50 protein-coding genes, 7 tRNA genes, 2 rRNA genes and 1 riboswitch (1 of these 60 running past the window's edge) are annotated in these 57671 nt (G+C 49.9%); of the genes, 45 read left to right on the top strand and 14 right to left on the bottom strand.

Annotated elements, in window-relative coordinates:
- The 12 genes from AC6R10_RS03345 to thiH form a co-directional block, all read left to right on the top strand.
- Window positions 1-1215 (top strand): 23S ribosomal RNA (locus tag AC6R10_RS03345); the annotation flags it as partial.
- A gap of 159 nt (window positions 1216-1374) precedes the next feature.
- A 5S ribosomal RNA gene (rrf, locus tag AC6R10_RS03350) occupies window positions 1375-1490 on the top strand.
- Between the two features lie 56 nt (window positions 1491-1546).
- Window positions 1547-1623 (top strand) — tRNA-Asp (locus AC6R10_RS03355).
- A gap of 149 nt (window positions 1624-1772) precedes the next feature.
- Window positions 1773-1849, top strand: a tRNA-Trp gene (locus AC6R10_RS03360).
- Between the two features lie 225 nt (window positions 1850-2074).
- On the top strand, window positions 2075-3457 hold the full coding sequence (locus tag AC6R10_RS03365) for a multicopper oxidase domain-containing protein (protein ID WP_500671450.1): 1383 nt from the start codon (window positions 2075-2077) through the stop codon (window positions 3455-3457).
- A 109-nt stretch (window positions 3458-3566) separates the two neighbouring features.
- Window positions 3567-3950, top strand: coding sequence for a fluoride efflux transporter CrcB (gene crcB, locus AC6R10_RS03370; RefSeq protein ID WP_334555415.1), 384 nt, complete (start codon window positions 3567-3569; stop codon window positions 3948-3950).
- Window positions 3951-4032: 82 nt separating this feature from the next.
- Window positions 4033-4131: riboswitch (TPP riboswitch) on the top strand.
- Between the two features lie 161 nt (window positions 4132-4292).
- On the top strand, window positions 4293-6236 hold the full coding sequence (gene thiC / locus AC6R10_RS03375; RefSeq protein ID WP_500671451.1) for a phosphomethylpyrimidine synthase ThiC: 1944 nt from the start codon (window positions 4293-4295) through the stop codon (window positions 6234-6236).
- Between the two features lie 10 nt (window positions 6237-6246).
- Window positions 6247-7509, top strand: coding sequence for a thiamine phosphate synthase (locus AC6R10_RS03380; RefSeq protein WP_500671452.1), 1263 nt, complete (start codon window positions 6247-6249; stop codon window positions 7507-7509).
- A 2-nt stretch (window positions 7510-7511) separates the two neighbouring features.
- Window positions 7512-8276 carry a HesA/MoeB/ThiF family protein gene (locus AC6R10_RS03385; protein ID WP_500671488.1) on the top strand — a complete coding sequence of 255 codons (765 nt, stop codon included), beginning with the start codon at window positions 7512-7514 and terminating at the stop codon, window positions 8274-8276.
- 2 nt (window positions 8277-8278) lie between these two features.
- Complete coding sequence (thiS, locus tag AC6R10_RS03390) at window positions 8279-8488, top strand: sulfur carrier protein ThiS (RefSeq protein ID WP_500671453.1); 210 nt, start codon at window positions 8279-8281, stop codon at window positions 8486-8488.
- Window positions 8489-8490: 2 nt separating this feature from the next.
- Entirely contained in the window at window positions 8491-9267 is a 777-nt protein-coding gene (locus AC6R10_RS03395) for a thiazole synthase (RefSeq protein ID WP_500671454.1), read from the top strand.
- A gap of 10 nt (window positions 9268-9277) precedes the next feature.
- Entirely contained in the window at window positions 9278-10405 is a 1128-nt protein-coding gene (gene thiH / locus AC6R10_RS03400) for a 2-iminoacetate synthase ThiH (RefSeq protein ID WP_500671455.1), read from the top strand.
- 106 nt (window positions 10406-10511) lie between these two features.
- On the opposite strand, the gene AC6R10_RS03405 is transcribed toward thiH, so the two are convergent.
- Both AC6R10_RS03405 and AC6R10_RS03410 read right to left on the bottom strand, forming a co-directional pair.
- Window positions 10512-12305 carry an aminopeptidase P family protein gene (locus tag AC6R10_RS03405; RefSeq protein WP_500671456.1) on the bottom strand — a complete coding sequence of 598 codons (1794 nt, stop codon included), beginning with the start codon at window positions 12303-12305 and terminating at the stop codon, window positions 10512-10514.
- Between the two features lie 239 nt (window positions 12306-12544).
- Window positions 12545-13486, bottom strand: a complete 942-nt coding sequence (locus tag AC6R10_RS03410; RefSeq protein WP_334555422.1) for a LysR family transcriptional regulator — start codon at window positions 13484-13486, stop codon at window positions 12545-12547.
- A 119-nt stretch (window positions 13487-13605) separates the two neighbouring features.
- Between AC6R10_RS03410 and AC6R10_RS03415 the strand changes: the two genes are divergently transcribed.
- Window positions 13606-14799 carry a multidrug effflux MFS transporter gene (locus tag AC6R10_RS03415; protein ID WP_500671457.1) on the top strand — a complete coding sequence of 398 codons (1194 nt, stop codon included), beginning with the start codon at window positions 13606-13608 and terminating at the stop codon, window positions 14797-14799.
- A gap of 169 nt (window positions 14800-14968) precedes the next feature.
- Window positions 14969-15259 (top strand): H-NS-like global regulator TsrA, encoded by a 291-nt coding sequence (gene tsrA, locus AC6R10_RS03420; RefSeq protein WP_334555424.1) that lies wholly within the window; start codon window positions 14969-14971, stop codon window positions 15257-15259.
- 75 nt (window positions 15260-15334) lie between these two features.
- On the opposite strand, the gene asnC is transcribed toward tsrA, so the two are convergent.
- On the bottom strand, window positions 15335-15799 hold the full coding sequence (asnC, locus tag AC6R10_RS03425; RefSeq protein ID WP_334555425.1) for a transcriptional regulator AsnC: 465 nt from the start codon (window positions 15797-15799) through the stop codon (window positions 15335-15337).
- A 166-nt stretch (window positions 15800-15965) separates the two neighbouring features.
- Between asnC and AC6R10_RS03430 the strand changes: the two genes are divergently transcribed.
- Window positions 15966-16745 carry a class I SAM-dependent methyltransferase gene (locus AC6R10_RS03430; protein WP_500671458.1) on the top strand — a complete coding sequence of 260 codons (780 nt, stop codon included), beginning with the start codon at window positions 15966-15968 and terminating at the stop codon, window positions 16743-16745.
- A gap of 144 nt (window positions 16746-16889) precedes the next feature.
- The gene (locus tag AC6R10_RS03435; protein WP_500671459.1) at window positions 16890-17540 is read left to right on the top strand and encodes a hypothetical protein; all 651 of its coding nucleotides are present in this window, start codon (window positions 16890-16892) and stop codon (window positions 17538-17540) included.
- A gap of 27 nt (window positions 17541-17567) precedes the next feature.
- On the opposite strand, the gene AC6R10_RS03440 is transcribed toward AC6R10_RS03435, so the two are convergent.
- Window positions 17568-18437: a carboxylate/amino acid/amine transporter gene (locus AC6R10_RS03440; RefSeq protein ID WP_500671460.1), complete on the bottom strand. Its 870-nt coding sequence runs from the start codon at window positions 18435-18437 to the stop codon at window positions 17568-17570.
- A 57-nt stretch (window positions 18438-18494) separates the two neighbouring features.
- On the bottom strand, window positions 18495-18920 hold the full coding sequence (gene uspA, locus AC6R10_RS03445) for a universal stress protein UspA (protein ID WP_500671461.1): 426 nt from the start codon (window positions 18918-18920) through the stop codon (window positions 18495-18497).
- Window positions 18921-19077: 157 nt separating this feature from the next.
- Here uspA and ftnA point away from each other — a divergent pair, with 157 nt between their 5' ends.
- From ftnA to AC6R10_RS03465, 4 genes are all read left to right on the top strand, one after another.
- A complete protein-coding gene (ftnA, locus tag AC6R10_RS03450) occupies window positions 19078-19605 on the top strand; it encodes a non-heme ferritin (protein ID WP_334555430.1) in 528 nt (175 codons plus the stop codon).
- 70 nt (window positions 19606-19675) lie between these two features.
- Entirely contained in the window at window positions 19676-19999 is a 324-nt protein-coding gene (gene uspB, locus AC6R10_RS03455) for a universal stress protein UspB (RefSeq protein ID WP_334555431.1), read from the top strand.
- Window positions 20000-20117: 118 nt separating this feature from the next.
- Window positions 20118-21311: a BaiN/RdsA family NAD(P)/FAD-dependent oxidoreductase gene (locus AC6R10_RS03460; RefSeq protein WP_500671489.1), complete on the top strand. Its 1194-nt coding sequence runs from the start codon at window positions 20118-20120 to the stop codon at window positions 21309-21311.
- A gap of 201 nt (window positions 21312-21512) precedes the next feature.
- The gene (locus AC6R10_RS03465) at window positions 21513-23384 is read left to right on the top strand and encodes a reprolysin-like metallopeptidase (protein WP_500671462.1); all 1872 of its coding nucleotides are present in this window, start codon (window positions 21513-21515) and stop codon (window positions 23382-23384) included.
- An 85-nt stretch (window positions 23385-23469) separates the two neighbouring features.
- On the opposite strand, the gene AC6R10_RS03470 is transcribed toward AC6R10_RS03465, so the two are convergent.
- The gene (locus AC6R10_RS03470; RefSeq protein WP_500671463.1) at window positions 23470-24387 is read right to left on the bottom strand and encodes a DMT family transporter; all 918 of its coding nucleotides are present in this window, start codon (window positions 24385-24387) and stop codon (window positions 23470-23472) included.
- A 126-nt stretch (window positions 24388-24513) separates the two neighbouring features.
- Between AC6R10_RS03470 and rmuC the strand changes: the two genes are divergently transcribed.
- The 7 genes from rmuC (at window position 24514) to tatC (ending at window position 30671) form a co-directional block, all read left to right on the top strand.
- Window positions 24514-26064 carry a DNA recombination protein RmuC gene (rmuC, locus tag AC6R10_RS03475; protein WP_500671464.1) on the top strand — a complete coding sequence of 517 codons (1551 nt, stop codon included), beginning with the start codon at window positions 24514-24516 and terminating at the stop codon, window positions 26062-26064.
- Window positions 26065-26121: 57 nt separating this feature from the next.
- Window positions 26122-26913, top strand: coding sequence for a bifunctional demethylmenaquinone methyltransferase/2-methoxy-6-polyprenyl-1,4-benzoquinol methylase UbiE (gene ubiE, locus AC6R10_RS03480; protein WP_334555434.1), 792 nt, complete (start codon window positions 26122-26124; stop codon window positions 26911-26913).
- A gap of 11 nt (window positions 26914-26924) precedes the next feature.
- Window positions 26925-27530: a ubiquinone biosynthesis accessory factor UbiJ gene (locus AC6R10_RS03485; protein ID WP_500671465.1), complete on the top strand. Its 606-nt coding sequence runs from the start codon at window positions 26925-26927 to the stop codon at window positions 27528-27530.
- Complete coding sequence (gene ubiB / locus AC6R10_RS03490; protein WP_334555436.1) at window positions 27527-29161, top strand: ubiquinone biosynthesis regulatory protein kinase UbiB; 1635 nt, start codon at window positions 27527-27529, stop codon at window positions 29159-29161. The genes AC6R10_RS03485 and ubiB overlap by 4 nt, the downstream gene beginning before the upstream one ends.
- 44 nt (window positions 29162-29205) lie before the next feature.
- A complete protein-coding gene (gene tatA / locus AC6R10_RS03495; protein WP_334555437.1) occupies window positions 29206-29445 on the top strand; it encodes a Sec-independent protein translocase subunit TatA in 240 nt (79 codons plus the stop codon).
- 3 nt (window positions 29446-29448) lie between these two features.
- A complete protein-coding gene (gene tatB / locus AC6R10_RS03500) occupies window positions 29449-29862 on the top strand; it encodes a Sec-independent protein translocase protein TatB (RefSeq protein ID WP_500671466.1) in 414 nt (137 codons plus the stop codon).
- Between the two features lie 68 nt (window positions 29863-29930).
- Window positions 29931-30671 carry a twin-arginine translocase subunit TatC gene (gene tatC, locus AC6R10_RS03505; protein ID WP_487902706.1) on the top strand — a complete coding sequence of 247 codons (741 nt, stop codon included), beginning with the start codon at window positions 29931-29933 and terminating at the stop codon, window positions 30669-30671.
- A 94-nt stretch (window positions 30672-30765) separates the two neighbouring features.
- Here tatC and AC6R10_RS03510 read toward each other — a convergent pair whose 3' ends face one another.
- Window positions 30766-31527 carry a TatD family hydrolase gene (locus AC6R10_RS03510; RefSeq protein ID WP_500671467.1) on the bottom strand — a complete coding sequence of 254 codons (762 nt, stop codon included), beginning with the start codon at window positions 31525-31527 and terminating at the stop codon, window positions 30766-30768.
- A 182-nt stretch (window positions 31528-31709) separates the two neighbouring features.
- Here AC6R10_RS03510 and hemB point away from each other — a divergent pair, with 182 nt between their 5' ends.
- The 4 genes from hemB to spfP all read left to right on the top strand — a co-directional run bounded on the left by hemB (window position 31710) and on the right by spfP (window position 36903).
- Window positions 31710-32753 carry a porphobilinogen synthase gene (hemB, locus tag AC6R10_RS03515; protein WP_500671468.1) on the top strand — a complete coding sequence of 348 codons (1044 nt, stop codon included), beginning with the start codon at window positions 31710-31712 and terminating at the stop codon, window positions 32751-32753.
- A gap of 72 nt (window positions 32754-32825) precedes the next feature.
- Complete coding sequence (locus tag AC6R10_RS03520; RefSeq protein WP_500671469.1) at window positions 32826-33260, top strand: GNAT family N-acetyltransferase; 435 nt, start codon at window positions 32826-32828, stop codon at window positions 33258-33260.
- Window positions 33261-33869: 609 nt separating this feature from the next.
- Entirely contained in the window at window positions 33870-36662 is a 2793-nt protein-coding gene (gene polA, locus AC6R10_RS03525) for a DNA polymerase I (protein WP_500671470.1), read from the top strand.
- A 193-nt stretch (window positions 36663-36855) separates the two neighbouring features.
- A complete protein-coding gene (gene spfP, locus AC6R10_RS03530) occupies window positions 36856-36903 on the top strand; it encodes a small protein SpfP (protein WP_438356636.1) in 48 nt (15 codons plus the stop codon).
- Window positions 36904-37457: 554 nt separating this feature from the next.
- On the opposite strand, the gene yihA is transcribed toward spfP, so the two are convergent.
- On the bottom strand, window positions 37458-38153 hold the full coding sequence (gene yihA / locus AC6R10_RS03535; RefSeq protein WP_500632508.1) for a ribosome biogenesis GTP-binding protein YihA/YsxC: 696 nt from the start codon (window positions 38151-38153) through the stop codon (window positions 37458-37460).
- 148 nt (window positions 38154-38301) lie between these two features.
- Here yihA and AC6R10_RS03540 point away from each other — a divergent pair, with 148 nt between their 5' ends.
- From AC6R10_RS03540 to hemN, 5 genes are all read left to right on the top strand, one after another.
- Window positions 38302-38919 carry a c-type cytochrome gene (locus tag AC6R10_RS03540; RefSeq protein ID WP_334555445.1) on the top strand — a complete coding sequence of 206 codons (618 nt, stop codon included), beginning with the start codon at window positions 38302-38304 and terminating at the stop codon, window positions 38917-38919.
- Window positions 38920-39677: 758 nt separating this feature from the next.
- Window positions 39678-40316 (top strand): class I SAM-dependent methyltransferase, encoded by a 639-nt coding sequence (locus AC6R10_RS03545; RefSeq protein WP_487902702.1) that lies wholly within the window; start codon window positions 39678-39680, stop codon window positions 40314-40316.
- Complete coding sequence (gene yihI, locus AC6R10_RS03550; protein WP_487902701.1) at window positions 40316-40885, top strand: Der GTPase-activating protein YihI; 570 nt, start codon at window positions 40316-40318, stop codon at window positions 40883-40885. Before AC6R10_RS03545 ends, yihI begins: the two co-directional genes overlap by 1 nt.
- Before the next feature lie 8 nt (window positions 40886-40893).
- Window positions 40894-41385 (top strand): DUF2489 domain-containing protein, encoded by a 492-nt coding sequence (locus AC6R10_RS03555; RefSeq protein WP_487902700.1) that lies wholly within the window; start codon window positions 40894-40896, stop codon window positions 41383-41385.
- Between the two features lie 186 nt (window positions 41386-41571).
- Window positions 41572-42960 carry an oxygen-independent coproporphyrinogen III oxidase gene (gene hemN / locus AC6R10_RS03560; protein ID WP_500671471.1) on the top strand — a complete coding sequence of 463 codons (1389 nt, stop codon included), beginning with the start codon at window positions 41572-41574 and terminating at the stop codon, window positions 42958-42960.
- A 131-nt stretch (window positions 42961-43091) separates the two neighbouring features.
- On the opposite strand, the gene ilvY is transcribed toward hemN, so the two are convergent.
- Window positions 43092-43982 carry an HTH-type transcriptional activator IlvY gene (gene ilvY / locus AC6R10_RS03565; protein ID WP_334555450.1) on the bottom strand — a complete coding sequence of 297 codons (891 nt, stop codon included), beginning with the start codon at window positions 43980-43982 and terminating at the stop codon, window positions 43092-43094.
- A 143-nt stretch (window positions 43983-44125) separates the two neighbouring features.
- Between ilvY and ilvC the strand changes: the two genes are divergently transcribed.
- Window positions 44126-45610: a ketol-acid reductoisomerase gene (gene ilvC / locus AC6R10_RS03570; RefSeq protein ID WP_500671472.1), complete on the top strand. Its 1485-nt coding sequence runs from the start codon at window positions 44126-44128 to the stop codon at window positions 45608-45610.
- A gap of 182 nt (window positions 45611-45792) precedes the next feature.
- Here ilvC and ubiK read toward each other — a convergent pair whose 3' ends face one another.
- The 4 genes from ubiK to AC6R10_RS03590 all read right to left on the bottom strand — a co-directional run bounded on the left by ubiK (window position 45793) and on the right by AC6R10_RS03590 (window position 51080).
- Window positions 45793-46044: a ubiquinone biosynthesis accessory factor UbiK gene (gene ubiK, locus AC6R10_RS03575; protein ID WP_334555452.1), complete on the bottom strand. Its 252-nt coding sequence runs from the start codon at window positions 46042-46044 to the stop codon at window positions 45793-45795.
- 206 nt (window positions 46045-46250) lie between these two features.
- Window positions 46251-49361, bottom strand: coding sequence for a multidrug efflux RND transporter permease subunit (locus AC6R10_RS03580; protein WP_334555453.1), 3111 nt, complete (start codon window positions 49359-49361; stop codon window positions 46251-46253).
- Window positions 49362-49373: 12 nt separating this feature from the next.
- Window positions 49374-50480, bottom strand: a complete 1107-nt coding sequence (locus tag AC6R10_RS03585) for an efflux RND transporter periplasmic adaptor subunit (protein WP_500625331.1) — start codon at window positions 50478-50480, stop codon at window positions 49374-49376.
- Window positions 50481-50498: 18 nt separating this feature from the next.
- A complete protein-coding gene (locus AC6R10_RS03590) occupies window positions 50499-51080 on the bottom strand; it encodes a TetR/AcrR family transcriptional regulator (protein ID WP_334555480.1) in 582 nt (193 codons plus the stop codon).
- A gap of 219 nt (window positions 51081-51299) precedes the next feature.
- On the opposite strand from AC6R10_RS03590, the gene rep reads away from it, so the two are divergent.
- Window positions 51300-53315 (top strand): DNA helicase Rep, encoded by a 2016-nt coding sequence (rep, locus tag AC6R10_RS03595; protein ID WP_500671473.1) that lies wholly within the window; start codon window positions 51300-51302, stop codon window positions 53313-53315.
- 113 nt (window positions 53316-53428) lie between these two features.
- Here the strand turns inward: rep and AC6R10_RS03600 are convergent, their stop codons facing one another.
- On the bottom strand, window positions 53429-53842 hold the full coding sequence (locus AC6R10_RS03600; protein ID WP_500671474.1) for a c-type cytochrome: 414 nt from the start codon (window positions 53840-53842) through the stop codon (window positions 53429-53431).
- 313 nt (window positions 53843-54155) lie between these two features.
- Between AC6R10_RS03600 and AC6R10_RS03605 the strand changes: the two genes are divergently transcribed.
- From AC6R10_RS03605 to AC6R10_RS03635, 7 genes are all read left to right on the top strand, one after another.
- Window positions 54156-54232, top strand: a tRNA-Arg gene (locus AC6R10_RS03605).
- Between the two features lie 36 nt (window positions 54233-54268).
- Window positions 54269-54344: transfer RNA gene (locus AC6R10_RS03610), tRNA-His, on the top strand.
- Between the two features lie 4 nt (window positions 54345-54348).
- Window positions 54349-54425: transfer RNA gene (locus tag AC6R10_RS03615), tRNA-Pro, on the top strand.
- A gap of 94 nt (window positions 54426-54519) precedes the next feature.
- Window positions 54520-54595, top strand: a tRNA-His gene (locus AC6R10_RS03620).
- 3 nt (window positions 54596-54598) lie between these two features.
- A tRNA-Pro gene (locus tag AC6R10_RS03625) sits at window positions 54599-54675 on the top strand.
- Window positions 54676-55547: 872 nt separating this feature from the next.
- Entirely contained in the window at window positions 55548-57263 is a 1716-nt protein-coding gene (locus AC6R10_RS03630) for a dipeptide ABC transporter ATP-binding protein (RefSeq protein WP_500671475.1), read from the top strand.
- A gap of 91 nt (window positions 57264-57354) precedes the next feature.
- Window positions 57355-57671, top strand: partial view of an ABC transporter substrate-binding protein gene (locus tag AC6R10_RS03635; RefSeq protein WP_334555459.1) — the 5' portion only. 1234 nt of this gene lie beyond the right edge of the window; the window shows 317 of its 1551 coding nt (coding positions 1-317); the start codon lies at window positions 57355-57357; its stop codon lies beyond the right edge, outside the window.

The raw sequence follows: 57671 nt of genomic DNA on the forward strand, positions 1-57671 counted from the left end.
ACTTCGGGAGAAGGTACGCTCTTGACGGTGAAGTCCCTCGCGGATGGAGCTATTGAGAGTCGCAGATACCAGGTGGCTGCAACTGTTTATTAAAAACACAGCACTGTGCAAAATCGTAAGATGACGTATACGGTGTGACGCCTGCCCGGTGCCGGAAGGTTAATTGATGGGGTTAGACTTCGGTCGAAGCTCTTGATCGAAGCCCCGGTAAACGGCGGCCGTAACTATAACGGTCCTAAGGTAGCGAAATTCCTTGTCGGGTAAGTTCCGACCTGCACGAATGGCGTAATGATGGCCACGCTGTCTCCACCCGAGACTCAGTGAAATTGAAATCGCTGTGAAGATGCAGTGTACCCGCGGCTAGACGGAAAGACCCCGTGAACCTTTACTACAGCTTGGCACTGAACATTGAGCCTACATGTGTAGGATAGGTGGGAGGCTTTGAAGCAGGTACGCCAGTATCTGTGGAGCCGACCTTGAAATACCACCCTTGTATGTTTGATGTTCTAACTTAGCCCCGTTATCCGGGGTGAGGACAGTGCCTGGTGGGTAGTTTGACTGGGGCGGTCTCCTCCCAAAGAGTAACGGAGGAGCACGAAGGTGGGCTAATCACGGTTGGACATCGTGAGGTTAGTGCAATGGCATAAGCCCGCTTGACTGCGAGAATGACAATTCGAGCAGGTGCGAAAGCAGGTCATAGTGATCCGGTGGTTCTGAATGGAAGGGCCATCGCTCAACGGATAAAAGGTACTCCGGGGATAACAGGCTGATACCGCCCAAGAGTTCATATCGACGGCGGTGTTTGGCACCTCGATGTCGGCTCATCACATCCTGGGGCTGAAGTCGGTCCCAAGGGTATGGCTGTTCGCCATTTAAAGTGGTACGCGAGCTGGGTTTAGAACGTCGTGAGACAGTTCGGTCCCTATCTGCCGTGGGCGTTGGAAGATTGAAGGGGGCTGCTCCTAGTACGAGAGGACCGGAGTGGACGAACCTCTGGTGTTCGGGTTGTGATGCCAATCGCATTGCCCGGTAGCTAAGTTCGGAATCGATAACCGCTGAAAGCATCTAAGCGGGAAGCGAGCCCTGAGATGAGTCTTCCCTGATACTTTAAGTATCCTTAAGGGTTGTTCGAGACTAGAACGTTGATAGGCAGGGTGTGTAAGCGCTGTGAGGCGTTGAGCTAACCTGTACTAATTGCCCGTGAGGCTTAACCATACAACACCCAAAGGGTTTTGATGGACTCAATGAAGAACATTGAATGTGTAAAAGAGACGAGTGACTAGTTCCTAGTAGCTAGAAACGATAACGACAGCTTTCCGAATTATTAAGTTCTAGGAACTAGGCACTAGCTTCTAGGAACTTAAACAAAATTTGCTTGGCGACCATAGCGATTTGGACCCACCTGATTCCATGCCGAACTCAGAAGTGAAACGAATTAGCGCCGATGGTAGTGTGGGGCTTCCCCATGTGAGAGTAGGACATCGCCAGGCTTTGAACATTATCTATTTGAAGCACGATTGAGATAAGACTTTAAATAGACCACTGCGGAGTGGTAGTTCAGTTGGTTAGAATACCGGCCTGTCACGCCGGGGGTCGCGGGTTCGAGTCCCGTCCACTCCGCCACTTATAAACCTCGTTTATCGAGGTTTTTTTGAATCTAATTTTTAGGGGTGTAGCTCTCATTAATAGAGCAGCGGATTCCCCCAAAGTCTTCGAGAAGGCGCGTGTTGGGAGTTCGAATCTCTCTTCCACGAACAATTTGAACCTATTTTAGGGGTGTAGCTCCAATTGGCAGAGCAGCGGATTCCAAATCCGCGTGTTGGGAGTTCGAATCTCTCCACCCCTGCCATATTTTAAGGCTCTAGTCGAAAGACTAGAGCCTTTTTGTATATATAAATACCACATTTGAGATTTGAGGCTCTAGACTAGGCGTCCCCGACGTAAGGCTAGAGCCTTTTTTGTCTCCGTTTTTTAATCTTGCACGCGACAAAACCACAAATCGCTCATTGCACTGAGAATCATTCGCAGTATTTTGCTACATTATACGTCTTGTCTGTTTTAGGTGTTTACCGTTATGGCTTTGAGTCGTCGCCAATTTCTTCAATCTTCACTTGCTTTGTCTGCTCTCTCAATGATTCCTGCTTGTTCAGTGACTCGGCAAACTCGGACTCGAGAAGGCTATGTTTACGAGCTCACTGCTGAGCCTAGCCGGGCTGAACTCGTCCCTGGGTATCAAACAGACGTACTGGGGTTTAATGGTGCGATCCCTGCGCAGACACTCTATTGTCGTCAGGGGGAAGAGGTCGTGATTCGTTTCACTAACAAACTGTCAGAGCCTACAACCATACATTGGCACGGCTTGCGAATTCCTATCGAGATGGACGGCGTTCCTTTTCTCAGTCAAGCGCCTATCATGCCGGGAGAGACGTTTGAGTATCGATTCACTCCGCCTGACGCAGGCACGTTTTGGTATCACCCACACATGAACAGCGTTGAACAGTTAGGGCGAGGACTCGTTGGACTGATTATTGTTGAAGAGCGCGACCCCGTGGTTTTTGATGAAGAGCATGCGTTGATGCTCAAGCATTGGCACATTGACAGCCAGGGGCAGTGGAAGGAGAGAATGATTCCACGTTTAAGTGCTCGGATGGGCACTCCAGGGGAGTGGAGCAGTGTGAATGGCGTTCATGAGCCTGTATATACGCTTAAAGCACACGCGACCACTCGCTTACGCATTGCAAATGTCGACAATACCATTACCTATCCAATAGCGATTGAAGGGGCAGAGGCTTGGATATTGGCGATTGATGGTAACCCGGTCAGCACGCCAATTGAGCTCTCTCAGCATAAAATGGGACCGGGCATGAGGGTGGATCTTGGTCTGATTGCACCATCTGCTGGCAACAAAGTGTTTGTTCGTCAAATGAAGGGGCGTTTCCCTTTTCCTCTGTGTGAATTTGATGTCGTCGCGTCTGATTTGCCACAGGATCAAGCGCTGCCAAACTTGCCTCTTAACCCTGTGCCCGCGCTCGATCTTGCCAACGCTGAAGAGATTGACTTTGTGTTTGAGTGGCAAGGTGCGGTGACGCCCGTAGGCAAAGATGGCAAGGCGAGTCCAACCTTTTGGTTGACCAACAAGGTGGCGTGGCAGGGGATGAGTCGTCATTCGATTCCTGCGCCGCTGGCACAGTTGGAGCTAGGCAAAACCTACATCTTCGATCTTAAAAATGTCACTCAGTACCATCATCCTATTCATCTTCATGGCCACACCTTTACCGTGCTCGAAATGGACGGTAAGCCGCTCCCAGAGCCGTTCCATACGGATACGGTACTACTGGGCAAGAATGGTCGTGCCAAAGCGGCTTTCGTCGCGGACAACCCCGGTCGGTGGATGTATCACTGTCATGTCATAGAGCACATGAAAACCGGTTTGATGGGCTACATCGAAGTAAAGTGACTCCTGTAACTTTTTAAATCTAGCAGGATGTTTAGCGTCATTACATTGATCTGAAGTCTGTTTTTTTGTCTGTTTGGCGCTACACTAACGCCATAAATTTGGAGGGGTTATGGGTCAGTTTGCAATTTTAGGGTTTATTGCCATGGGTGGCGCCGTTGGTGCGTGCTCTCGTTATTTAGTGTCTGAGCTGTGTGCGACATTACTGGGGCGAGGTTTTCCATACGGTACGCTAACTGTTAACGTAGTCGGCTCACTGGCGATGGGCTTACTGATTGCCGCGTTTGAAAATGGCAACCTTGCGACTGAACCATGGAGACAGATCATCGGGCTCGGTTTTCTTGGTGCTTTGACGACGTTCTCTACGTTTTCGATGGACAACGTTTTACTCATGCAGCAGGGCGCCTTTTTCAAGATGGGACTCAATGTCTTACTCAATGTGGTATTAAGCATCTCTGCCGCTTGGGTGGGCTTTCAACTGCTGATCAAAAGCTAGCTTGCTTAGAGGTGCTTTGAGCCTCACTAGACAAAATTTACACAGGTCGGCTTGGTTTATCCAAGCCGTTTTTATATACTCGGTTCACTTGTCGGAGTGCCATAAGGCTGAGACCGTTTATTCGGGATCCGTTGAACCTGATCAGGTTAATACCTGCGAAGGGAACAAGAGAAGATATCGACCCTCCTAATCTAGGATTCGTTCTCTCTGATCTGAGCGTCATGCGATCTATCTACAGATAGATACCCGCGTCAGATCGCCCTCTTGTCGCATCTTTCCGCCAAGCATTTTTATCTCTAACACTCATGCTCCTACGAGCAATAAAGAGCAAGGAAAAATGCTATGTCGAATCGCAAACAAGCGAGACTGGAAGCCAAACAGTTTATTGATACCCTCTCGGTACAGGCGTACCCCAATTCACGCAAGGTTTATGTAGAAGGTTCACGACCTGATATTCGTGTTCCTATGCGAGAAATCTCCCTTGCTGACAGCTTGATTGGCGGTACTAAAGACGCGCCGATCTTTGAGCCCAATGAGCCGATTCGCGTTTACGACACTTCTGGTCCTTATACCGATCCTGACCATACGATTGACCTCTACCATGGATTACCTAAGTTACGTGAACAGTGGATTGAAGAGCGCGGTGATACGGAGCTGCTCGATGAGGTCAGTTCGGTATACACCAAACAGCGCTTGGAAGACGATACGCTAGACGAGCTGCGTTATGGTAACTTACCTCGCATTCGCCGTGCGAAAAGCGGTCAGTGTGTTACTCAGCTCCACTACGCGCGTCAAGGTGTGATTACACCGGAAATGGAATACATCGCTCTGCGTGAAAACATGGGGCGTGCTCGTTATCGCGATGAGGTGTTGAACCAACAGCATCCAGGTCAAAGCTTTGGGGCCCACTTGCCAAAGGACATCAGTGCTGAGTTTGTCCGCCAAGAAGTGGCCGCGGGCCGTGCCATCATTCCATCCAACATCAACCACCCGGAAGCGGAGCCAATGATCATTGGTCGCAACTTCTTGGTCAAGGTGAACGCCAATATTGGCAACTCCTCCGTGACCTCTTCCATTGAGGAAGAAGTTGAGAAATTGGTTTGGGCAACACGTTGGGGTGGCGATACAGTGATGGATTTGTCGACCGGACGCAATATTCACGAGACTCGAGAGTGGATTCTACGTAACAGCCCAGTTCCGATCGGTACCGTGCCTATGTACCAAGCGCTTGAAAAAGTGAATGGCATTGCAGAAAACCTCAATTGGGAAGTGATGCGAGACACCTTGATTGAGCAAGCTGAGCAGGGCGTCGATTACTTCACGATTCATGCCGGTTTGCTGTTGCGTTATGTGCCGATGACGGCCAAACGTGTCACGGGTATTGTCTCTCGCGGCGGCTCGATCATCGCTAAGTGGTGTCTCGCTCACCATCAAGAAAGCTTCCTTTACACCCACTTCCGCGAAATTTGTGAAATTTGTGCCAAGTACGATGTCGCGCTTTCGCTCGGTGATGGCTTGCGTCCAGGTTCGGTGGCCGATGCCAATGATGAAGCGCAGTTTGCTGAGCTACGCACGTTGGGTGAACTGACTAAGATCGCGTGGGAGTATGACGTACAGGTGATCATTGAAGGCCCTGGGCATGTACCTATGCACATGATCAAAGCCAATATGGATGAGCAGCTAGAGCACTGCCACGAAGCGCCATTCTACACTTTGGGTCCTCTGACGACCGATATTGCCCCAGGGTACGATCATATTACCTCTGGCATTGGCGCCGCGATGATTGGCTGGTACGGCTGTGCGATGCTCTGCTATGTGACGCCGAAAGAGCACTTGGGTCTACCCAATAAAGAAGACGTTAAGACGGGCTTGATTACTTATAAACTCGCGGCGCATGCGGCGGATTTGGCTAAAGGCCACCCTGGTGCTCAGGTTCGTGACAATGCACTCTCAAAAGCTCGCTTTGAGTTCCGCTGGGAGGATCAGTTCAACTTGTCGCTTGACCCTGATACAGCGCGAGCTTTCCACGATGAAACTTTGCCGCAAGAGTCGGGCAAAGTGGCTCACTTTTGTTCAATGTGTGGACCAAAATTCTGTTCGATGAAAATTTCTCAGGAAGTGCGCGAGTACGCTAAAGACACGCAACAAGTCGAAGCCGACCAAGCCATCTCCGTTAAAATGCTCGACGATCCACTCGAAGGGATGCGCCAAAAGTCAGAGGAGTTCCGTCAATCGGGTTCTGAGCTGTATCATCCTGCCGCGCAGCCTGAAAGTGCAGAGTCGTAGGAACGCGGCGATGAACATTGTGATTCCTCACTCACAACCCACATTGCGCGATGATATCGCGCAATGCTTGGCATTGGCCGGCGAGCAAGGGTTCGCCATACAAGAGATTCAGTTGATTGACGGGGCTGAGTCGACGGTTGAACTGCGCGGTGCGTCTTCTTCTGTTTGGATTGCTCGGGATACGCAAGTCTCCGAGTCTTCCTCTCTCACTGACGATAGCGAACAAAACGTCCATCAACTGGTTTACTCAGTTGCAGAGGGTGATGTCTCGCTGGCGGACTATGCCCCGCATGCGATCGTTATTGGCGCGAGGTGCGAAGGACGCATGCTTGATATTTGGCAGCACAGCACGCCGCCTCATGCTGAAGTGCGTGCGCTTAATGTCCACCAAATGGCGCTTGATCCTACACAGCACTTCGCATGGTTTATCACCTTGCGGGCGCTCGATTTTCCCGTTGAAGATGCACTGACGCTCGCACGTGCGATGGGGCATGTTTCACGTGAAACATCTCAATGGCCTTGTTGTTTTGAGCAGTTTCCTACGCCTGTGCTGGAAGACGAAACTCTCGGCATTCGTGTCGGTTGGAAAACCGAAGGCCAACCGATCTCTTTTCCCTCTATGGTGAAAGAGGTGTTGGGTCTCTATCCGGTGGTCGACGATGTCCGTTGGATTGAACGATTGCTGCCTCTAGGCATTAAAACCATACAGCTGCGCATCAAAGATCCACAGCAAGCCGATTTGGAAGCGCAGGTGATTCGTGCAATTGCATTGGGTCAGCAATATCAAGCACACGTGTTTATCAATGATCATTGGCAGTTGGCGATAAAGCACGGTGCATTCGGTGTTCACCTTGGCCAAGAAGATATTGAAGCGTCGAACTTGCAGGCATTGTCACAGGCAGATATCGCTTTAGGGCTCTCGACACATGGCTATTACGAACTGTTGCGTATTGTGCAGATTGCGCCAAGCTACATCGCACTGGGGCATATCTTCCCAACCACGACCAAAGTTATGCCTTCAAAGCCGCAAGGTTTAGTGCGCTTGAAGCTTTATCAACAGTTGATTGATTCGATTCCTCGCTCGCAAGGTATGGGCTTTCCTACGGTTGCGATTGGCGGTATCGACCAAGGTAACGCTGCGATGGTGTGGCAGTGCGGCGTCTCAAGCTTGGCTGTCGTACGTGCGATTACGCTCTCCGATGATCCAAAACCGGTCATTGCGGCTTTTACTGAGTTGATGAAGGCAAACAAGCAAGTAGGAGATCACGGATGACCATCCTGTCTGACGAGGCGTTCTTACGTTACCAAAGACAAGTGTCGCTGCCGCAATGGGGTGAACAAGGGCAAGCAAAGTTGGCGAATGCTCATGTGTTGCTGATTGGTTGTGGTGGCCTCGGGTCAGCGGCAAGCCTTTATTTAGCTACCGCTGGTGTGGGTAAATTGGTGTTGGTGGATGATGACCGTGTCGAGCTAAGCAATCTTCAGCGCCAAGTCATCTATCGAAACGATGACCAAGGGCAGAGCAAAGCGTTGGCGGCTAAGAGTCAATTAGAGCACCTCAACCCTTTGATTCGCATTCGCGCGATGGACCAACGGCTCGATGATACCCAGCTTGCGCTTGAGATCATGCTTGCCGACATCGTGCTTGATTGCACAGACAACCTTGAAACGCGCCAGCAAATCAATCGGCTCTGCTTCAAAAACCGGACACCTTTGAACTCGGCTTCGGCCATTGGATGGCAAGGGCAGTTCGCGTTGTTTGACTATCAGCAAGATAGTCCATGCTACCACTGCCTATACCCGTTCGATTCACTTCCTTCTGGCCAAAAATGCAGTGAACTTGGCGTGGTAGGTCCGGTAGTAGGGACGTTAGGTAATTACCAAGCGCTGGCGGCGATTCAATGGTTAGCCCTTGATGAGCCACAGCTTAGCCCATCAACATTACACCTGTTTGATGGACTTACGATGCGCTGGCAGACGTTAGCTATCTCAGTGGATGCCACTTGTCACGTGTGTCAGTCGAACACCGTTAAGGAATGAACATGGAACCCATCACTATCACCGTCAATGGTGAAACTCATACGACTCACGCAGGGACAACATTGACGGCGCTCATTGCTGAGTTATCGCTCGCCGAGGTGGGCTGTGTGTTTGCCATCAATAACTGTGTCGTTCCGCGCAGCGAGTGGGACAGACATATCGTCATTCAAGGCGATGCCATCGCACTATTTCAAGCCATTGCAGGAGGCTGATCATGGCGCCAATAACACCGCTTACTATCGCGGGCAAAGTGTTTGACTCGCGTCTGTTTACCGGCACGGGTAAGTTTTCGAACAGTACTACCATGGCGCGCGCTATTGAGGCGTCGGGATCGCAACTGGCGACTATGGCGCTCAAGCGCGTCGATATCCATGATAAGCAAGATGATATCTTAGCGCCGTTGATCGCCGCTGGCGTGAATCTATTACCGAATACCTCCGGGGCAAAAACTGCACAAGACGCCATTTTCGCTGCGCACTTAGCACGTGAAGCCTTGGGCACACAGTGGCTTAAACTGGAGATTCATCCCGATCCTAAATACCTCATGCCTGACCCAATTGAAACCCTCAAAGCGGCAGAACAGTTGGTCAAAGATGGCTTTATTGTTTTGCCGTATTGCCACGCAGACCCGGTGTTGTGTAAGCGTTTAGAAGAGGTGGGCTGCGCAGCAGTGATGCCTCTTGGCGCGCCTATTGGTTCGAACAAAGGGCTGGCGTCGCAAGACTTTTTGGAGATCATCATCGACCAAGCCGGTGTCCCCGTCATTGTTGATGCCGGGATTGGTGCTCCGTCTCATGCGGCAAAAGCGATGGAGATGGGCGCAGATGCGGTTTTGGTGAATACCGCGATCGCGGCGGCGAGCAATCCAGTTGCTATGGCGCAAGCGTTTAAGATGGCGGTGGAAAGCGGGCGGATAGCGTTTGAATCCGGCTTGGCTGGTCAGGTTACCCATGCTGTTGCCTCTAGCCCATTAACCGCCTTCCTAGAGTGAGGGACGCAGAATGAGTTTTGTATCGATTCATCAACGCATGGACTGGGATGACATAAGGCTGTCGATTTACGCGAAAACTCATCAGGATGTGGAACGCGCATTGGCGAAATCTAAGCGTGATCTCGAAGATTTTAAAGCCTTGATTTCACCTGCGGCAGAGCCTTACCTTGAGCAAATGGCGCAGCAATCCTATGCGCTCACGCGTAAACGGTTTGGCAACACGATTGGATTGTATATCCCGCTTTATCTCTCCAACTTGTGCGCCAATGCATGTACCTACTGCGGTTTTTCGATGGAGAACCGAATTAAACGCCGTACGCTGACAGAGCAAGAAATCGCGGCAGAGATAGACGCGATTAAGTCGATGAAATTCGACAGTGTCCTTTTGGTCACAGGTGAGCACCAAACCAAAGTAGGGATGGACTACTTTCGCCGCGCAGTGCCACTTGTTAAAGCGCACTTTAACTACTTGGCAATGGAAGTGCAGCCGCTTGATGAAGGGCAGTACCGTGAACTGAAATCCTTGGGCCTCGATGCAGTAATGGTCTATCAGGAAACCTACCATCGTCGCACTTACGCGCAGCACCATTTGCGTGGCAACAAAACAGATTTTGACTACCGCTTGGAAACGCCGGATCGCTTGGCTCGGGCTGGGATCGATAAGATCGGTATAGGCGCGCTCATCGGGTTGGACGATTGGCGCACGGATTGCTTTTATGTCGCCGCACACCTTGACTACTTAGAGCGTACTTACTGGCAAACTCGTTACTCGATTTCCTTCCCACGGCTTCGCCCTTGTGAGGGCAATGCATCGGAAGGTGTGATTCAACCCAAATCCGTGATGAGTGATAAGCAGTTAGTTCAGTTGATCTGTGCCTATCGTTTGTTGAATCCGACGGTTGAGCTCTCGTTATCGACACGAGAGTCACCGAAGTTTAGGGACAATGTGTTGCCACTGGGTGTGACATCCATGTCCGCTGCATCAAAAACACAACCCGGCGGATACGCGATGCAAGACGTCGAGTTGGAGCAGTTTGAGATCAGCGATGAGCGAAGTGCTGAATCGGTCGAGCAGGCGTTACGCTCGAAAGGGTATGACCCCGTTTGGCGAAACTGGAACGCAATCTATTCTGGATAATGTTTCACGTGAAACAACCACGCCACAATTAAAAAGGCTCTCATGTTGAGAGCCTTTTCATTCAACTTCACGCGATATGCAGATCTACCAAGTGTTCAAAGCACGATTAGTCGCGGTGAGCGATGGGCGATGTTGCGCGCTCTAACCACGTTCTTACCTCACCATCGACCAATGGGCTGAGGTCATTCCACACTTTTTGGTGGTAATCATTAAGCCAGGCGAGCTCTGGTTTGGTCAACATATCAATGTTGATGTTGCGCTTATCAATCGGGCAACGTGTGAGTGACTCGAAGCTCAATACAGGGAAATCACCTTGTGTTGGGGTTTCCACTACCAGTTCTAAGTTCTCAATACGAATGCCAAACGCATCGGCGCGGTAATAACCCGGCTCATTGGAGAGCACCATACCTTCCATCAAAGCCACATCAATTTGTCGTTTGGAAATGCTTGCTGGTCCCTCATGGACACTGAGGAAGTGGCCGACACCGTGGCCCGTACCGTGGTCATAGTCAAAGCCTTCTGCCCATAAGTGTTGACGGGCAAGGGTATCAATTTGATAGCCGCGTGTTCCTTTTGGAAAACGGGCGCGTGCGACACCAATATGACCTTTGAGCGCTAAAGTAAACTGCTTGATCATCTCATCGCTAGGTTGACCGATGGCCACAGTACGTGTGATGTCCGTTGTTCCGTTGAGGTATTGGCCGCCAGAGTCGACCAAGTAGAGAGAGTTCAGGCTCAACTGACCCGGGGTCGGTTGGTTTTCGTGGTTGTAGTGACACATTGCCGCGTTGCTGCCTGCTGCGGAGATGGTATCAAAACTTAGGTCTACTAACGTTTCATCCTCACGACGGTACGCTTCTAAACGGTCGGCTAGGTAGGCTTCATTGTGAAGTTGGCCGTTGGCGACTTCGTTATCAAGCCAAGAGAGGAACTTGACCATGGCGACGCCATCGCGCACATGACACGCTTTCATGCCCTCAATTTCGACCGCATTTTTTTGCGCTTTCGGTAGTAAGCAAGGATCGGCTGCACTTACGACAAGCGCGCCACTGTTTTGCAGTGTCAATTTAAACCACGCATTGCTCGTCGCTGGGTCAAGTAATACTCGGCGTCCATTAAGCGAGTTAAGAATAGACTCCAGGGACTCGGGAGCATGAACTCTGACACCGGTGCCAACATGCTCAGCAAAGCCTTGCGGCAGACGTTCTTGTCGAATAAAGAAATCGACACTGGCGTCGCGGTGAATAATCGCGTGAGACAATAATACGGGCAGGCGAGAGACATCGAGGCCACGCACATTAAGCAGCCAGCAGATAGAGTCGAGCGCGGTCACGACTGCAGCATCAAGGTTCTGCTTTGTCAGTTGCTTGGCAATCTCTTCACGTTTGGATGATGAGGTTTGACCGACAGATTCAATCGGCATTAAGCGCACAGGTGATTCGAGGGCGGCTGGGCGATCATGCCACAGTGCGTCGATGGGGTGACTGGTTAACAGCTTGAGTTCAAGTTTGTCCGCCAGTTTGGTTTGCGCAGACTCCAGCCAACCTGCATTGTGCATGCGTGGGTCAATGGCGACGACGCTGCCCGGTTGTAGCTCACTGAGCAGCCAGTCTAATGCCGGCTCTTCAATTAAATGGCGGTATTCGAACAGCTCGCTAGGGACTTGCTTGGTGACTTGCACCGTGTATCGACCATCGACAAATACCGCTGCTTTTGTTTGTGTGACCACCGCGGCCCCGGCTGAACCAGTGAAGCCGGTTAGCCAATGTAGGCGCTCGTTGTGCGCCGGAATGTATTCGCCCAAGTATTCATCTTCATGGGGCACAAAAAAGGCATCGATATTGTTCTGAACCAGCCACTCTTTGATGGCTGTCAATCGTTGTTCAGTGGTGTTTAGCATCTGTGAATCCTTCATTTATTTGAGGTGTCCATCCGAGTTCTTAGATTCGCTATGACCGCTCACCTTGTTGAGCGGGCGAATCACTTTTTTGGGCTGGACGATGGCCATTAAGCTACTCCTTTTACCAGAGCGCTGCAAATGGTCTGCATCGATAGCCGGGTAAGGATCGCGGGGTAAGGTTAACTGACTACGTGACGTAAAAGCAGTGCGTTTATCGTCACGTAGTTAGCGTAGCGCGGCTAACGTAGCGCGGTCGTCTTTTCGCGGATAATTTGTCTGAGCCAGGCAAGAGCCGGGTCGTTCTCTCGGTCGCGATGCCAAAACAGGGTATAGGCCATGGGCGGAAATTCTAACGGCAGTGGCAGAACCGCGAGGTTAAGCTGTTTCGAGGCAAGCTTGACGAAATGGCTTGGCGCGGTAAAGACAAAGTCCGTGTAGGAACACAGACTGGCGGCACTGTTGAAGTCCGGCACAGTGATGGCGATATCGCGCTCTTTGCCGATGTCGGCAAGGCGATAATCAAGCAGCCAGCGATCGTTGCCATCGCAGCGTACTTGAACATGACGTTGGCTAAGAAACTGTTCTAACGTCCAAGGACGGCTCAAGGCAGGGTGATCCGCGCGCAATAAACACATCTGGTTATCACGGTAGATCTCTTGTTCACTAATATCACTCGGCGGCAGCATGGTCAGTTTGGCATCATTGATGTCGATGTCCTTACCAGTAATACCAAGATCAATTTCGCCTTTTTGCAGTAGCTTGAAGGTTTGATCGGACCAAGAGTGGGTGCTGATGGTGACCCCTGGGGCGCGTTTAAAAATCTCAGGTAGAAAATGGGGCAGAATCAGCGGGTAGACACTCTCTACCGCGGCGATTTGAAACTTGTAATCACTGCTGTCAGGCTGAAACTGCTCGGGTTGCGTCAGCAGCTCTAACTGATGGATCAGCGCATCCAATTTAGGCTTAAGAAAAAGGGCTTTGGGCGTTGGCTTTAACCCGTGTGCTTGGCGCACGAACAGAGGGTCATCAAATTGGTCACGCAACTTGGCGAGGTTCTTACTGACCGCAGATTGGCTGAGGCACAATCGGTGAGCGGCGCGTGTTACATTCAGCTCTTCAGTAAGAATCTTGAGGCACACCAGTAAATTCAAATCTAAGCGAGCGAGCTTCTCTATATTCATACATTCCCCTAAGGAATAACTTAAATGATGATTTGTCATTGGATGTCATATCTAGACTAACTTAGACTTTGCCGAGTTTCATCCATTCTTGTGCATATTCATTTTAAAAGAGGCGAGCAGTGAACGCTGATAATCCAATCATCTACGGCAAACTTCAATTCATTCTTTTGACCCTGTTGGTGCTGTTTAGCCCGCTCGCGATTGATATTTATCTGCCTGCGTTGCCACAAATATCTCAAGCGTTTCACGTGGAACACGCCTTAGCACAAGACACCATCACATGGTTTTTGTTCGCGATGGGGGTCGGCCAACTGTTTGCTGGCCCGCTGGCGGATAAACTAGGACGTCGAACTGTTGCATTAGGTGGGATCAGCATCTACGCCGCGAGCGCTTTATTGGCGTGGAGTGCTCAAAACATCGAGTGGATGCTGGTTTCGCGCTTGCTGCAAGGCTTAGGAGCGTGCGCGACATCGGTGGCCGCCTTTGCAACAGTTCGCGATATGTTCGGTCCACAGAAAAGTGGCAAGATGATCAGCTACCTGAACGGGGCTATCTGTTTTATCCCAGCATTAGCGCCGATTCTTGGTGCATGGCTGACTCAGCAATTTGGCTGGCGCGCCAACTTCAGCTTTATGGCCGGGTTCGCGTTGATTGGTCTGGTGGCGATGTCGTTTGGCCTTAAAGAGACCAATCCGCAAGTCAGCACCGCGCCGGTATTTCGTCTACGACGCTATTGGCAAGTGCTGAGTACACCGACGTTTTTGTTCCACGCATCGTTGTGTATGTTGGCGATGGCAGTGATTCTCGGTTATGTCACCTCAGCCCCCGTGGTGTTGATGGAAAACCTGGGTTTAAGCATGAACGCATTTACCTTTTGGTTCGGTATCAATGCGGTGATCAACATTGTCGCGTGTATGACAGCACCTAAATTTATGGATAAGTTCGGCACGCACACCACACTCAATGTCGGCATCTTGTTGTTGGGATTAGGCGGTATCGTGATGCTAGCAATGGCGACGCAAGCAAGTGCCTTTGCCTTTATGTTGCCGATCTTCCTATCCTCGATTGGTTTTGCGTGGATTCTCGGCGCGGCAGCAGGTAAGGCGCTTGCCCCGTTCGGTGACAAAGCGGGCACCGCTGCTGCGCTGCTTGGTCTGTTCCAAATGAGTGGAGCGGGCCTGGTTGTCGGCACCATGCAGCGTTTTGGGTGGGAGCCGCAAGTGCTTATCGCCTCATTGATGCTCATCATTACACCAGCACTACTGATTTTGTGGACCAAAGCGGGCAGAGAGTGGCACTACTGTTATGAGTAGGTGTTACGAATAGATGTTATGAGTAAACCGTAATAAATAAGCTGCTATGAGCAAGTTGTTGTCGACACCTTGCTCTTATCACTAGGCGAGGGCGCGCTTAGCTTTACAAGGAAAAATATCCTTGTATATTGAGGCGAGTTAATCTTGTAACGATGGAAAAACCACCACCATGTCGATGACGACGTACGAAAAAGCGCGTTTGATGGAGCAGCTTGAAGAGTCTCCAGAGAAAGTGATGTTTGGTAAATTAATTCATGAGCTCGGCAATCAGAGCAGCGAGCGTATCCGCAGTGCCGCCAAGCAAGTCCCGCTCGATGTGTTGCGCGATATCGTGTTCCATTTCCAGCAAGTGATTGAGTCACGTAAAGGCGAGCAGCTAGACATCATCGCGAAGCAGCTTTCCGAACAGGGCATCTCAGCGGAGCAGCTCAAGCAGTACATGGAAAACCAAGGCAAATAACCTTGCCGATTCGATTGAGTCAGTTGGATTCGTTCAGTTCGATTTGATAGAAAGCTCGCACAACGCGAGCTTTTTTTATGGATTGACGTTGCGATTGATGGGGTTTTGCAAAGAGATGAGTGTTTCGGTGGATTGCACTTCATCAATGGCTTGCAGCTTATCGATCAGTACGTGTTGCAGCTCCTCAATCGAGCGACACATCAATTTGACGAAGATGTTGTACGCGCCCGTCGTGTAATACGCTTCCACCACTTCCTCGAGTGCATTGAGCTTTTGCAAAGCTGAGTGATAATCGCGCGCCGCGTTGAGGTTAATACCAATAAAGCAGCACACGTCGTAACCGAGTTTTTTCGTATCGACAATCACTTCCGTGCCTTGAATGATGTCGGCTGACTTCATCTTTTCTATTCGAACGTGAATGGTCGCAGGGCTGACATCAAATTGCTTCGCCATTTCGGCGTAGGGCGTCCGCGCATCTTCCATTAAGGTTTTCAAAATCGCTTTGTCGAGATCATCGAGCTTGGTGGAGTGAGCTTGCATAGTCAGCCTTGTTGAGAATAGAAAGACTATTATTGCCGCGAACGGGCGACGACATCAATGGCGATTTGTTCGTAGCGACGTGGGGAAACTGTTAGGTAGAGCCGGCTAAAATCCATTACACTGACGCGCACGCGTCCCTCAACACTGACCAATACTGGAGCCGATAGTGGATTTGCAACTTCTCTGCGAACACCCTGAACAGACCCAACAACTGAAGGACATTGCTGCTCGCTGGGGGCTTAGCCACAGTGACACCAGTCCGTTTGCTTTGGTGCTGACGGCGCAGCGTTTGGAACTTCGCAAAACTGATGAGCCTAAATTGGGGGCGATTTATGTCGACTTGGCCGGAGGTGCCGCTGAGCATCGCCGCAAGTTTGGGGGTGGAAAAGGGCAAGCGATCGCCAAAGCGGCCGGGCTCAATAAAGGCGTGCTACCGACAGTGCTTGATGGCACCGCTGGCCTTGGGCGAGATGCGTTTGTGTTGGCCTCTTTGGGCTGTCAGGTACAGATGGTGGAGCGTCACCCTGTGGTGGCGGCGCTACTGGATGATGGCTTAGAGCGCGCCAAACAGGACCCAGAAATCGGCGTCTGGGTCAGTGAGCGAATGTCACTGCTGCACGCATCGAGCCACAACGCGCTGGAAACGCTCGCAAGTCAGCCTGATTTTGTGCGCCCTGATGTGGTCTACTTAGATCCCATGTATCCTCACCCTGAGAACAAAAAGAAAAGCGCGTTAGTGAAAAAAGAGATGCGCGTATTTCAAACGCTTGTGGGCGCCGATCACGACGCAGACGGCTTACTCACGCCAGCCCTTGCGCTGGCGACGAAAAGAGTGGTGGTCAAACGCCCCGACTACGCTGATTGGCTAGATGGTGTCAAACCGGCGATGGCGATAGAGACCAAGAAAAACCGCTTTGATGTCTATGTTAATGCAGCCATGAGTTAGTTAATTCGACCATGAGCTAAGTGCCTGATTCTATTTATACTCACCACACCGTGTTTTATGGCAGTGTAAAATAACGCTTGCCAAGCCCGTCTGATGACTATATATCTTACTAAGAACTATTCGTATTCTTTTTAAGGTAAGTCGATGGCAAAGCGTTTGTGCAAGTTGAGTCGTAAACAAGTCGCACACAGTTTGGGTGAGATAGAAAAGCTCGTGGTTGAACCCAAGTTTGTCTGTCGCTCTTGCGCGCGTGCCAGTCACAGTAAACAACACTTATGCAAACCGGCGTCAATTGCGGCGGCTGCCCATACCCAGCCAACGACTCATACACCTAAAATCCTTAAGCCTCTCTCTGCGCGAGCTGAATCTGCACTATTCGCACCTCAACAAGCGGCAGTGGCTTCTGCGCCTTCAGATACGCAGAATGTCGCTCAAGCGATCGAGACAACGCGTGAAGAGCAAAAAGCGCAAGCCGTGCAGCGCGTCATTGCGCGAGTGAAAGCACGCAAAGCTGACGTTGAGTTAAATACGCTGACGTCCGTGAATGCCTTGACGTCGGTGAATTCCTTGACGGCGGTAGTAGAGACGTTCGATTTGATGGATAAAAAGGCGTTCAAGAAAGCGAGAAAAGAGCTCAAGCGTGCTTATAAGCAGCAGAAGAAGTGGCTAAAAACGCTGAAAAAACAGCAAAAGCTCAGTAAAAAGCAGGCTAAACTGCAGGCCAAGTTAGACGTAATGCCCACCTGGCCAACCGGCTTAGCTGAGACAGAGAAGCGCCAAGCCAAGGTGCATTAACCTTAGACTAGGCGCTAGACTTTGGATTTACGCGGCGTTGGCGACACGCTTTTTCACCCAGGTTTCGTTGACCCAAAGTGAAAGGACAATAATAGCGCCGCCAATGCTCAGTCTCGTCAGGTCGACATCGCGATTCCAGATCACGATATTGACGATAAGCCCAGCGGGGACCAACGCATTATTCATCACCGCCAGCGCACCAGCATTCACCATGGTCGCGCCTTTATTCCACGCGAAATAGCCCAACCCAGACGCAATCAAGCCTAAGTAGGTCAGAACGCCCCATTGTGTTGCCATACTCGGCAATTTCTCACTGTTGCCCATCAGCGCAAACGCGATGAGTGCCACAGCCAGCGCGCCCAAATAAAAGTAACCAAAGACCGTATGCTGTGGCAGGGCGACTTGCTGCTTTTCCATCAAGTATTTGTAGCCCACTTGGCCAATAGCAAAGCAGAGATTGGCTCCTTGCACCACCATAAAGCCAAGCAAGAAATGCTCATTGACCCCGGCAAACTTGATAAAGGCAGCGCCAGCCACTGCGATCGCCGCGGTGACCAAATACCAAGGTGAAAAGTGACCTTTGAGCAGATCGTAGATTAACGTCACGTAAATCGGTGTGAACACTGTGAACAGCAAGACTTCTGGCACAGAAAGAAGCAGGAAGGATTGATAGTAAAAACAGTACATCAAGCCAAGTTGAAAGCCGCCAACGACCATCAATTTGGCAATCAGGGATTTCTCAACCCCTTTAAATTTCAGGAAAGGCAGGAAAACCAAGCTTGCTAAGGCGACGCGCATTAAAACCGAAAACCACGCGTCGACTTGGCCTGCCAAATAGACACCAATCAAGCTGAAGGAGAACGCCCACAGCACGGTGACCGAAGAGAGATAAAACATGATTAAGACTCATTATCAAAAACTATCTGATTATTTTATCTCAATTCATCCGTTGAATCAGTCTTTTAGTGGTACAACCAACATGTCGACCGGTGAGCAATTGATCAACTGACGGGTCGAGGAGAGCAGTTTGCTCCAAAAGTCTTGATGGTGGCCACACACCACAAGATCGACGTTGAACTCTTGAATGGTATCGCACAGCTCATTACCTAAGTCGCCACTGCCCACTAGGGTATGTTTAATGGGGAAGTTGGCGTGGTTCGCAAGGTTTTGCAATTGCTTTTGCGATGCCTCAATAGCTTGATGTTGGGTCTCCGCCAGGTTGATGTCGATGAGGCCGGTATACAACTCGGCGTAGTTGACATCAATGTGGATGAATGAGACCGCCGCGTCGAGCGGCTTGGCCAAGGAGACCGCTTTGTCGACCAGCAGTTTGCTGTCTTCAGACAGGTCGATGGCCACTAGAATGTGTTGATAGCTCATACCGAATCCTCTTATTTCGCTCGCCTAAAGTTAGATTAGCACCTCGCTGGTCAATTTTTTGCCAAGGTGATCTCATATCCACATTCACCATACAAAGTGTTATGGTGGCTAGCATGATATAGTCAGTTTAAGTTCATAGACTTAGTAGGAGTGCGAAATGCTGTCACAAGCGATGGTCGAGCAATTGAATGAGCAAATTAATCTCGAATTCTTTTCATCCAATCTATACTTACAAATGAGTGCTTGGTGCGAGGACAAAGGCTTTGAAGGCGCGGCCGAATTTTTACGCAAACACGCCGTTGAAGAGATGGAGCACATGCAGCGTTTATTCACGTATGTGAGTGAAACGGGGGCAATGCCGATTCTAGGTGCCATTGATGCACCAAAACATGAATTTGAGAGCCTAGGTGAAGTCTTTCGCGAGACCTATGAACATGAGCAAATGATTACGCAAAAAATCAACAAATTGGCTCACGTTGCGTTTACTTCTCAAGATTACTCAACATTCAACTTCTTGCAGTGGTACGTTGCAGAGCAGCACGAAGAAGAGAAGTTGTTTAAAGGGATTTTAGACAAGCTAGAACTGGTTGGTGAAGATGGTAAGGCGCTGTTCTTCATCGACAAAGACCTAGCTGCTTTAGCAAAAGAAGGTTCATCTTCTATTATGGATACCGCCGCTGAATAATTGTCAGCGAAAGATGCTCTGATGGGATCGTCTTTTCTTCGGTAACCTATGAAGATGTAGGGAGGAAAAGATGATCAATGCAGACACCATTCTATTCACGTTGATGCTTGTAACGGCGGTGAACATGGCCCGTTACCTCACTGCACTGCGTTCTCTGATATACATCATGCGCGAGGCGCATCCTCTTTTGTACCAGCAAGTCGACGGCAACGGTTTCTTTACCACGCACGGCAATATGGCCAAGCAGGTCCGCCTGTTCCATTACATCAAAAGCAAAGAGTATCACCATCATCACGATGAAGTGTTCACGGGCAAATGCGATCGCGTCAGAGAGCTGTTCATACTCACCACCTCATTGCTCGCGGTGACCTTACTGGCAGCGTTTATTCTTTGATGATCGGCGCCTTTAAATTGGCAAGGTAGGCAATAGCCGTTAAAATAGCCACCTATTGCGAAGGATGTGCTCAGTGCACATCCTTTTTTATTGAATCATGACAGAGTTAGTAACCACCATGGCAGAGAAGTTTGATGTAGTAGTGATTGGCGCCGGTGCGGCGGGCCTGATGTGTGCCGCCCAAGCAGGAGAGCGGGGCCGTCGCGTGTTAGTGCTGGATCATGCCAAGAAACCGGGTCGAAAAATCCTCATCGCCGGGGGCGGCCGCTGCAACTTTACCAACTACGATGTGTCTGCCAAACACTACCTGTCACGCAACCCGCATTTTGTTAAATCGGCCTTGGCACAGTACACCAACTGGGACTTTATCTCGATGATCTACAAATACGGCATCGAGTTTGAAGAGCGCGATCATGGTCAGCTGTTTTGTGTTGGTGACTATGACTCCAAAGACATCGTTAAAATGCTTCTCGCCGAGTGCGATAAACCGAGTATCCAATTTCGCTACCAGCAAGCCGTTGACAACATCGAGCAGCAAGCCAATGGCTTTTCTCTGACGACCAATGGCCATGCGATTGAGTGCGAATCCCTCGTCATCGCCACCGGCGGCTTGTCGATGCCCAAGCTTGGCGCAACCCCCTTTGGCTACAAAGTGGCAGAGCAGTTCGGCCTTGAGGTCCTTCCGACCAGTGCGGCCTTGGTGCCGTTTACGCTGCATAAAGAAGACAAAGAGGATTTTTCTGAGCTGTCAGGGATTGCGATTCCGGTTGAAATCACCGCAAAAAACAACACCAAATTCAAAGAGGCGCTGCTCTTTACCCACCGTGGTCTGTCTGGCCCGTCGGTGTTGCAAATCTCCTCCTACTGGACCCCAGGCGAAGCGGTTGAAGTAAACCTGGTGCCCGATGTCGATGTGCAAGCCTTGCTAACGCGTTCATTGGAAAAACACCCTAATCAAACCTTGAAAAACACCTTAGCAAAAGTGCTCCCCAAGCGACTGGTTGAAGTGCTGATCGAGCGCAAAACCCTCGAAGACAAACCGCTAAAGCAATTTAGCAGCAAGGCACTGGAAGACGTGGCTAACACGCTTGAGCATTGGAGCATTGCCCCCAATGGAACAGAAGGCTACCGCACCGCCGAGGTCACCCTAGGCGGCGTCAATACCGATCACTTATCGTCGAAAACCATGGAGTGCAAAGCGATCAAAGGTCTCTACTTTATCGGTGAAGTCGTCGACGTCACCGGCTGGCTAGGAGGCTACAATTTCCAGTGGTGCTGGAGCTCCGGTTATGTAGCGGGGCAGTGGGTTTGAGTGACCAACGATTGTTCCGCCTTCCTCTTGTTGTGATAGAGAGAATATAGTTCGATGCTAGGTGAAATGAAACCTGCACACATACACATAGTGTGAGATGAGTTGAATATTATCGCATTGGTCGCGTACGCTGTACCTAAACTAATTTAGTTAAAAAATTCAGTGTCATATACTGGTTCAACTACGACATGGAGTCTTTGTATGAATCAGTTCAAACTCATTTTTGCGAGCGCTCTTATTGTGCCGAATGCTGCTCATGCCCTATCGCTAGGGCATTCACCCCAAAGTGAAGTAACACTTTCACCCACCTCTTATTCCACCTATTCAAGTTCTTCTATATTGTTTCCTTCTTGCGCGGTCGATTACGCCAATTTGGCAAGCGCGCAGATTCAACGCGTAGGCTTTTACGTCACTAATGATGTGCTTAACTACGCCTCAAAAGAGGACGTTAGAAGCTGGATTCAAGACCAGATTGACTATTCAAATGAAGGTCTCCGCAATAGCTGTGTTGACTTTCAGCAAGAAATCGCTGTCGTCCGCTATGTTGAAACGCCGAACAACCAACCTGATGCATCTGACAACTTTACTTATTCAACCGAAGAGTTAACAGCAGATGTGTATCAGAATATCTTGTCGGGATTAGATGTAGACGACCTTCGAGGTGGCACAACAACGCCTATGGGGCGTACATCGTCGCAGATCGAAAGTGATTGGACTGAGTTATCAATTGACCGAGTGATTAGTGTGCGACCTTACTACCGTCCAAGTGGTTCAATTGGTTCTATCTGTGGGGTAGGTTATGGCTTCTGGATGCGACCAAACAAAGCTGAGCCAGAGTATACCGACGCACCCGCCAATAGTTGGGGAGAATCCCGACCTAGCACAAATGTTTTTGCTACCGTCGTTTACCCCAATGACAGCATCTGTTCATCCGATGACTTAGTCGCGCATGAACTCGGTCATACGAACGGCCTGTCGCACGAGCGAGAAAGTGGCCCAGAGAACAATCATGCTGACACATTAGGCTTTGCTTACCAATGCGATGGAGAAAAGAGCATTATGTGGAGTGGCGCGAACAATACACGCCAAGCCCCGTTCTTTTCCTCGCCTGACGTCACGAATAACGGCGTACCTTGTGGTGATACATTAACCTCGTACGGCAATGACTCAAGTGAAACTCTGAACTACATGATCGGCACCTCCTTGAAACATAAAGCACCTCGAGCTGTGCCGTACCAAGGTGTTGTGGATAGTGGTGATTCGAGTGCGGTGGGCGATACTACAACTTGGAATACGATTACTAACATGCGTCACTCAAACATGGACGTCTATGGCGAAGTATCATTCAGTTCGACACCGGCATCGGTGACCGAAGGTAACGGGACATTTTCTATCGACCTAGACCGTACTGACACGACGTATGAAGCGAACGTAACCGTCAGAGTGTACGGTGATGGAAATGTAGCAGCGGGTCATGATATTGAGTTCGAGAAGACCGCGATCTTTGCGATTGGCCAAGCGTCATCAACTGTGGTTTTCAATAAGTACGACTCCGGTCTTTTCAGACAAAACGGTTCATTTACAGTGAAACTAGAGACTCCATTTCAGGTAGAGTTAGGCAGCACAGCCGAAGCCACAGTCGCCTATGTGGCGGCGAAGTCTGGCAATTCTGGAAAGGTGTCAATCACAGCCAATCAGTACTCGTGTAAAACAACGTGCGATGGTGTCGTGACATTAAGTCGCTCTGGCGGGGCCGATGGTGAGGTGACGGTGGACGTTGTTTATCGTTTGAACGGTGCGGAGGTAGAGCGAGATACCATCATTTTCAACGATGGTGACACGTACGCGGAATCTACCGTGACACATGGTAGCGTGAGCATGCTGACAATCGACTTAGAGGCGAGCCACCCATCGCTAGTACAATACAGCCGTTCCACATTCAGTAATTACGATGACGGTGAGGACGGTGGGGAAAACCCCGATACTCCACCGACAGGTGGTGGTGGCGGTGGTGCTTTAGGATGGCTAGCTCTGATTGGTTTGTTAGTATTTGGCTGGCAACGGAATAAATAACCAGTGTCATCTGATGAGTTCCGGGTCGCGCATGGTTGTGCGACCTTGAACTTCACTTCTCTCCTTGGGTTCACCCAAGTATCGACTATTTTGAGCGATCATTAGCTTTATGCGCTTTCGGTTGTGTTTTCCACTTCACCTGTTGAATGACGAGCCCGGCAATGATCAACACAAGGCCGATGAGAGTGCTTGGGTGAATGGCTTCTCCGATGATGGTCGCCAGTAAGATCAAAGAGATAAACGGCGAGGCGAAGATGAGGTTACTGATTCTCGCGGTATTATGAGTGGATTTTAAGGCGCTGAGCCACAAGACGAAGGTGACGCCCATTTCAAACAGTCCGACATAGCTGACCGCCAGCCAACCTTGAGGAGAAATGGCGGCAAAGCTAGCTCCTTCCCACCACGTCAGCCCGAGAGCGAAAGGGATCGCGACGAGAAAACCGAGCAGCACGCCGACCACAGGGTCGGCTTTGTTTTTGGTGTTTAAGATCCAATATCCTGCCCACAGCAGCGTTGAGAGCAACGCCAGCCCAACCCCTAGCGGGCTATCAAAATCGAGCGCCAATACGTTGCCTTTGGTGGCGATAACAATGACGCCGAGGTAGCTCAAACAGCACGCGACCCAATCTTGCTTGCGGATGGCTTGACCTAAAAATACCGCCGCCATTAGGGTGAGGGTGATTGCCCAGCTGTAGTTAATCGCCTGCGCTTGTGAGGCAGGCAGGAGATCGTAGGCTTTAAACAAAATGATGTAATACGCCAGCGGGTTGATGATCCCCAGTAATAGGTAATAGCCCGGATTGGCGGTCAAGGTGGTCACCAGCGTATTGAGCTTGCCTTGCACGGCGCAGATGAGGGTTAAGGCGAGGGCAGAGACGATACTGGCGACCGTCAACATCTGGATTGGAGTAAACTCAGCTAAGGTTAATTTAAACGCGGTGGCTACTGTCGACCAGAGCAAAACAGCAGACAAACCAAAGCCCAGCGCGCGGCGCTCATTCATAGTAAGCCTAAAAAACGGTGAAGTGATGCGCTAGTCTAACGGTAGGCCAATTGCCCTACAAACTGGACATTTATCCAGTGGTGAAATACCATCAAATGACTTGAATTTGATGAATGTACGCCGCTCATGCAATGGATTTTTGATAACGCCTCTCTTCTTATCACCGCGGCTGGCAGCGCCGTCACCAGTGGCGTCGTCGTCGGTTGGTGGGTCTCCCAGAAAATGCGCTTGCAACAGCAATTGCTCAGCGCCAAGCTTGATACTCAGCAACAACTCTCACACAGTGAAATCACCCAGTTAAAAAACGCCTTAGCGGAGGCCGAGCAAGAGCTGGAAGCGTTGGATGCGGCGCGGGACAAAGCGGCATTTGAGCTCAAGCAGTCTCACGGCAAGTTGATGGCGGTGCTGGAGAAACTGCGTTACTTCGACAGCGTTAAGCAAGAGCGTCAGCAATACCTCGACGAACTTGGACTGATGCGTGATGAAAAGGCGCAGCTCGAAGCGACCTTGAGAGAGCAAGAGGCTCGTCATGAACAGATCACCCAAGCCAACCAAGAGAAACTCGCCCTGCTCGAGAAAGCCGAAGAGCGGCTAAAACAGCAGTTTGAACACCTCGCCAGTCAACTGTTTGATGAGAAAACGGCGCGCGTTGATCAGCAAAATAAACAGAGTTTGGATGCCTTACTGTCGCCGCTCAAAGAGCAGTTGGAAGGGTTTCGCAAGCAAGTCAATGACAGCTTTACTGTGGAAGCCAAAGAGCGCCACACCTTAGTGCATGAGCTGAAGAACTTGCAGCGCCTTAACGAGCAGATGGCCAAGGAGGCGCTCAACCTGACCCAAGCGCTCAAAGGTGACAACAAGCAGCAAGGCAACTGGGGTGAGGTGGTACTGGCGAGAGTATTGGCTGAGTCGGGCCTAAGGGAAGGGCATGAGTATCACACCCAAGTGAATCTACAAAATGAGGCGGGCAAGCGTTATCAGCCAGATGTGGTTGTGCATCTGCCCAATGATAAGCAGGTGGTGATTGACGCCAAAATGGCGCTGGTCGCCTATGAGCGCTACTTCAATGCCGAGACCGATCAGCAGCGTGACAAGGCCTTAGGTGAGCACTTACTCGCCATTCGCAGCCACATCAAAGGGCTTTCACACAAGGATTATCATCAACTCAAAGGCATTCAGAGCTTGGATTATGTGTTGATGTTTATCCCCGTCGAGCCTGCATTCCAAGTGGCGATTTCCTCGGACCCTAGCTTGGTCAAAGATGCGATGGAGCACAATATCATTCTCGTCAGTCCGACCACTTTGCTGGTGGCACTGCGCACCATCGATAACTTGTGGCGCAACGAAAGACAGAGCCAAAACGCGAAAATCATCGCGCAGCGAGCCAGTAAGCTCTACGACAAATTGCGCCTATTCGTTGATGATATGGAGAGCCTCGGCGGCGCCTTAGATAAGGCCAATCAAAACTACCAAGGTGCCATGAATAAACTGGTGACTGGGCGCGGCAACGTGATTCGACAAGCGGAGAGCTTTAAGCAATTAGGGGTGGAGGTCAAACGACCAATCTCGATGAATTTGGTGGAACTGGCGGAGCAAGAAACGCTGCCAGAATCACAGCTTAGCGGTGAAAATGACCACTTACTAGAAAGACATCCGGCTGAGGATAAAGTAAACTAATCGCCCGCAGTGCTTTGGCCGTATTGAATAGAGAGCACTGTTAAAAGAGGAATCATAATGACGGATATTAGTGTGCAATCGACGACAGCTCTAGAATCTCAGCAAGACGCAGAAACGACCCACTTCGGTTTTACCACGGTAGCGAAAGAGGAAAAAGTCACCAAGGTAGCGGAAGTGTTTCACTCAGTGGCCGCCAAATACGACATTATGAATGACCTGATGTCGGGAGGCATTCACCGATTGTGGAAGCGCTTTACCATCGATTGCAGCGGTGCCCGTCCTGGACAACGTATCCTCGACTTAGGGGGTGGCACAGGCGATTTGACGGCGAAGTTCTCTCGTATTGTCGGCGACAAAGGCCACGTCGTACTCGCTGACATCAACAACTCGATGCTCAATGTCGGGCGTGACAAACTGCGTGATATCGGCATTGTGGGCAATGTGCACTATGTTCAAGCGAACGCTGAAGAGCTGCCGTTTCCCGATGACTACTTTGACGCGATTACGATCAGCTTCTGTCTGCGTAACGTAACCGATAAAGACAAAGCGCTGCGTTCGATGTACCGCGTACTGAAACCCGGCGGTCGCCTGTTGGTGCTGGAGTTTTCCAAACCTGTCTTTGACCCACTGTCTAAAGTCTACGATGCATATTCGTTCCACTTGTTGCCGAAAATGGGTGAGCTGGTGGCCAATGATGCAGAAAGCTACCGCTACTTGGCGGAATCCATTCGCATGCACCCTGACCAAGAGACGTTAAAAGGGATGATGGACGACGCGGGCTTTGAAAATACGCGTTACTACAACCTAACGGGCGGCATTGTCGCCTTGCACCGCGGCTACAAGTTCTAAAGGAGCCGAGCATGCCTTTTGAGCCTATGATGACGGCGGTCATCGAAACGTCACTCAATACTCTCATTCAAGATGATCCTGATCTGGTGCGCCGACTGGCGCGACTGAAAGGTCAGGTCATTCAAGTGCGTCTCAAAGAGTTCGATAAGCGCTTAACCTTCGTTTTCAGTCAACAAGTCGATGTGTTAGCCCATTACGAAGGCACACCCGATTGCACCTTATCCTTAAATGTGTCGGTATTGCCTGAGCTAAAAGATCAATCCAATATCACCAAACTCATCAAGCAGGATAAGTTGGAGCTGGATGGCGACATCCAACTGGCGCAGAGCTTTTCGCAATTGATCACCCAATGCAAACCCGATATTGAAGAGTGGATCTCGCGTGTTACCGGAGATGTTGTGGCGCACACCTTAGTGCAAGGCGCAACGCAGATTGGCCAGTTCGCCCGCACTCAGCTTCGTCACCAGCAAGATTACCTTGCGCAAGTGGTTACTGAAGAATGGCGTTTGGCGCCACCGCCGTTAGAAGTGGCGCATTTCTGCGATCAAGTGGATGAGATCAAGAGCCAAGCGGCGCGAGTGGAAGCGAAACTGAATCAACTACTGGAGCGAGTATGACGTTAGCGGAGCTAAAACGCCTCTACCGCATCATCAAGGTGCAGCTCGAATATGGATTGGATGAGCTGGCGCCCAATCATCAACTCGCCAAAGCGCCGTTATTGGCACGAAAGGGTCTGTTTTGGATTCGTAATCAGCATCCGGACAAAACCTTAGGCGAGCGACTGCGTCTCGCACTGCAAGAACTTGGACCGGTGTGGATCAAGTTTGGCCAGATGATGTCTACTCGGCGCGATCTGTTTCCTCCTCATATCGCCGATCCGCTTGCCCTGTTGCAAGATCAAGTGTCGCCCTTTGACGGCCAACTGGCTAAGCAGACCATCGAACAGGCATTGGGCGGTCCAATCGAAACCTGGTTTGACGAGTTTGATATTGAGCCGCTGGCGTCGGCATCGATTGCACAGGTGCACACGGCGAAACTCAAGTCGACGCAACAAGAAGTGGTGTTAAAAGTCATTCGGCCCGATATTCGACCGGTGATTGATGCCGATCTTAAACTCATGTACCGCATGGCGCGCATTGTCGCCAAGATGCTGCCAGAGGCAAGACGCCTCAAACCCGTTGAGGTGGTGCGCGAGTACGAGAAAACCCTGCTCGATGAGCTGGATTTGCGTCGAGAAGCGGCGAATGCCATCCAACTAAGACGTAACTTCGACAACAGTGAATCGCTGTACGTGCCTGAAGTCTTTACTGATTTCAGTAATAAAACTGTCATGGTTTCTGAGCGAATATATGGCATCCAAGTGTCGGACATCGAGGGCTTGGTCGCCAATGGCACCAACATGAAGCTGCTGGCCGAGCGTGGAGTCAGCGTGTTTTTCACTCAGGTCTTCCGAGACAGTTTTTTCCATGCGGACATGCATCCGGGTAACGTCTTTGTTGAACGTGAGCACCCAGAGAATCCGCGTTGGATCGGGTTAGATTGTGGCATTGTTGGCACACTCAATAGCGAAGACAAACGCTATCTTGCGGAAAACTTTCTGGCGTTTTTCAATCGAGACTATCGCCGCGTCGCCGAATTGCATGTCGAGTCGGGATGGGTTCCACGTGAAACCAATATTGATGAGTTTGAATTTGCCATTCGCATCGTGTGTGAACCGATTTTCGCCAAACCACTGTGCGAAATCTCGTTTGGTCATGTGTTGTTGAACCTATTTAACACCGCAAGACGCTTCCATATGGAAGTGCAACCTCAGTTGGTGTTGTTGCAAAAGACGCTGCTGTATGTCGAAGGACTGGGCCGTCAACTCTACCCTCAGTTGGATCTGTGGGAGACGGCCAAACCGTTCCTCGAAGAGTGGATGATGAACCAAGTCGGACCAAAAGCGGTGATCAATGCGGTGAAAGATCGCGCGCCGTTTTGGGCGGAAAAGCTGCCAGAGTTGCCAGAGCTTCTCTACGACAGCCTGCGCCAAGGCAAGATGATGAATCAGCGTATCGATCAACTCTATCAAGGGTATCGTCAGTCGAAGCGTCAGCAAGCGACAGGGAAATTTTTGTTTGGTGTTGGCGCAACATTAGTCGTATGCTCGGCAATATTGGTCAACACTCCGTATGAGCAACTCTCGATGGTCAGCGCCTTAGGTGGCGTCACATTTTGGTTGCTTAGTTGGCGAGCTTACCGTCGTTAGGCGGTAAACTTAAGAATTCAACAGTTAGACCCGAGGTAAAAAGAATGGGTGGTATTAGTATTTGGCAACTGCTTATCATTGCTGTGATTGTGGTACTTCTATTTGGTACGAAGAAACTGCGTGGCATTGGTGGCGATTTAGGTAGTGCGGTAAAAGGCTTTAAGAAAGCGATGAACGACGAAGAGCCTGCAAAGAAAGACGCCGACTTTGAGCCAAAAAACATCGAGCAACAGCAGAAAACAGACGCCACTGCTGACACTAAAAAAGACAAAGAGCAGGCATAACTCGTGTTTGATATCGGTTTCTGGGAACTGGTATTGATCTCTGTGGTGGGGCTGGTAGTTCTCGGCCCTGAGCGATTGCCGCATGCGATTCGCAGTGTCACTCGTTTTGTCGGTGCAGCCAAGAACATGGCAAACAGCGTCAAAGACGAATTGTCCCATGAGCTCAAGGTGCAAGAGCTGCAAGAGAATTTGCGTAAAGCTGAGCAGATGGGCATGGAAGATCTCTCGCCAGAGTTGAAATCCTCCGTTGACCAGTTAAAGCAAGCCGCGCAAGACGTGCAGCGCCCTTATGCCAAGAAAAGCGACGAGCCTGCCAAGACTGAGCCCTCTGAAGAGGTAGCGTCACAAGCGCCTTCCGCCGACGCCACTGAGTCTTTGCATGTCGCCCCGGCAACAACAGATAAAAAGCCTGAGTAGTTCACCACTCTGATTATTGAGGGGCAGCCAATCGCTGCTCCTTTTGATTCCCAATAGTTGAGGTCTTCATGTCTTCTGTTGAGCAGACACAACCTTTGATTAGCCACCTTCTCGAACTGAGAAACCGCTTGCTGCGCGCACTCGTGGCGGTATTGGTGGTGTTTGTTGGTTTGATTTACTTTGCCAACGACATTTACGAATTTGTCTCAGCGCCTTTGGTGGAGCGCCTGCCTGAAGGGGCGACGATGATCGCCACCGATGTGGCGTCGCCGTTTTTTACTCCGCTCAAACTCACCCTGATTGCGTCCATCTTTATTGCGGTGCCTTTCATCTTGTACCAAGTGTGGGCGTTTGTGGCGCCGGGTCTTTACAAGCATGAACGTCGATTGATCATGCCGCTGATGTTCTCCAGCTCACTGCTGTTTTACTGTGGTGTGGCGTTTGCGTACTTTGTCGTGTTCCCGTTAGTGTTTGGCTTCTTTACTGCGATTTCACTCGGTGGCGTTGAGTTTGCGACGGATATTTCCAGCTATTTGGATTTCGTGTTAGCTCTCTTCCTGGCTTTTGGTATCGCCTTTGAAGTGCCCGTGGCGATCATCTTGCTGTGTTGGACGGGCGCAACCAATCCTAAAAGCCTCAGCGAGAAGCGCCCGTATATTGTGGTCGGCGCGTTTGTGGTGGGGATGATGCTGACACCGCCAGACATGATTTCTCAGACCTTGCTCGCCATACCCATGTGTTTGTTGTTTGAAGTCGGCCTGTTTTTCGCCCGTTTTTATGTGCGAAAAGAGGATGAACAGAGCGAGTAGTCGCTGATATGGAAAAGGCTTGCCGATGGGCAAGCCTTTTTTATCGAGTCCAATTTCTTGGTACTAAAGATTCGAGGGGAACACGCGTTGCTCGCTATAGCCTAAACAAGGTCTTGGCATTGTCGGTAGTAATCGCGTCTACTTCCTCGACTGAGATATCGCGAAGGCTGGCGACACGCTGCGCAACCAAATGGGTGTAGGCAGGCTCATTGCGCTTACCGCGATGAGGCACAGGTGCGAGGTAAGGGCAGTCGGTTTCCAGAATCACTTTACTCATATCCAAATGTGGGATGACGTTATCCATCCCGCCATTTTTAAAGGTGGAGACGCCACCAAGGCCAAGGTGAAAGCCCAACTCATTAATTGCCTTGGCTTCCTCGAGACTGCCGCCAAAACAGTGAAAAACCCCACTGAGGGATCCGTCTTGCTCTTTATCAAGCAGAGTGAGGGTCTCTTCAATGGAGTCACGCGTGTGAATCACCACTGGTAGATCCATTGCTTTGGCCCATTGCAGTTGCGTGACAAACGCGTGTTCTTGTTCGGCGCGATAGGTTTTGTCCCAATAGAGATCAATGCCAATTTCGCCTACGGCGATAAACGCATGTTGACTAAACCAGGCATGAATTTGCGCAAGGGTATGCTCAACATTGCCATCGACGTAGCAAGGGTGGAGCCCCATCATCGAGCGGCACACATCGGGAAACTGACGCTCCGTGGCCAACATAGGGCCAATAGACTCAAGGTCGATGTTAGGTAATAAGATACGGTCTATGCCTTGTTCCAATGCGCGGGCCACCACGGCGTCGCGATCGCCATCAAACTCACTGGCGTAGATATGGGCATGGGTGTCGATCATGGGATGTGTCTCTGGATAAAACGTCAATGGAGCCAGTATACCTGTCTGAGTAGAAGATGCAGCAAATGGCGCCAATCTGCCTAGGTCGTATTTTGCGTGATTTTTTCGCCTTGTTGGCTGGTGCAAGAGAGCGGGAGTGATATGATGCGACACAAGCACTTTCACCACACAAGGAGAATCGAGTGTCAGTTTCTATCCAAGGTCAGTTTCCTGGCCGTCGCATGCGTCGTATGCGTAAGCATGATTTCAGTCGTCGCCTCATGGCAGAAAATCAACTCTCAGTGAATGATCTGATTTATCCCATGTTTATTCTGATGGGCAAAGATCGCCGAGAAACTGTCGATTCGATGCCGGGTATTGAGCGTCTTTCCATTGATTTAATGTTGGAAGAGGCGCAATACCTCGCGCAGCTTGGTGTTCCTGCCATTGCGCTGTTCCCTGTGGTGAACCAAGATGCCAAAAGCCTGTGTGCGGCAGAGGCGTACAACCCAGAGGGCTTAGTTCAGCGTGCCGTTCGTTCGCTCAAAGAGCATGTGCCAGAGATGGGGGTGATCACCGATGTGGCGCTCGACCCGTTCACCACCCACGGTCAAGATGGCATCATCGATGACGAAGGTTACGTACTCAATGATGAAACCACTAAGGTATTGGTCAAGCAGGCACTATCGCACGCCGAAGCAGGGGCGGATGTGGTCGCGCCTTCTGACATGATGGATGGCCGCATTGGCGCGATTCGTGAAGCGCTAGAGCAAGCGGGTCACATCAATACCCAAATCATGGCCTATTCGGCGAAATACGCCTCTTGTTACTACGGCCCGTTCCGCGATGCGGTTGGCTCGGCGAGTAACCTTAAAGGCGGCAACAAAAAGAACTACCAAATGGATCCGGCCAACAGTGATGAAGCCATTCATGAAGTGGTGATGGACATCAACGAAGGCGCCGATATGGTGATGGTGAAGCCGGGCATGCCGTATCTGGATGTGGTTCGCCGTGTGAAATCTGAGCTGCAAGTACCGACGTTTGCTTATCAAGTTTCCGGTGAATACGCGATGCACAAAGCCGCGTTTGCCAATGGCTGGCTTAAAGAGCGCGACACCGTAATGGAATCCCTGCTGTGCTTTAAACGGGCGGGGGCCGATGGCATTTTGACCTACTTTGCCAAAGATGTGGCGCAATGGTTGGCGCAGGAGCAGGCGCAAGCGGCGACGTTTTTAAAGCAAGAGTAAGCGAAGCGACAATACTGAGGTCGGCGCATGCCGGCCTTTTTCTTTTTAACCTAACCCAGAGAAGAGATCGCAATGAGTGTGCAGTATCGTGAAGGCACGTTAGAAGAGTGTGTGGAGGTGGTCAACCAAATCAATGAATTTACTCAAAAGGAAACGGTTGAGAGCTTGGCGGCGAGATTAAAAGGGCGCCGCTACTTGATTCAAGTGGCGCAAGAAGGGGAGCAGTTGCTCGGTTTCAAAATTGGCTACGAGCTCGATGCTGAGACATTCTACAGCTGGTTTGGCGGCGTATCGCCGTTAGCGCGCAATAAAGGCGTGGCGCAAATGCTGCTCGACGTACAAGAGGCCTGGGTGGCGAAGCAGGGCTATCTGCGCTTGAAAGTGAAATCTCGCAACCAATTTCCAGCCATGCTGAGATTGCTATTGCGCAATGGCTATCTGATCGAACACTTTGAAGAAAAAGCACCATTAATCGAGTCGCGCATTCATTTTGTAAAGACGATGTGAGTGGTCATAAAAATTAAATGAGATTTTTTCTCATTTAACTATTGACGGGATAAATGAGAATGGTTATTGTTTATCTCGTCTTAGGGAATGAGAGAAGTTCACAAGGACGTGGTAGAACCGGATTCGATATGGAAAAGGTGATGCCAGACTCTAACGAACTTGCACACGTTTCTTTTGACACGACATTGCTCACATTGCTTCCAGTGTAATTTATAGCTTTACGGCAAAGTGTGATTCGCATGAACATGCTTTGACCTTTTCTGCTAGGCGACATCCTCACGATGTCGCTTTTTTTATGCCTGCTATTTGAGGTGAATAAAAGGACACCAGGTGTCTTTTCCACAGTTGAAGATCTCAAAAAGATCGATCTTTGCATGATCGATCTTGGTTATTTTTATTGTATTACAATGGTTTAAAATCTTGGTTGGCATCATTTTGTCAAATTTTACATCGTAGTGGAAAATAGTATAAACAGACTTATCCACAGCGTGAGCAAGACAAGAGGCGATCACCAACACGCTGTGTGATCGCGATTCCTCGACAGAACATGGATTCACTGCTTGAGTCATGGCATCCTAAGCAGAAATTTGGACAGGCAGATAACAAACTATGGCTCGTATCCCAGACAACCCTTTGATCTTAATTGATGGCTCTTCTTACCTTTATCGCGCATTTCATGCTTACCCAGGCACGATGAGCAACGGGGAGATCCCAACCAACGCCGTTTATGGTGTGGTGAACATGCTGCGCAGTATGATGCGTCAATTTGCCAGTGATCGTATCGCGGTGGTCTTTGATGCGAAAGGCAAAACGTTTCGCGATGATCTGTACGCCGAGTACAAGGCCAATCGTCCGCCTATGCCGGATGATCTGCGTTGCCAAATCGAGCCTTTGCACAATGTGATTCGTGCTATGGGGCTTCCTTTAATTTGTGTGCCGGGCGTGGAAGCCGATGACGTGATCGGTACGCTGGCGCATCAAGCGTCTCAAGCGGGTATGCCGGTGTTGATCAGCACCGGTGATAAAGACATGGCTCAGCTGGTGGATGACAACGTGACCCTCATCAACACCATGACTAACGTGGTGATGGACAGAGAAGGGGTGGTGGAGAAGTTCGGAATTGGCCCTGAGCTGATTATCGACTACCTCGCACTGATGGGCGATAAAGTCGATAACATTCCTGGTGTCCCTGGCGTGGGTGACAAAACCGCGACAGCTTTGCTACAAGGCATTGGTGGTTTAGACAAGCTGTACCAACAATTGGATGACATTGCCGCGCTCGGTTTCCGTGGCTCGAAAACCATGGCGAAAAAGCTGCTGGATAACAAAGACAATGCCTACCTTTCCTACGAGCTGGCGACGATTAAGCTCGACGTTGAGCTCGAAGAGAGTTTAGACGCGTTGGTGAAGTCTGTGCCGAATAAGGATGAACTGGTCAAACTCTATGGAGAGCTGGCGTTTAAATCTTGGCTCAATGAGCTGCTCGAAGGCGGCACGGGCGTAGTGGAAGCGAACGAAAAATCCGGGCAATGTGAAGTCAGCTCGTCAGCCAAAGCGCCGGAGCTCAATGTCGCCGCAGCGAGCATCGATCGCAGTCAGTATGAAACTATTTTGGATGAAGCGCAGTTCGCTAAGTGGCTAGACGCTCTACGCGAAGCCAAGGTGTTTGCGTTCGATACGGAAACCGACAGCCTCGATTACATGGTGGCGAATTTAGTAGGTGTCTCTTTTGCGACCGAAGAAGGTGTCGCGGCGTATGTGCCTGTCGCGCATGACTATCTTGATGCGCCGGCTCAGCTTGACCGAGATTGGGTACTCGCACAGCTCAAGCCTTTACTCGAAGATGAATCGCAAGCCAAAGTTGGCCAGAACTTAAAATACGATGCGAGTGTGCTGGCACGTTATGGCATCGACATGAAAGGCATCAAACATGACACCATGTTGGCGTCTTATGTCTACAACAGTGTCGGCGGTAAGCATGACATGGACAGCCTCGCGCTGCGCTTTTTGCAACACAGCTGCATCTCGTTTGAGCAGATCGCGGGTAAAGGCAAAAAGCAGCTGACGTTTAACCAAATTGAATTGGACCAAGCGGCGCCTTATGCCGCAGAAGATGCGGATGTCACCTTGCGTCTGCACCATCGCTTGATGGAAAACATCGAGCAAGACGACAAGCTAAAGTCGGTCTATGAAACCATAGAGATGCCGCTCGTGCCTGTCCTATCGCGGATTGAGCGCACCGGTGTCTTGATTGATGACATGAAGCTGGCTGCGCAATCTCAAGAGATCGCAAAGCGTCTTGATGAGCTTGAACAAAAAGCCTACGAGGTGGCAGAGCAAGAGTTCAATATGAACTCACCTAAACAGCTGCAAGCGATTCTGTTTGAGAAAATGGGACTACCTGTAGTGAAGAAGACACCATCGGGTACACCATCGACCAACGAAGAGGTGCTGCAAGAGCTTGCGCTGGATTATCCACTGCCGAAGCTAATCTTAGAGTATCGCGGTATGGCGAAGCTTAAATCGACCTACACCGATAAGCTGCCTAAGATGATCAATCCTGAAACGGGCCGAGTACACACCTCGTACCATCAAGCTGTCACGGCGACAGGGCGTTTGTCCTCAACCGATCCGAACTTACAAAACATCCCGATTCGTAACGAAGAGGGACGCCGTATTCGCCAAGCGTTCGTCGCGCCGCACGGGTACAAAATCATGGCGGTCGACTACTCGCAAATTGAACTGCGCATTATGGCGCACTTGTCAGGCGATAAAGCGTTACTTGATGCCTTCCAACAAGGTAAAGACATCCACGCTGCGACCGCCGCTGAAATTATTGGCGTCGATATCGAGCAAGTGACCAGTGAGCAGCGTCGCCGAGCGAAAGCCGTCAACTTTGGCCTGATCTATGGGATGAGTGCCTTTGGTTTGGCCAAGCAGCTAGGGATTCCTCGTGGTGAAGCGCAGCAATACATGGATACCTATTTCGAGCGCTACCCAGGCGTTATGCAGTATATGGAAGACACGCGCAGCACAGCGGCTGAGCTAGGTTATGTAGAAACCTTGTTTGGTCGACGCTTGCACCTTCCTGAGATCACATCACGCAACGGTATGCGCCGAAAAGCAGCAGAGCGTGCCGCGATCAATGCACCAATGCAGGGCACGGCCGCCGACATCATCAAGAAAGCGATGCTGGTTGTCGATGAGTGGATCCAAAACGAAGGCCAAGGCCGAGTGAAATTATTGATGCAAGTGCATGATGAACTGGTGTTTGAGGTCGAAGAGTCATCGTTAGCCGAAATTGAAAGTAAAGTACAAGAATTGATGGAATCGGCTGCACAATTAGATGTCCCTCTGATCGCCGAAGTAGGGCATGGAGACAACTGGGATCAGGCACACTAAGCATAATTTGCACTAAATTGGTGAAATAAGTTGAGTCAGCGCACAAACGCTGACTTTTTTTTGCCTCTAAATAAGATCCGGCATAGCTATATCAAATGTTGCTTAATAAAACTTTAATGAAAAAAAATTACAAAAAAGGTTTCACTTTCTGACCAATTGTTGTACATTAAGAGGCGTAGGGTACAGAGGTAAGATGTTCTATCTTTCAGACCTTTTGTTTCACGTTATTGGATTAGGCTGATTCAGCCGCCCCAGTCAGTTTTTGACTGGGGCGTTTTTTATTGTGCGAAAGAAAAATCCCAATAATTCAACATCCTGCCTAAAAACACGCCTTTATTCTCTATTCCATTCACTTGGCTTATCGCCTGTCAGCTGATTTCATTCGTTTTGTTTTCTTTTCATCAGATGTAGGAAAACACCAATCACACTTTGGTTATTTTGACTCAGAAATCATGTGTGTAGGTGTGCATATTTTTCGTTATATATATTTATAAGTGATTGTAATTAATGGGATAATTGGTTTTTTGTTTGCGCTGTGACTTCAGCAGTAGGGCGATTGCATTTTAGCGGGCTTGGCTTATGCTAGGCGCATAATAATTATTACCAGTTATTTCTCTCCCGTTTCCCCGCCAGGATGGTGGGGATTTTTGTTTTTGGCGTTAACGTTTTTATTGTTTCGCTGGCTAACTCACCGCACCTCACGTTCAGCGCTTCTATTGAGACAGAAAAAAGGCCCTATCGATGGATAGAGCCTATTCATTGGATATGTGATTGGATATGAGTGGGATGAACGCTTTAGGCGTTTGGATCTGACGGTTGCTCGTCGGCTGACTCGTCAGCGGAGGTTGCTTCCTCTTCTGCGAGCACCTCAAGCGCACTCTCGGCAAAGGCTGGGGCAAACCACTCATCGAGTTTATTGCGCAGCACATCGACGCCCAGTCCTTTCAATGAGGAGAAGGCGGCGACGCTGACATCACCACCAAAGCCAAGGGCGGCTTCGCGGATCTTCAATACGGCCGCTTTACGCGCGCCACTTTTCAGTTTATCCGCTTTGGTCAACAAAACTTGTACTGGAATGCCGCAATCGACCGCCCAGTAGATCAGCTGCTGGTCGAGATCTTTCATCGGATGACGAATATCCATCAGTACCACTAACCCTTTCAAGCATTGACGCTTTTGCAGGTATTCACCAAGGGATTTCTGCCACTTTTTCTTCATCTCAAGTGGGACTTGGGCAAAGCCATAGCCCGGCAAGTCGACAATGTGACAACCGTCTGCAACCTTAAATAGGTTAATTAGCTGAGTACGGCCAGGTGTTTTACTCGTCTTCGCCAAGCTCTTTTGGTTGGTCAGTCGATTGAGCGAGCTGGACTTGCCCGCATTGGAACGTCCTGCGAACGCAACTTCGATGCCTTCATCTTCTGGCATATGACGAATATCAGGTGCACTGGTGATGAAATGCGTGTTTTGATAATGAATTTTTACGCTCACTGTTAACTCCATCTCGACTTTGTGTAGTCGATTGATTACTTTTTTGTGAAATTGTGTAAAATAACCGTGCTCGGCATAAGGTCGCCTATTGTACCATGAGTGGCAACGCAGAGTGGTACTGGAAGCTTGATAATTATAATGGAATGTCATGAAGAAATTAGCGCTAATCTTGAGTCTTTTAGCCAGCTGCTCTGTGTGGGCCCAAGGCAGCATCGAAGCTGGTAAAGCAAAATCTCAAACGTGTGTTGCCTGCCATGGTGCTGATGGCAACAGTCAACTCGCCATGTACCCGAAATTGGCAGGTCAGCATGCTAAATATATCGAAAAGCAGCTAAAAGACCTGAAACTGGGTATGACCAGCAATGGCCAGCAAGGCCGTATGGACCCTGTGATGAGTGGCATGGCGATGCCATTGTCAGAGCAGGACATGCAAGATCTTGCGGCGTACTACGCTTCTCTGCCTATTTCGCACAACACCACACCTGAAAATGTGGTGGAGAAAGGCAAAACCCTTTACACCGCTGGCGATGCAGAGCGCGGTTTGACGGCGTGTATCGCATGTCACGGCCCGCGTGGTAACGGTACTGAACTGTCTGGATTCCCTAAGATCTCCGGTCAGCACGCCGATTACATTAAATCCCAATTACTAAAATTCCGTGACGGCACACGCGCCAATGACATGAATGCCATGATGCGTGATATTGCGAAAAAGTTAACGGATGATGATATCGAAACCCTATCCAAATACGTAGGCGGTCTGCACTGATCACCTCAGCCTGTTCGAGCATCGCAGTAGAGAAACAGCCCAAGCCGATCGGTTTGGGCTGTTTCGTTTGAGCTCGATCACACCCCGTTTTTCTGCTCGATACGCCATCTCGCTATCGATGTTGTGAGACATTGGCTATATCGAATGACGTAATTCAGACGGACAATTCGCTAACCTAATGAAAAATAAAGAGTGGAAAACAAGAGCGAAAAAAAAGTGCAATAAAAGTCTGAGCCGGATTGTCTGAGCGAATCATTGGGGTAGAGTGAACACATCGGCAGGGCGCTGAATCAGGATGACAGACCAAGATGGTCTCCACGGATGCGAGTAACGGAAACTCGGCAGTTGATATGGAAAGGGTAGGCAGGATGCCTGCTGGATATGGATGATCGACTTGTCTGATGGTTTAGACAGCGAAAGGGATCAGGCTCAGGATGAGCTCAGTGACGGGACGTCGCCAACGGAAAGCCAAAATTCACTCGGACAGTGAAAAACAACACCTTTTGCAGGGAAAGCACCAAAAACAAAAGGACATTTGATGCATTGATATCGATGCAACACAGTTTCGCCGTCAGGCATTTAGAAAGCGATAGGGCTCCTATCGCTTTTTTTATCTCTTCTACATCGCGACATATTCGCCATTTCTTTTCTTTCACTCATAGAGAATATTTTCATCAATTGATGGGAATTTGTACAATAGCCCTCCACTCTAGGTCGAGTTTCTGGTATGTTTCGCATCCCTGTTTGAGGATGTCATTATGGAACCTTGTCCCCTTTGTCACAGTGTGGATACCCACGCGTATGTTTCTGATAAACGTCGTGACTATTTACAGTGCGCGCAGTGCCAGTTGGTGTTTGTACCGGCTTTGCAAAGGTTGGATGCGGCGACAGAAAAAGCCCACTATGATCAACATGAGAACTCGCCCAGCGATGTCGGTTACCGGCGCTTTTTATCGCGCGTGGCTGACCCCATGTTACACAGAGTGGCGCCCCATTCTCACGGGTTAGATTTTGGTTGTGGCCCTGGCCCGACATTGTCATTGATGATGGAGGAGCAGGGACACACGATGAGTGTGTATGATCTTTACTATTATCCTGATGTGACGGTATTAGAGAGACAATACGACTTCATCACCTCCACCGAAGTGATCGAGCATTTGTATCAGCCCGACATCGTGTGGAAGCAATGGTTAAATTTGGTTAAGCCTGGTGGCTGGATAGGGTTGATGACGAAGATGGTCATCGATGTCGACGCGTTTGCAAACTGGCACTACAAGAATGATCCCACCCACGTGATCTTCTTTAGTCGTGCGACGTTTGCCTACTTGGCAGAGCGGGATCAGCTCGAGCTAGAATTTATTGGAAATGATGTAATTTTACTGAGGAAACCCCAGTAATGAGCCGTAGTAAAAAAGCCCGATCAGGTGGCAATGGTGACCTGATTGTCGTTCGTAATCGTACAGAGTCTGATGTTGAAGGACGTCTACGTAAGAAAGACAAAAAACGCAAAGGTCTAAAGACCGGTAACCGTAACTCAGAAGCCAAGCAAGCGAAGCAGCACACTTCGGGCGGCGCGCGTGACCCACGTTTGGGCAGCAAAAAGAAGATTCCGCTGATTGTGGATGCGCCGAAAAAGCAGACCAAAGCGCAGCGCCGTCTCAATGCGGAGCAAGAGCTGGAGATGCTGGAAAACGACGCGCAGTTGAACGTGTTGCTTGACCGTCTCGACAACGGTGAGAGTTTAGGCGCCGGTCTACAGAAATACGTCGATGAGAAGCTAGAGCGTATCGAAGTGCTGATGAAGCAACTTGGTCTCTACCAAGAAGACGACGAGATGGACGACGACGCAGAGCAAGAGAGTGAACCTGTTGTGCCTGCGAGTAAAAAGTCGAGCAAGAAATTGGCCACCGATGATGAACTTCTCTCGCAGTTCGAAGACTTGGATTTAAACCAATTTAAAGGATAACACGCCCAATGAATGTCACCTTGTTAGCCATCGCTGGTGGCGCTGTCATTCTCGGCCTCGCTTCTTACGCAGGGTACCTGTTGCTGCAACTGAAAAAGCAAAAGGCTTTGCAACTGCACCATCAAAAGCTGGCGATCGACAAGCGCAACGCCAATATCTTTGAGAGTGTCAGCACCTTGTGTTTAGCCGGCATCCAGGGCCAATGCGATTTATCAGAAATCAGCATTCGCCTCTACAACATTATGGATTACGTCCAAGGGGAATCGCGCGTCGACTTTGACAGTGAGTACCCAGCGACCTCTGAGCTTTACCATATTGTCAAAGAGATGGCTCGTGGTGACGAGCGTCAAGCCTTACCGAAAAAAGAACGCATGAAGCAAAATTTAGAGCGACACAAAGCAGAATCCCGTCTTGAAGACGCGATTGTGGCTGAGTTAACTCGTTTGCAAAAGCACGTTCAACCTTTGAATAACCAGATCAATATTCAGACGATCGGCTAATTCGCACCTCGATCACCCCAAAGTGGCAGTGATCGAGGTATCAAAACTGAGCATTGCTGCTCAAAATTCCTCGTGCCGCTCTACGGGTTGCCAACTTGTATGGCAAAATAGCGGGCCATAATAAGACGTCTCTTTTTTGCTAGAGCCAAGCTCAGTCATGGCCTATAGCCCAAACGGAATATCATCATGTCGCAGCCAGTTGTCGCCAGTCAGCAAATCGTGTGGGACCAAGCGGTTCTTGATAAGTACAACTATTCGGGTCCTCGCTACACCTCATACCCCACCGCGCTGGAGTTTCATGAGGCCTTTACCATCTCGGATTACGATATGGCGTGTACTGAGTACCCTCAGCGTCCTCTCTCGCTTTATATCCACATCCCGTTTTGTCATAAGCTGTGCTACTACTGCGGCTGCAACAAGGTCATTACCCGCCACTCGCACAAGGCCGATGAGTACTTGGATGTGCTGGAGCTTGAGATCCGCACTCGCGCGTCGTTACTCCATGAGCGCAAAGTCACCCAACTGCACTTTGGTGGCGGAACGCCAACCTTCTTAAGCAAGGAGCAAGTGAGCCGTTTGATGGCGATTTTGCGCGCCGAATTCCATTTCGACACTGACGCGGAAATCAGTATTGAGGTTGACCCACGCGAAATTGAGCTCGACATGCTGGATCACCTACGCAGTGAAGGCTTCAACCGCTTAAGCATCGGCGTGCAAGACTTCAACAAAGAGGTGCAAAAGCTCGTCAATCGAGAGCAAGATGAAGAGTTCATCGTCGCCATGGTTGAGCGTGCCAAGCAATTGGGTTTCCGTTCCACCAACCTAGACTTGATTTATGGCTTGCCCAAGCAAACCCAAGCCTCGTTTGCTAAGACTCTTGAGCAAGTGTTGAAGATGCAGCCGGGGCGTTTGTCCGTCTTTAACTACGCCCACATGCCGAGCCTTTTTGCCGCGCAGCGTAAAATCAAAGATGACGATCTGCCTGCTGCTCAAGAGAAGATGGCGATTTTGCAAGACACCATCGCCACTTTGACCGGTGCTGGCTATCAGTTCATTGGTATGGATCACTTTGCGCTGCCAGATGATGAGCTTGCGGTGGCGCAGCGCTGCGGTGAGCTGCATCGCAACTTCCAAGGCTACACCACTCAAGGTGATTGTGACTTGGTCGGTTTTGGCGTGTCAGCCATCTCCATGATTGGTGACGCTTACGCGCAAAATCAGAAAGAGTTGAAAAAGTACTACGCACAAGTCAGTGGCCAGCGCCATGCTCTATGGAAAGGTGTGGTCCTTGATAGTGATGACTTACTTCGACGTGAAGTGATTAAGCAACTGATCTGTAATTTCTCTCTCGATATCCGCGCTATTGAGCAAGGCTTTAACGTCACGTTTGATGAGTACTTCAAGCAAGATTTGCAATTGCTGCAAACCTTCATCGATGATGGCTTGGTGGAGAAAGACGCCACCTCGATTCAGGTGACCCTGCGTGGTCGATTGCTGATCCGCAACATTTGCATGTGTTTTGACAAATACCTAAGAGCCAAAGCGCGTCAGCAGCAATTCTCACGGGTGATTTAAACGCTTCGACGGCGACGAGAGATAGCCTCGGGATGCCCAGTTCGCCCTTGATAAGACAGACTATCAGTAGAGAGATAAGCGCGGCGTTATGTCGCGCTTTTGTTTATCTTGGAGCAGGGTAAGCATGGTCATTAGGGCGCAATATAGGTCGCTTGTGCCACCTCCCACAATGCCTTAACCAACGGATTATCCAACTGCGATCGTTTGCAGCACACACCGAGTTTAAACGGTTCAATCGACGCCACTTTTAAGCGCTGAATCTTCTCTTTGACTGGGCTGTTGTTGATCACCACATCCGGCGCAATACCCACGCCACAGCCTAACGCCACCATACTGACGATCGCTTCATGCCCCGACACTTGCGCGTAGATATTGGGCTTAATCTTCATCGCTTTAAACCAGGCATTCGCCCGATCTCTTGCTGTGCCAGACTCTGGGACAATAAAGGGGATGTTGGCCCAATCCGGTTTGTCTTGGCCAAGCGAGTGGGCAAAGTGACTCACGCCGGTGGGCGCGATCACTGATAGAGGAATTTCGCTGATGGTTTCAAACTCGACTCGCGCTGGCAGTTGTTCGGGGAAGGCAGAAATCGCCACGTCCACGTCATCATTGATGATCTTGTCAATCGCTTGTGCAGGATCGCCAGTGGAGAGCTTGAATTCAATAAACGGATGTTGGAGACGAAATTCAGACAAGAGATCAGGCAGGTGACTGTAGCTTGCGGTCACAGAGCAAAAAAGACGGATCTCGCCGCGCAACTCCGCGTCCTGTCCTTTGAGCTGCGCACGGTACGTCTGCCACTCGCCTTGAATTGACAGCGCAACCGGCAGTAGTTTTTTTGCCGCAGGGGTGAGCTCTACACTGCGGTTGTCTCGCACGAACAGCGTTTGACCGGTATCCGCCTCCAGTTTTTGAATTTGTCGACTGAGCGCCGATGGGCTGATGTGCATCGCGCTGGCGGTTTTGGCAAAGCTTTGGCTGTCGCACAAATGGATAAACAGCTGGAGACTTTTGATATTCATAAAACCGTCATTTCCTTGTTGCATTAATTGCAATTACTAATTGTGAATATATCACTTTAGGCAATTAAATACCTGCTTTAGTATGGACTCATTCGGTGCCAAGCCACCGACCGATACGGAAAAATTCTATAAAGGAGCGCCACATGGCTAACTATTTCAATACTTTGAACTTACGTGAGCAACTAGACCAATTGGGTCGTTGTCGTTTTATGGACCGCAGCGAATTCGCATCAGAAGTGGATTACCTAAAAGGGAAAAAAGTGGTCATCGTGGGTTGTGGTGCTCAAGGTCTTAACCAAGGCTTGAACATGCGTGATTCTGGTCTGGATGTGGCTTACGCATTGCGTCAAGCGGCGATCGACGAGCAGCGTCAATCGTTCAAAAATGCAAAAGATAATGGCTTTGAAGTGGGCAGCTACGAAACACTGATCCCTCAAGCAGACTTAGTGATTAACCTAACGCCAGACAAGCAGCACACCAACGTTGTAGAAACGGTTATGCCTTTGATGAAGCAAGGCGCGGCACTGGGTTACTCTCACGGCTTTAACGTGGTGGAAGAGGGCATGCAGATCCGTGAAGACCTGACGGTTGTCATGGTGGCGCCTAAGTGTCCAGGTACCGAAGTTCGTGAAGAATACAAGCGTGGCTTTGGTGTTCCTACCCTGATTGCGGTTCACCCAGAAAACGACCCGAAAGGTGAAGGTTGGGACATCGCCAAAGCATGGGCAGCCGGTACAGGCGGTCACCGCGCAGGCTGTCTAGAGTCTTCATTTGTTGCTGAAGTAAAATCGGATCTGATGGGTGAGCAGACCATTCTATGTGGCATGCTGCAAGCGGGTTCTATCGTCTGCTACGAGAAAATGATCGCCGACGGCATCGATCCTGGTTACGCAGGTAAACTGCTGCAATACGGTTGGGAAACCATCACGGAAGCACTCAAGTTTGGTGGCATCACACACATGATGGATCGCCTATCTAACCCAGCTAAAATCAAAGCGTTTGAGCTTTCTGAAGAGCTAAAAGAGTTGATGCGTCCGCTGTACAACAAGCACATGGATGACATCATCTCTGGTCACTTCTCTAGCACCATGATGGCAGACTGGGCGAACGATGACGTTAACCTACTAGGCTGGCGTGCAGAGACCGGTGAAACGGCATTCGAAAATTACCCAGAAACTGACGTTGAGATCTCTGAGCAAGAGTACTTCGACAACGGTATTTTGATGGTGGCTATGGTGCGCGCTGGGGTAGAGTTGGCATTCGAAGCGATGACGGCTTCTGGCATTATCGACGAATCGGCGTACTACGAGTCGCTGCATGAGCTACCATTAATTGCGAACACCATTGCTCGTAAACGTCTGTACGAAATGAACGTTGTTATCTCTGATACGGCGGAATACGGCAACTACTTGTTTGCGAATGTAGCGACGCCGCTACTGCGCGAGAAGTTTATGCCAGCGGTGAACACCGATGTAATTGGTAAAGGCCTAGGTGAGACATCGAACCAAGTGGACAACGCGACGCTTATCGCAGTGAATGAAACCATTCGCAACCACCCGGTTGAGTACATCGGTGAAGAGCTGCGTGGTTACATGACAGACATGAAACGCATCGCGGTTGGCGGCTAATCACTGAAATTTTTACTGCGTCATCGGCTTAGGCTAGTTTGGCGCAGTCAATAAACTCCAGGCAGACTGGGGTGATAAATACAAAATAAAACACGACATCTAATAAAAAGGCTTGGTCAGTAGACCAAGCCTTTTGTTTTTCTTTCGTACGCGATTCCACTCGAGAGTGGGCGCTGAGCCGATTACTTGTCGGCCAGTTTGGCTTCAAGCTCTGCGAGCTTTTGTTCCATTTCCGTCAGTTTTTGACGCGTGCGCAGTAGAACTTGCGTTTGAACATCAAACTCTTCACGGCTAACCACATCAAGCTTGTTGAGTTGGCCTTGAATCACTTGGCGTACTTTTTGGTCAACGTCCGCGCCGAGCTCTTTAACAGGGGCGGGCATAGAGTCATGAATTTGTTTGGCAATTTGTTCCAGTTTCTTTGGGTCAAACATGTGGCAACTACTCCTATTATTCTTGTCTGTATTCTACGTAATCGGACGGGGAAAGTCGTCAAGTGTTGCGTAAAAAGCGTGCGCGCGCTGTTGGAATAGCAATAGTTGGTTGAATAGCAATAAAAGTCGAATAACGATAAACGTCGAATCACAATAAAAAAGGTCACCGAAGTGACCTTTTGATATTGAATGAGGGCGTGTGTATTTTATGACGACTGCTGCGCGGCGCGCTGCTCATCTTCACGCGCTAACGCCTCGAGTTCGTCATCTTCAACGAACACCGGTAGAGGCTTGTGCTGCTCAGCCAGGTAGCTGTAGATCACTGGCAGTACGAACAGAGTAAACAGCGTACCAATCGCCAAACCAGAGACAATCACGATACCGATACTAAAGCGCTGCGCCGCGCCGGCGCCGGTGGCGTACATCAGCGGGATCAAACCAGCAATCATCGCCGCCGTTGTCATCAAGATCGGACGCAGACGCACTTTCGCTGCTTCCATCACCGCTTCAGTTTTGCTCAGTTTGTTGTGCAGCTGCTCTTCTTTGGCAACCTCACAAATCAAGATACCGTGCTTGGTGATAAGACCGACCAGAGTGATCAAACCGACTTGTGAGTAGATGTTCATCGATGCCGCGCCCCAGGCAAGAGCGATTAAGGCGCCACAAATGGCGAGCGGAACCGAGACCATGATAACCAGCGGATCTTTTACGGACTCAAATTGAATCGCCAATACCAAGAAGATGATCGCCAACGCCAAACCAAAGGTGGCGTATAGCGCGCTGCCTTCTGTCACGTACTGACGAGCTTCACCCATGTAGTCATGGTTGTAACCGCTTGGCAATTTATTCACTGCGGTCTCTTCAAACCAAGCGATTGCATCGCCCATCGCGGTACCCGGAGCCGGAACGGCGCCGATGGTGGCCGAGTTAAGCTGGTTGAAGTGTGGCAGCGAGCGAGGCTCAGCAATCACATCAATGGTGATGAGACTACCTAGAGGTACGGCCTTGCCATCCGCGGCACGCACATAGTAGTTGTTCATCGATTCTGGGTTGAGACGCCATTTACGCTCGACCTGAGGAATCACTTCGTACGAGCGGCCATTGAGGTCGATACGGTTGACGTAACCATCGGCCATCATGGTGCTCAATGTGATACCGATGTCTTGCATGGTCACACCGTAGGCACCGGCTTTGTCTTTGTCGATGTTGATTTTCATCGTCGCTGAATCGTAGTTCAGATCCAGGTTCGAGTAGACGAACATCGGGTTCGATTGCACCGTGAGCAAGATGTCAGACGCGATGGTAAACAAGCTTTCAAATGCATTAGGTGTGGTGATTACGAACTGAATCGGCAGACCTGAACCCGCACCTGGCAACTCAGGCATCTGGAATGCCGTGACCGCCATACCCGGAACATTTGACACCAGTCCACTCACTCGGTTGGTGACTTCCGCTTGGCTTGCTTCGCGCTCACTCCAAGGCACCATTGATGCAATACCAAACGCTTGGTTGGAGTTAGGGACACCAGTAAACACCTGCGCGTACGCCACTTCCGGTTGATCCGATAAGATGGTGTTGACGTCGTTCATGGTGTTTTGCATGTAGTCGAGGTTGGCATTCGATGACGCCGTGCCTAGCAGCATGATCACGCCCTTGTCTTCCGACGGAGCCAACTCACTTGGGATGAACTTAAACAGCATCGGCAAGCTAGCAAACACAATCAGTGCAAAGGCAATCACGACAGGACGACGCTGCATGACCGCACCGAGCATACGTGAGTAGCGGTTGGTCATACGATCCAATACGTGATGCACTTTTTGCTCAAACTTGTTGGGCTCTTCATTAGCCTTAAACATTTTTGAACACATCATTGGCGACAAGGTTAGCGCGACGATACCCGAGACAAAGACCGAACCGGCAAGGGTAAGGGCAAACTCTTTAAACAGCGAACCCGTGATGCCACCCATCAAGGCGATCGGAGCGTATACCGCGCCGAGGGTCAGCGTCATTGCAATGACAGGCACAGCAATTTCGCGGGTACCAATGATGGCCGCGCGAAACGGCGATTCGCCAAGCTTGATATGGCGGTCAACGTTTTCTAGTACGACAATCGCATCATCCACCACCAAACCGATGGCTAATACCATCGCGAGTAGCGTCATCAAGTTCCACGAGAAGCCCATCGCCTGCATCACCATCGCAACACCAATCAGTGACAGCGGGATGGTGACAATCGGGATGAGAACGGCGCGGAAAGAGCCTAAGAAAAGGGTGATAACGACCAATACAATCAGCGCCGCTTCAACGATGGTCTTGATGACCTCGCTGATGGACTCATTGATCGCGATGGTGGAGTCGTACATCACGTTCATCTTGATGGTACTTGGCAAGTTACGCTCAAGTTGAGGCAACAGCTCTAGCACGTCGGCGGCAATGTTGATCGGGTTAGCACTTGGCGCGGCGTTGATCGCGGCTACCACGGCTTCTTGCCCGTTGGCACTGGCGCGATAGGTGTCATGACTCTTTTCAAGCGTCACTTTAGCGATGTCACTTAAACGGGTCACATCCCCTTCATCCGAGCTAACGACCAGATTCTCTAGTTCCGCGACATTCGACACCTGCGTATCGGCACTGCCGTTGTACAGCACGAATTCACCAATCGCTTGACCGGTGGCAGACTGATAGTTGTTGGCATTGAGCACGCTCATCACATCGGTAGCGGTCAGGCCAAGCGCGGCCATTTTCGCTGGATCCAACCAGACGCGTAGGGCGTATTTCATCCCACCGTACAAGTCGATTTTCGATACGCCATTGACGGTAAAGAGCTGTGGGTTGACCACTCGCTCTAGGTAGTCGGTAATTTGGCTCGATGAGAGCTCATCACTGGTAAAGCCAATATACAGCACCGCAGTCGTGGAGCCCGTCGACATGGTCACCGTGGGATCTTCCGCCTCGCCGGGGAGTTGCGAGCGAACCGAGTTAGTTTTCGCCAACACGTCCGATAGCGCCGCGTTAGGATCGGTATTGAGCTTCATGTTGACCGTAATCGTCGACTGACCCAGCACCGATTGTGAGGTCATATAGTCGATGTTATCGGCCTGAGCGACCGCTTGCTCCAGAGGCTGAGTAATAAAGCCTTGGATCAAATCGGCACTGGCACCGTAGTAGCTGGTGGTGACCGTCACCACCGTATTCGTCATTTCAGGGTATTCACGAACTTGCATTTTGAACACCGCTTGCAGACCAAGCAGGGCAATCAAAAAGCTGATCGATACCGCTAAAACTGGACGTTTTATGAAAACATCAGTAAAGCGCATGAATCCTCCACATTACAGCATAGGGGTTTGTTCAGGTGGTGTGGTCGCATCGCTTTCTACGACGCGGACTTTGGCACCGTTGCTGAGACGCACTTGACCTGATGTCACGACTACATCGCCTGGTTGCACCCCATCGAGGATGTGAGCGATGTCTTGGGTGCGTTCACCCACTTTAATCACTTGCTGCTTAACGCGTTTCTCACCGTTCTCTTCAGAGACAAGGTAAACATTGTCACCGTAGAGGGTAAAGGTGATGGCGGTTTGTGGCAGCGCCACTTGGTTTTCCAGTTTAGGCAGGATGATGTTGGCACGCGCAAACATACCGCTGCGCAGTTTGCCATCACTGTTTGGAATATCAGCCTGGACTTGAATCAAACCACTTTGGATATTGACGGCGGGTTCAATGGCGGTAATTGAGCCTTTGAACGCAATCGCAGGGTAGGCATCCACAAAAATGTCGACCTCTTGGCCCATATTGATGCGTGAGATGTCCGTTTGCGGCACGGTGAAACGAAGGCGCATCACGCTGGTGTCTTCTAGACGCACAATGTCCGTACCCGCTTGCAAGTATTGACCAAGGTAAACGTTACGAATCCCGACCACGCCAGCGAATGGCGCTTTGATTTCACGACGGTCAATCGAGGCATTCAAACTTTCGATATCCGCCAAAAGGGAGAAGTAATTGGCTTCGGCTTCGTCGTACGCTTCTTTTGAAATTGAGCCTTTTTGGTACAAGCCTTGGTAGCGCTTATACTTGGCTTCGGCCGCAGGCAGTTTCGCTTTGGCGCTTTTTAAGTTGGCTTTTTCTACATCGGAGTCGAGCAGAACTAAAGGTTGGCCTTCTTCCACTTGAGTGCCTGACTCAAATGCAATTTGGTCAATCACACCGCTGGTTTCGTTGGCAACCGTGACACCTTGGTTTGGTTCGATAAAACCGATCGCTTCAATCACAGGAACCCAATCGATAGAGGCGACTTCGGTCACTGTCACCGGAAACTCTGGTTCTGGGCGATTCGCCATGTACTCAGCAATCTTCTGCTGCTTAAAGAGATTGAAACCTATCACACTGCCAAACAGCAGCACGGCGATAAGTAACATAAAGAAAGTCCACTTTTTCATTCCGATAAGAACTCCAAGTTAATGTGTGATAATGGCGTCCCAGCTGGCTTCAATCGCGGCTTCAAGTGCCTCTTGATCCAGTGGGTAAAGTCCTAAAGCGTGTTTGCGTGCAAGTGCAACACTAGCCTCAAGACTGAGTCCGGCGAGTACCTCGTTGGCGAGAGGTTTAAACAGTCCTTCTGCTTTCCCTTGATCAAAAAGAAGGTCGACTTTATCGAACATCTGGCGCTCCAACTCACGAGTCGATTGGCCGCTGTCACAAGGTAAAGATTCATATTGAATACGGTTACTGATGGTTTTCAGATTGGAACCAGCCATATTCCATATATTGAGCCACATCGTGCGGTAGCGACGTTTCAGTGGCATGTCATCGTCCACACCCGCTTGAATGGCGTTCGCCACCCGCTGCGCTACCGACAGACGAAGCTCTCGAAGTAAGTGCTCCTTGTCTTCGAAATATCGGTAGATGGTGCCCGCTGCAACCCCAGCCTGTTTGGCCAGTTTTTGCATCGACAAGCCTTGAAATCCCGACTCAGCCACAAGAATTTCTGCGGCAGCGAGAATTTGTTCTCGTTTATCTGGATTTAACGATTCCGGCATGATGACTTCAGTTAATGAATGAACGTTCATTCATTATAGATCGAATCCTAACCATCTTTGCAACAAAGTGTGACACTTATTTGATAAATATTTTTACTCAACCTATTGGTTGGCTGAAGGTGAGCTTATCGGTGACCTCGAAAACATGGCAATATGATGAGGTGGCGATTATCATAAGCGCCATTCCACTCCCTTTGAGCAATGCAGATTGAGCCGACAATGAAGCTGAACCCAAGACAAGACGAAGCCGTTAAATATGTCTCCGGACCTTGCCTAGTACTCGCGGGTGCCGGGTCAGGTAAAACGCGTGTGATCACCAATAAAATCGCGTATTTGGTTCAGCAATGTCAGTACAAGGCACGCAATATTGCAGCGGTGACCTTTACCAATAAAGCGGCCCGCGAGATGAAAGAGCGCGTCGGTCAGACGTTGGGTAAGCACGAGTCCAAAGGTTTGATGGTGTCGACCTTTCATACCCTAGGTCTCAACATCATCAAGCGTGAGTACAAAGCGCTAGGGCTCAAGGTCGGCTTTTCGCTGTTTGATGATCAAGACCAAATGGCGCTGCTAAAAGAGCTCACAGAAAAGCAGCTTGATGGGGATAAAGATTTGCTGCGCCAGTTGCTCAGCGCGATCTCTAACTGGAAGAACGACATGCTGACGCCCGATCAGGCCAAGGCACAGGCACAAGGTGAGCAGCAACAGCTGTTTGCGTTCTGCTTTGAGATGTACCAAAAGCAGATGAAGGCGTACAACGCGCTCGATTTTGATGATTTAATTTCGCTGCCCGTGCTTCTTCTTCGCACCAATGAAGAGGTGCGCCAGCGTTGGCAAAATCGGATTCGTTATCTGCTGGTGGATGAGTACCAAGATACCAACACCAGTCAATATGAGTTGGTCAAATTGATCGTCGGCGAACGTGGTCGCCTGACTGTGGTGGGTGATGACGACCAATCTATTTACTCTTGGCGAGGGGCGAAACCGCAAAACTTGGTCTTGCTTGGAGAAGATTACCCAAACCTGCGCCTGATTAAGCTGGAGCAAAACTATCGCTCGACCAGTCGCATCTTGCGCGCGGCCAACATCTTAATCGCCAACAACCCGCACGTGTATGAAAAGACTTTGTTTTCGCAAATTCCTGATGGCGAAAAACTCAAGGTGTTGATGGCGAAAGATGAAGACAATGAAGCGCAGCGTGTGACTGGTGAGTTGATCGCCCATAAGTTTCTCAACCGAACGGACTATCGTGACTATGCGATTTTGTATCGCGGTAACCACCAATCGCGCTTGATAGAAAAGTCGCTGATGCAAAACCGAGTGCCCTACAAACTCTCAGGAGGCACCTCCTTTTTTGCTCGCGCAGAAATCAAAGACATCATGGCGTATTTAAAAATTTTGGTGAACCCAGATGACGACAACGCTTTTCTGCGTATCGTCAATACGCCGCGACGTGAGATTGGTCCGGTGACGCTCGAGAAACTGGGCAGTTATGCCAACATGCGTGGCAAGAGTCTGTTTGAAGCCAGTTTTGAAATGGGGCTGGAGCAGCACCTAACGGGCAGAGGGTTAGAAAACTTACGTCGCTTCACCACCTGGTTGGTGAAGATTGCCGATCAAGCAGAGCGGGGCGATACCGTCAGTGCAGTGCGCTCACTGGTGCGTGATATCAACTACGAAGATTGGCTGTACGAAACCTCCTCGAGCCCGAAGGCCGCAGAGATGAGAATGAAGAACGTCTCCGATCTCTACTCTTGGATTGTGGCGGATCTTGAAGGCGACAACTACGACAAAGAAGAGAAGAATCTCAAAGAGGTGGTTCAGCGTTTGACGCTACGCGACATGATGGAGCGTGGCGAAGAAGATGACGACAGTGATGCGGTACAACTGATGACGTTACACGCATCAAAAGGCTTGGAGTTTCCTTACGTCTATTTGATTGGCGCCGAAGAGGGTATCTTGCCGCACCAAACCAGTATCGATGAAGACAATGTCGAAGAGGAGCGCCGTTTAATGTATGTGGGAATTACGCGCGCGCAGCGAGAGCTCACTTTCACCATGTGTAAAGAAAGACGTCAGTTTGGCGAGCTGATCAAACCGACCCAGAGCCGTTTTTTGGATGAACTGCCGTTTGATGACGTGGAGTGGGAGGTCAACAAAAAGCCGCAAAGCGCAGAAGAGCGAATGGCGAAAGGCCAAGCCCACATTGCCAACCTAAGAGCGATGTTTAAAAAATAATTCGTTGATAAAAAGATAAACAAAAAAGCGGCTCACCCTAAAGTCAGCCGCTTTTTCATTTCTGCTTGTAGAGAACGCTCTACAAAAATGAGGTATGAAAATAAGAGGGCGGGTTATAGCCCTTCAATCATATGCTCGATCGCCGCGATGATTTCATCATCTGAACAGTCCATACATGAACCACGTGCAGGCATAGCATTGAAGCCGTTGATGGCATGATTCGCGAGAACATCTTTACCTTGAGCGATACGTGGCGCCCAATCATCCGCGTTACCTGTTTTCGGTGCGCCGCTCACGCCTGATGCGTGACATGCAATACAGAAGGTGCCATACACAGTGGCACCATCACGAGGGCCACTCGGCTCTGCCACGACAGGCTCGGCACCGGCTAGATAAACTTCACCAACAGGTTTAATGCGCTCAGCAATGGCATCGTATTCTTCTTGGCTTACGCTTGCTGCGATCGATGCGCTGGAAAAGGTGACAGCGGCGATAAGAGCCGTTAATAATTTTCGAGACATATCCATTAAACTCACTTTACATTCCTGAAGGTAAGTGCGTGCTTACCTATTCTATTAATGTGGCATTGAGCTAAGCAGCATCAAAGGGCGTGTAAAATGCAGATAATGCTGTTAAATCAATGTAAATAATGGGTGATTATATCCTGATAACTTGTTGCAATAAACAACAAGATAACCGCTTCCACAAGGTTATCTAATGGGAAATAGGGGTTTATCACACTTTAATTGCCCAAAAAGGCGTCAAACGAGAAAAAAACTTGAAAAAGTACTAGACGCCCTAGTGTGATATACGTATTATTCCACTCCGCCGATAGGGCATGCGCCCGTAGCTCAGCTGGATAGAGCGTTGGCCTCCGGAGCCAAAGGTCGAAGGTTCGAATCCTTTCGGGCGCGCCATTTGCCTCGGAGGATGTATCGGTAAAAAATATTGTGGTGGCTATAGCTCAGTTGGTAGAGCCCCGGATTGTGATTCCGGTTGTCGCGAGTTCAAGTCTCGTTAGCCACCCCATTCTCGGTGAATAGCGCAGCTTGGTAGCGCATCTGGTTTGGGACCAGAGGGTCGGGGGTTCGAATCCCTCTTCACCGACCACTTATTTATACGATTAGGCAATCGCGTGATCGTTTGTTCTTATCACCGCGTAAGAACGACAACGGCAAGAAGCCGGTTGAAGCAAAAATTGATGGTGGCTATAGCTCAGTTGGTAGAGCCCCGGATTGTGATTCCGGTTGTCGCGAGTTCAAGTCTCGTTAGCCACCCCATTTCGGTGAATAGCGCAGTTTGGTAGCGCATCTGGTTTGGGACCAGAGGGTCGGGGGTTCGAATCCCTCTTCACCGACCACTTTAGAAAGCCTCGCTAGTATTAGCGGGGCTTTTTTACATCTTGCGATCACCGATTTGTGCACATATCGGGCCGGGGTCTGGAAGCCCAGTCGCATCGAATCTCTCTTCACCGACCACTTTAGAAAGCCTCGCTAGTATTAGCGGGGCTTTTTTACATCTTGCGATCACCGATTTGTGCACATATCGGGCCGGGGTCTGGAAGCCCAGTCGCATCGAATCTCTCTTCACCGACCACTTTCAAAAAGCCTCGCTAATCATAGCGGGGCTTTTTTGCATTTCAGCTTTATGTTTTGTCCAATCCTCCCACAACCCACAACCCACAACCCACAACCCACAACCCACAACCCACAACCCACAACCCACAACCCACAACCCAGATACTTACTCAATCACTGCTCTGCTACGTTCCTTATTCCCTACCACCATTTCTATGGTATTAGAGTGATTATTCAATTCATTACACCACTAACGTGATTGATATCTAGTTTTTGATCTCGATAAAAATAATCTCACTGGTTATGTGTGTTATTTTTGTTAACTGAGTAGTCTGAATAATGGGTGAATAACTATGCCTTGCGGCTTCTTGTTGCCCCTGAAAGTTTCGCAGTGAAAGTGCGCCAAAACTGTGCAAATGACGGCCAAAATGCAGCAGGTCCGATCAATGCATCGTATCGCTAAGGTGCATAGATATTTTGTTAAGCTGCTTGATATTTGTGCGTTCTCAACTTTTTATCCTAAGATTGTTGATTTTCTGTGAATTTTTTGCCAAATTGATGACCTTGTAAATTGCCGGAATACTGATCCGGCTTTTTGAATGGATTCACTTTTCAGACAGGGCAGAAGGCTGCCGCAGCAGTAGAGGTCTGGTTAATGGCACTTTTAGAAGTCAAAAATCTTCGTATCGAATATCCGTCACGTCACGGCGTACACGCAGCGGTCAAATCGCTTTCTTTTAATATAGAGAGAGGAGAGATTGTTGGCGTCGTTGGCGAATCGGGTGCCGGCAAATCCACCGTAGGTAATGCGGTGATCGACTTACTGAGCCCTCCGGGTCAGGTCGCAAGTGGTGACGTCTATCTTGATGGGGAGAAGATCTCCGGATTGACACCAGAAAAAATGCGCAAAGTGCGCGGGTCCAAAATCGGTTTTATCTTCCAAGACCCAATGACCTCTCTTAATCCACTATTTACGGTTGAGCAGCAACTTACCGAGACCATTCATGCCAATATGAAGGTGTCGGACGACGAAGCGTATCAACGTGCATTGTCATTGATGAAGCAAGTGGGGATTCCTCAGCCAGAAAACCGTCTTAAACAATACCCGCACCAGTTCTCTGGTGGTATGCGCCAGCGCGTGGTTATCGCGATTGCGCTTGCCGGTGAGCCTGATTTAATTATCGCTGATGAGCCAACGACGGCCTTGGATGTGTCGATTCAAGACCAAATCCTCAACTTGATTCGCGAATTGTGTATCAAGAATAACGTCGGCTGTATGTTGGTGACGCACGACATGGGCGTGGTATCGAACGTCACCGATCGCGTGGCGGTGATGTACCGTGGCGATTTGGTGGAGTTTGGCCCGACGAACAAAGTGCTAGGCGACCCCGATCATGCTTACACGCGCAGCTTGATTTCTGCCGTGCCTCGTTCGGATATCAAACTCGATCGTTTCCCTCTGGTGAGCTACATCGAGGAAGCGAAAGAGATGAAGCCACTGGATGTCAAAAATCACTGGTTGGGTCAAAGCCAAGATCAGCGTGCTTATTCGGGCTCTTTGTTGACGGTCGAAAACGTCAACCTGCGCTTTGTCACCAAAGACTCTTTATTTGAAAGCCGCCGAGAGTACGTTCAAGCATCGAACAATGTCAGTTTTGAAGTGTTTGAAGGTGAGACGTTTGGCCTAGTGGGTGAGTCTGGTTCAGGAAAGTCGACCATTGCGCGCGTGATTGCAGGTCTTTATCAACCGAACTCGGGCAAAGTGTGCTTTGAGGGTATTGACCTCACGGCGATGACGTCAGAGAAACAGCGTCGTCCGCTGCGCCGTCAAATGCAGATGGTGTTCCAAAACCCTTATACCTCGATGAACCCTCGAATGAAGGTGTTCGACATTATTGCCGAGCCGATTCGTTTCCATAAGCTGACCAAGAATGAATCAGAAACACGCCAGATCGTTAACGATCTGTTGGATCATGTTGGTTTGGGCCGAATGGCTGGGGTGAAGTACCCGCACGAATTCTCAGGTGGTCAGCGTCAGCGTATTTCGATTGCGCGCGCGCTGGCGACTCGTCCACGTTTGCTGATTTGTGATGAGCCGACGTCGGCGTTGGATGTGTCGGTGCAAGCGCAAATCCTCAACTTATTAAAAGATCTCCAAGATGAGCTCAATCTAACGATGCTGTTTATCAGCCATGACTTGCCTGTCATTCGTCAGATGTGTGACCGTGTTGGGGTGATGCAAATGGGGACACTACTTGAAGTGGCACCCACTGAGCAGCTGTTTAACTCACCACAGCATGAGTACAGTCAACAACTGATTTCTCTGATGCCAGAGTTCACCGGCTTAAGAGATGAAGTAAAAACGGCCTAAAGCCGTATACCTTGCCCAACGCGGTTTTGTTGGGTAGCTAAACAGAAGCAAATACAACAACTAGGGATGAATCCCGCATAAGGAGTTATGCATGAAAACCATGAAAAGCAAACTAGCAGTGGCTTTGATGGCAGCAGGCTTAAGTTTTGCCGCCGCTGCAGCAGATATTACTGTCGCTTATGACGCTGACCCTGTGTCGCTTGACCCACACGAGCAGCTATCAGGCGGTACTCTGCAAATGTCTCACATGGTGTTTGATCCGCTAGTTCGTTACACACAAAAATTGGATTTTGAACCTCGTTTGGCTGAGAAATGGGAACGTGTCGATGACACGACATTCCGTTTTGAGCTACGCAAAGGCGTGAAATTCCACTCTGGTAACGAGCTAACGGCGGATGATGTGGTTTG

The sequence above is a fragment of the Vibrio sp. R12-SG2-ISO1 genome (genome assembly GCF_059834045.1).

Bases quoted from the DNA above. Each gene is read 5' to 3' on its own strand.
- AC6R10_RS03555 (WP_487902700.1), top strand. From the start codon at position 40,894: ATGAATGTCACCTTGTTAGCCATCGCTGGTGGCGCTGTCATTCTCGGC.
- ftnA (WP_334555430.1), top strand. From the start codon at position 19,078: ATGCTGTCACAAGCGATGGTCGAGCAATTGAATGAGCAAATTAATCTC.
- AC6R10_RS03600 (WP_500671474.1), bottom strand. From the start codon at position 53,842: ATGGATATGTCTCGAAAATTATTAACGGCTCTTATCGCCGCTGTCACC.
- AC6R10_RS03590 (WP_334555480.1), bottom strand. From the start codon at position 51,080: ATGCCGGAATCGTTAAATCCAGATAAACGAGAACAAATTCTCGCTGCC.
- AC6R10_RS03405 (WP_500671456.1), bottom strand. From the start codon at position 12,305: ATGCTAAACACCACTGAACAACGATTGACAGCCATCAAAGAGTGGCTG.
- AC6R10_RS03510 (WP_500671467.1), bottom strand. From the start codon at position 31,527: ATGATCGACACCCATGCCCATATCTACGCCAGTGAGTTTGATGGCGAT.
- ubiK (WP_334555452.1), bottom strand. From the start codon at position 46,044: ATGTTTGACCCAAAGAAACTGGAACAAATTGCCAAACAAATTCATGAC.
- AC6R10_RS03440 (WP_500671460.1), bottom strand. From the start codon at position 18,437: ATGTTTTATCTCTCTTCGGTCACCGTGCTGTGGGCGTTCTCCTTCAGC.
- ubiE (WP_334555434.1), top strand. From the start codon at position 26,122: ATGACGGATATTAGTGTGCAATCGACGACAGCTCTAGAATCTCAGCAA.
- AC6R10_RS03470 (WP_500671463.1), bottom strand. From the start codon at position 24,387: ATGAATGAGCGCCGCGCGCTGGGCTTTGGTTTGTCTGCTGTTTTGCTC.
- AC6R10_RS03545 (WP_487902702.1), top strand. From the start codon at position 39,678: ATGGAACCTTGTCCCCTTTGTCACAGTGTGGATACCCACGCGTATGTT.
- crcB (WP_334555415.1), top strand. From the start codon at position 3,567: ATGGGTCAGTTTGCAATTTTAGGGTTTATTGCCATGGGTGGCGCCGTT.
- polA (WP_500671470.1), top strand. From the start codon at position 33,870: ATGGCTCGTATCCCAGACAACCCTTTGATCTTAATTGATGGCTCTTCT.
- tatC (WP_487902706.1), top strand. From the start codon at position 29,931: ATGTCTTCTGTTGAGCAGACACAACCTTTGATTAGCCACCTTCTCGAA.
- AC6R10_RS03485 (WP_500671465.1), top strand. From the start codon at position 26,925: ATGCCTTTTGAGCCTATGATGACGGCGGTCATCGAAACGTCACTCAAT.
- thiC (WP_500671451.1), top strand. From the start codon at position 4,293: ATGTCGAATCGCAAACAAGCGAGACTGGAAGCCAAACAGTTTATTGAT.
- ilvC (WP_500671472.1), top strand. From the start codon at position 44,126: ATGGCTAACTATTTCAATACTTTGAACTTACGTGAGCAACTAGACCAA.
- AC6R10_RS03460 (WP_500671489.1), top strand. From the start codon at position 20,118: ATGGCAGAGAAGTTTGATGTAGTAGTGATTGGCGCCGGTGCGGCGGGC.
- ilvY (WP_334555450.1), bottom strand. From the start codon at position 43,982: ATGAATATCAAAAGTCTCCAGCTGTTTATCCATTTGTGCGACAGCCAA.
- ubiB (WP_334555436.1), top strand. From the start codon at position 27,527: ATGACGTTAGCGGAGCTAAAACGCCTCTACCGCATCATCAAGGTGCAG.
- AC6R10_RS03380 (WP_500671452.1), top strand. From the start codon at position 6,247: ATGAACATTGTGATTCCTCACTCACAACCCACATTGCGCGATGATATC.
- yihI (WP_487902701.1), top strand. From the start codon at position 40,316: ATGAGCCGTAGTAAAAAAGCCCGATCAGGTGGCAATGGTGACCTGATT.
- AC6R10_RS03580 (WP_334555453.1), bottom strand. From the start codon at position 49,361: ATGCGCTTTACTGATGTTTTCATAAAACGTCCAGTTTTAGCGGTATCG.
- thiS (WP_500671453.1), top strand. From the start codon at position 8,279: ATGGAACCCATCACTATCACCGTCAATGGTGAAACTCATACGACTCAC.
- AC6R10_RS03585 (WP_500625331.1), bottom strand. From the start codon at position 50,480: ATGAAAAAGTGGACTTTCTTTATGTTACTTATCGCCGTGCTGCTGTTT.
- tsrA (WP_334555424.1), top strand. From the start codon at position 14,969: ATGTCGATGACGACGTACGAAAAAGCGCGTTTGATGGAGCAGCTTGAA.
- uspA (WP_500671461.1), bottom strand. From the start codon at position 18,920: ATGAGCTATCAACACATTCTAGTGGCCATCGACCTGTCTGAAGACAGC.
- hemN (WP_500671471.1), top strand. From the start codon at position 41,572: ATGTCGCAGCCAGTTGTCGCCAGTCAGCAAATCGTGTGGGACCAAGCG.
- rep (WP_500671473.1), top strand. From the start codon at position 51,300: ATGAAGCTGAACCCAAGACAAGACGAAGCCGTTAAATATGTCTCCGGA.
- AC6R10_RS03540 (WP_334555445.1), top strand. From the start codon at position 38,302: ATGAAGAAATTAGCGCTAATCTTGAGTCTTTTAGCCAGCTGCTCTGTG.
- AC6R10_RS03435 (WP_500671459.1), top strand. From the start codon at position 16,890: ATGGCAAAGCGTTTGTGCAAGTTGAGTCGTAAACAAGTCGCACACAGT.
- tatA (WP_334555437.1), top strand. From the start codon at position 29,206: ATGGGTGGTATTAGTATTTGGCAACTGCTTATCATTGCTGTGATTGTG.
- rmuC (WP_500671464.1), top strand. From the start codon at position 24,514: ATGCAATGGATTTTTGATAACGCCTCTCTTCTTATCACCGCGGCTGGC.
- AC6R10_RS03520 (WP_500671469.1), top strand. From the start codon at position 32,826: ATGAGTGTGCAGTATCGTGAAGGCACGTTAGAAGAGTGTGTGGAGGTG.
- thiH (WP_500671455.1), top strand. From the start codon at position 9,278: ATGAGTTTTGTATCGATTCATCAACGCATGGACTGGGATGACATAAGG.
- AC6R10_RS03410 (WP_334555422.1), bottom strand. From the start codon at position 13,486: ATGAATATAGAGAAGCTCGCTCGCTTAGATTTGAATTTACTGGTGTGC.
- uspB (WP_334555431.1), top strand. From the start codon at position 19,676: ATGATCAATGCAGACACCATTCTATTCACGTTGATGCTTGTAACGGCG.
- AC6R10_RS03395 (WP_500671454.1), top strand. From the start codon at position 8,491: ATGGCGCCAATAACACCGCTTACTATCGCGGGCAAAGTGTTTGACTCG.
- asnC (WP_334555425.1), bottom strand. From the start codon at position 15,799: ATGCAAGCTCACTCCACCAAGCTCGATGATCTCGACAAAGCGATTTTG.
- AC6R10_RS03365 (WP_500671450.1), top strand. From the start codon at position 2,075: ATGGCTTTGAGTCGTCGCCAATTTCTTCAATCTTCACTTGCTTTGTCT.
- AC6R10_RS03630 (WP_500671475.1), top strand. From the start codon at position 55,548: ATGGCACTTTTAGAAGTCAAAAATCTTCGTATCGAATATCCGTCACGT.
- AC6R10_RS03465 (WP_500671462.1), top strand. From the start codon at position 21,513: ATGAATCAGTTCAAACTCATTTTTGCGAGCGCTCTTATTGTGCCGAAT.